This window comes from Mesorhizobium sp. M0968 (assembly GCF_040319065.1).
Taxonomy (GTDB): Bacteria; Pseudomonadota; Alphaproteobacteria; order Rhizobiales; family Rhizobiaceae; genus Mesorhizobium.
The window spans coordinates 1-57,671 of record NZ_JAMYNL010000024.1 but is presented as its reverse complement, the minus strand read 5'-3'; the positions used below and the strand labels follow the sequence as shown (position 1 = coordinate 57,671).

45 protein-coding genes and 3 pseudogenes (1 of these 48 running past the window's edge) are annotated in these 57,671 nt (G+C 63.2%); 30 read left to right on the top strand and 18 right to left on the bottom strand.

The window, feature by feature from the left end; translation table 11 throughout:
* The 5 genes from NKH67_RS27755 to NKH67_RS27735 all read left to right on the top strand — a co-directional run.
* Positions 1–447, top strand: the 3' portion of a protein-coding gene (locus NKH67_RS27755; RefSeq protein WP_352453282.1) for a sugar ABC transporter substrate-binding protein. Its footprint begins 678 nt before the window's first position; 447 of the gene's 1,125 nt are visible here — the last part of the coding sequence; its start codon lies beyond the left edge, outside the window; the stop codon is at positions 445–447.
* Positions 448–527: 80 nt separating this feature from the next.
* Positions 528–2,069 carry a sugar ABC transporter ATP-binding protein gene (locus NKH67_RS27750; RefSeq protein ID WP_352456244.1) on the top strand — a complete coding sequence of 514 codons (1,542 nt, stop codon included), beginning with the start codon at positions 528–530 and terminating at the stop codon, positions 2,067–2,069.
* Complete coding sequence (locus NKH67_RS27745; RefSeq protein ID WP_352465245.1) at positions 2,066–3,046, top strand: ABC transporter permease; 981 nt, start codon at positions 2,066–2,068, stop codon at positions 3,044–3,046. Before NKH67_RS27750 ends, NKH67_RS27745 begins: the two co-directional genes overlap by 4 nt.
* The gene (locus NKH67_RS27740; protein WP_352465244.1) at positions 3,043–4,029 is read left to right on the top strand and encodes an ABC transporter permease; all 987 of its coding nucleotides are present in this window, start codon (positions 3,043–3,045) and stop codon (positions 4,027–4,029) included. The genes NKH67_RS27745 and NKH67_RS27740 overlap by 4 nt, the downstream gene beginning before the upstream one ends.
* A gap of 5 nt (positions 4,030–4,034) precedes the next feature.
* Positions 4,035–4,580, top strand: coding sequence for a gluconokinase (locus NKH67_RS27735; protein ID WP_352503169.1), 546 nt, complete (start codon positions 4,035–4,037; stop codon positions 4,578–4,580).
* On the opposite strand, the gene NKH67_RS27730 is transcribed toward NKH67_RS27735, so the two are convergent.
* A complete protein-coding gene (locus tag NKH67_RS27730) occupies positions 4,577–5,026 on the bottom strand; it encodes an RrF2 family transcriptional regulator (RefSeq protein ID WP_006202816.1) in 450 nt (149 codons plus the stop codon). The two genes, NKH67_RS27735 and NKH67_RS27730, sit on opposite strands and share 4 nt — an antisense overlap.
* 247 nt (positions 5,027–5,273) lie before the next feature.
* Complete coding sequence (locus NKH67_RS27725; protein WP_352473511.1) at positions 5,274–6,260, bottom strand: sulfate ABC transporter substrate-binding protein; 987 nt, start codon at positions 6,258–6,260, stop codon at positions 5,274–5,276.
* 284 nt (positions 6,261–6,544) lie between these two features.
* Here NKH67_RS27725 and NKH67_RS27720 point away from each other — a divergent pair, with 284 nt between their 5' ends.
* Positions 6,545–6,817: an antitoxin gene (locus tag NKH67_RS27720; protein WP_352473543.1), complete on the top strand. Its 273-nt coding sequence runs from the start codon at positions 6,545–6,547 to the stop codon at positions 6,815–6,817.
* The gene (locus NKH67_RS27715; protein ID WP_502893814.1) at positions 6,817–7,215 is read left to right on the top strand and encodes a type II toxin-antitoxin system VapC family toxin; all 399 of its coding nucleotides are present in this window, start codon (positions 6,817–6,819) and stop codon (positions 7,213–7,215) included. The genes NKH67_RS27720 and NKH67_RS27715 overlap by 1 nt, the downstream gene beginning before the upstream one ends.
* A gap of 14 nt (positions 7,216–7,229) precedes the next feature.
* On the opposite strand, the gene NKH67_RS27710 is transcribed toward NKH67_RS27715, so the two are convergent.
* The 8 genes from NKH67_RS27710 to NKH67_RS27675 all read right to left on the bottom strand — a co-directional run bounded on the left by NKH67_RS27710 (position 7,230) and on the right by NKH67_RS27675 (position 19,909).
* Positions 7,230–8,270 carry a sulfate/molybdate ABC transporter ATP-binding protein gene (locus NKH67_RS27710; protein ID WP_352465240.1) on the bottom strand — a complete coding sequence of 347 codons (1,041 nt, stop codon included), beginning with the start codon at positions 8,268–8,270 and terminating at the stop codon, positions 7,230–7,232.
* A gap of 131 nt (positions 8,271–8,401) precedes the next feature.
* Entirely contained in the window at positions 8,402–9,286 is an 885-nt protein-coding gene (gene cysW / locus NKH67_RS27705) for a sulfate ABC transporter permease subunit CysW (RefSeq protein ID WP_352473513.1), read from the bottom strand.
* The gene (gene cysT / locus NKH67_RS27700; RefSeq protein WP_352473514.1) at positions 9,279–10,130 is read right to left on the bottom strand and encodes a sulfate ABC transporter permease subunit CysT; all 852 of its coding nucleotides are present in this window, start codon (positions 10,128–10,130) and stop codon (positions 9,279–9,281) included. The genes cysW and cysT overlap by 8 nt, the downstream gene beginning before the upstream one ends.
* An 18-nt stretch (positions 10,131–10,148) precedes the next feature.
* Positions 10,149–11,177, bottom strand: a complete 1,029-nt coding sequence (locus NKH67_RS27695; protein ID WP_352473515.1) for a sulfate ABC transporter substrate-binding protein — start codon at positions 11,175–11,177, stop codon at positions 10,149–10,151.
* Positions 11,178–11,395: 218 nt separating this feature from the next.
* Complete coding sequence (locus tag NKH67_RS27690) at positions 11,396–12,127, bottom strand: M15 family metallopeptidase (RefSeq protein WP_352503171.1); 732 nt, start codon at positions 12,125–12,127, stop codon at positions 11,396–11,398.
* Positions 12,128–12,136: 9 nt separating this feature from the next.
* Complete coding sequence (pbpC, locus tag NKH67_RS27685; RefSeq protein ID WP_352503172.1) at positions 12,137–14,227, bottom strand: penicillin-binding protein 1C; 2,091 nt, start codon at positions 14,225–14,227, stop codon at positions 12,137–12,139.
* Between the two features lie 11 nt (positions 14,228–14,238).
* The gene (locus NKH67_RS27680) at positions 14,239–14,418 is read right to left on the bottom strand and encodes a hypothetical protein (protein ID WP_352503173.1); all 180 of its coding nucleotides are present in this window, start codon (positions 14,416–14,418) and stop codon (positions 14,239–14,241) included.
* A gap of 10 nt (positions 14,419–14,428) precedes the next feature.
* Positions 14,429–19,909 (bottom strand): alpha-2-macroglobulin family protein, encoded by a 5,481-nt coding sequence (locus tag NKH67_RS27675; protein ID WP_352503174.1) that lies wholly within the window; start codon positions 19,907–19,909, stop codon positions 14,429–14,431.
* 273 nt (positions 19,910–20,182) lie between these two features.
* On the opposite strand from NKH67_RS27675, the gene NKH67_RS27670 reads away from it, so the two are divergent.
* The 6 genes from NKH67_RS27670 (at position 20,183) to NKH67_RS27645 (ending at position 34,997) form a co-directional block, all read left to right on the top strand.
* On the top strand, positions 20,183–22,108 hold the full coding sequence (locus NKH67_RS27670) for an autotransporter assembly complex protein TamA (protein ID WP_352503175.1): 1,926 nt from the start codon (positions 20,183–20,185) through the stop codon (positions 22,106–22,108).
* Complete coding sequence (locus tag NKH67_RS27665; protein ID WP_352503176.1) at positions 22,108–28,158, top strand: translocation/assembly module TamB domain-containing protein; 6,051 nt, start codon at positions 22,108–22,110, stop codon at positions 28,156–28,158. The genes NKH67_RS27670 and NKH67_RS27665 overlap by 1 nt, the downstream gene beginning before the upstream one ends.
* A 260-nt stretch (positions 28,159–28,418) precedes the next feature.
* Positions 28,419–30,071 (top strand): ABC transporter substrate-binding protein, encoded by a 1,653-nt coding sequence (locus NKH67_RS27660; protein ID WP_352473524.1) that lies wholly within the window; start codon positions 28,419–28,421, stop codon positions 30,069–30,071.
* A 221-nt stretch (positions 30,072–30,292) separates the two neighbouring features.
* On the top strand, positions 30,293–31,327 hold the full coding sequence (locus tag NKH67_RS27655) for an ABC transporter permease (RefSeq protein WP_352453204.1): 1,035 nt from the start codon (positions 30,293–30,295) through the stop codon (positions 31,325–31,327).
* A 12-nt stretch (positions 31,328–31,339) separates the two neighbouring features.
* Positions 31,340–32,497: an ABC transporter permease gene (locus NKH67_RS27650; RefSeq protein ID WP_352503177.1), complete on the top strand. Its 1,158-nt coding sequence runs from the start codon at positions 31,340–31,342 to the stop codon at positions 32,495–32,497.
* Positions 32,498–32,576: 79 nt separating this feature from the next.
* Positions 32,577–34,997 carry a dipeptide ABC transporter ATP-binding protein gene (locus NKH67_RS27645; protein WP_352503178.1) on the top strand — a complete coding sequence of 807 codons (2,421 nt, stop codon included), beginning with the start codon at positions 32,577–32,579 and terminating at the stop codon, positions 34,995–34,997.
* A 14-nt stretch (positions 34,998–35,011) separates the two neighbouring features.
* On the opposite strand, the gene NKH67_RS27640 is transcribed toward NKH67_RS27645, so the two are convergent.
* Positions 35,012–35,602, bottom strand: coding sequence for a transglycosylase SLT domain-containing protein (locus NKH67_RS27640; protein WP_352453201.1), 591 nt, complete (start codon positions 35,600–35,602; stop codon positions 35,012–35,014).
* Between the two features lie 217 nt (positions 35,603–35,819).
* On the opposite strand from NKH67_RS27640, the gene NKH67_RS27635 reads away from it, so the two are divergent.
* The 3 genes from NKH67_RS27635 (at position 35,820) to NKH67_RS27625 (ending at position 40,839) form a co-directional block, all read left to right on the top strand.
* Positions 35,820–37,358 (top strand): trimethylamine methyltransferase family protein, encoded by a 1,539-nt coding sequence (locus NKH67_RS27635; protein WP_352503179.1) that lies wholly within the window; start codon positions 35,820–35,822, stop codon positions 37,356–37,358.
* Positions 37,359–37,439: 81 nt separating this feature from the next.
* Positions 37,440–39,881, top strand: a complete 2,442-nt coding sequence (locus tag NKH67_RS27630; protein ID WP_352503180.1) for a GcvT family protein — start codon at positions 37,440–37,442, stop codon at positions 39,879–39,881.
* A gap of 151 nt (positions 39,882–40,032) precedes the next feature.
* A complete protein-coding gene (locus tag NKH67_RS27625) occupies positions 40,033–40,839 on the top strand; it encodes a class I SAM-dependent methyltransferase (RefSeq protein WP_352503181.1) in 807 nt (268 codons plus the stop codon).
* A gap of 20 nt (positions 40,840–40,859) precedes the next feature.
* Here the strand turns inward: NKH67_RS27625 and NKH67_RS27620 are convergent, their stop codons facing one another.
* Positions 40,860–41,240: a DoxX family protein gene (locus NKH67_RS27620; RefSeq protein ID WP_352503182.1), complete on the bottom strand. Its 381-nt coding sequence runs from the start codon at positions 41,238–41,240 to the stop codon at positions 40,860–40,862.
* A 156-nt stretch (positions 41,241–41,396) separates the two neighbouring features.
* Positions 41,397–42,173 (bottom strand): VOC family protein, encoded by a 777-nt coding sequence (locus NKH67_RS27615; protein ID WP_352503183.1) that lies wholly within the window; start codon positions 42,171–42,173, stop codon positions 41,397–41,399.
* Between the two features lie 173 nt (positions 42,174–42,346).
* Between NKH67_RS27615 and NKH67_RS27610 the strand changes: the two are divergent.
* From NKH67_RS27610 to NKH67_RS27595, 4 genes and pseudogenes are all read left to right on the top strand, one after another.
* A pseudogene (locus NKH67_RS27610) lies at positions 42,347–42,469 on the top strand (gamma-glutamylcyclotransferase); the annotation flags it as partial.
* Positions 42,470–42,683: 214 nt separating this feature from the next.
* Positions 42,684–44,048, top strand: coding sequence for an NAD(P)-dependent oxidoreductase (locus tag NKH67_RS27605; RefSeq protein WP_352503184.1), 1,365 nt, complete (start codon positions 42,684–42,686; stop codon positions 44,046–44,048).
* Positions 44,049–44,050: 2 nt separating this feature from the next.
* On the top strand, positions 44,051–45,364 hold the full coding sequence (gene preA / locus NKH67_RS27600) for an NAD-dependent dihydropyrimidine dehydrogenase subunit PreA (protein WP_352503185.1): 1,314 nt from the start codon (positions 44,051–44,053) through the stop codon (positions 45,362–45,364).
* Between the two features lie 100 nt (positions 45,365–45,464).
* The gene (locus NKH67_RS27595) at positions 45,465–45,983 is read left to right on the top strand and encodes an RrF2 family transcriptional regulator (protein ID WP_352503186.1); all 519 of its coding nucleotides are present in this window, start codon (positions 45,465–45,467) and stop codon (positions 45,981–45,983) included.
* A 44-nt stretch (positions 45,984–46,027) separates the two neighbouring features.
* Here the strand turns inward: NKH67_RS27595 and NKH67_RS27590 are convergent.
* Positions 46,028–46,096 (bottom strand): annotated as a pseudogene (locus NKH67_RS27590) (carboxymuconolactone decarboxylase family protein); the annotation flags it as partial.
* Between NKH67_RS27590 and NKH67_RS27585 the strand changes: the two are divergent.
* Positions 46,097–46,321 (top strand): annotated as a pseudogene (locus NKH67_RS27585) (carboxymuconolactone decarboxylase family protein); the annotation flags it as partial.
* A 61-nt stretch (positions 46,322–46,382) separates the two neighbouring features.
* Positions 46,383–46,760 carry a DoxX family protein gene (locus tag NKH67_RS27580; RefSeq protein ID WP_352503187.1) on the top strand — a complete coding sequence of 126 codons (378 nt, stop codon included), beginning with the start codon at positions 46,383–46,385 and terminating at the stop codon, positions 46,758–46,760.
* Positions 46,761–46,790: 30 nt separating this feature from the next.
* Here NKH67_RS27580 and NKH67_RS27575 read toward each other — a convergent pair whose 3' ends face one another.
* Complete coding sequence (locus NKH67_RS27575) at positions 46,791–47,513, bottom strand: SDR family oxidoreductase (protein ID WP_352503188.1); 723 nt, start codon at positions 47,511–47,513, stop codon at positions 46,791–46,793.
* A complete protein-coding gene (locus NKH67_RS27570) occupies positions 47,510–48,361 on the bottom strand; it encodes an SDR family NAD(P)-dependent oxidoreductase (protein ID WP_352503189.1) in 852 nt (283 codons plus the stop codon). The genes NKH67_RS27575 and NKH67_RS27570 overlap by 4 nt, the downstream gene beginning before the upstream one ends.
* Before the next feature lie 105 nt (positions 48,362–48,466).
* On the opposite strand from NKH67_RS27570, the gene NKH67_RS27565 reads away from it, so the two are divergent.
* Positions 48,467–49,339 carry a helix-turn-helix transcriptional regulator gene (locus tag NKH67_RS27565; RefSeq protein ID WP_352503190.1) on the top strand — a complete coding sequence of 291 codons (873 nt, stop codon included), beginning with the start codon at positions 48,467–48,469 and terminating at the stop codon, positions 49,337–49,339.
* A gap of 101 nt (positions 49,340–49,440) precedes the next feature.
* Here NKH67_RS27565 and NKH67_RS27560 read toward each other — a convergent pair whose 3' ends face one another.
* A complete protein-coding gene (locus NKH67_RS27560; RefSeq protein ID WP_352503191.1) occupies positions 49,441–50,082 on the bottom strand; it encodes a TetR family transcriptional regulator C-terminal domain-containing protein in 642 nt (213 codons plus the stop codon).
* Between the two features lie 241 nt (positions 50,083–50,323).
* Between NKH67_RS27560 and aptA the strand changes: the two genes are divergently transcribed.
* The 6 genes from aptA to NKH67_RS27530 all read left to right on the top strand — a co-directional run bounded on the left by aptA (position 50,324) and on the right by NKH67_RS27530 (position 56,071).
* Positions 50,324–51,652: an omega-aminotransferase AptA gene (aptA, locus tag NKH67_RS27555; RefSeq protein WP_352471500.1), complete on the top strand. Its 1,329-nt coding sequence runs from the start codon at positions 50,324–50,326 to the stop codon at positions 51,650–51,652.
* 139 nt (positions 51,653–51,791) lie between these two features.
* A complete protein-coding gene (locus NKH67_RS27550; protein ID WP_352503192.1) occupies positions 51,792–52,211 on the top strand; it encodes an endonuclease domain-containing protein in 420 nt (139 codons plus the stop codon).
* 3 nt (positions 52,212–52,214) lie between these two features.
* A complete protein-coding gene (locus tag NKH67_RS27545; protein WP_352453400.1) occupies positions 52,215–53,465 on the top strand; it encodes a Zn-dependent hydrolase in 1,251 nt (416 codons plus the stop codon).
* 331 nt (positions 53,466–53,796) lie between these two features.
* Positions 53,797–54,162: an endonuclease domain-containing protein gene (locus NKH67_RS27540; RefSeq protein ID WP_352614289.1), complete on the top strand. Its 366-nt coding sequence runs from the start codon at positions 53,797–53,799 to the stop codon at positions 54,160–54,162.
* An 86-nt stretch (positions 54,163–54,248) separates the two neighbouring features.
* Positions 54,249–55,700 (top strand): dihydropyrimidinase, encoded by a 1,452-nt coding sequence (gene hydA, locus NKH67_RS27535; protein WP_352503194.1) that lies wholly within the window; start codon positions 54,249–54,251, stop codon positions 55,698–55,700.
* A gap of 29 nt (positions 55,701–55,729) precedes the next feature.
* Positions 55,730–56,071, top strand: a complete 342-nt coding sequence (locus NKH67_RS27530) for a hypothetical protein (protein ID WP_352503195.1) — start codon at positions 55,730–55,732, stop codon at positions 56,069–56,071.
* A gap of 35 nt (positions 56,072–56,106) precedes the next feature.
* On the opposite strand, the gene NKH67_RS27525 is transcribed toward NKH67_RS27530, so the two are convergent.
* Positions 56,107–56,511, bottom strand: coding sequence for a cupin domain-containing protein (locus NKH67_RS27525; RefSeq protein WP_023720850.1), 405 nt, complete (start codon positions 56,509–56,511; stop codon positions 56,107–56,109).
* A gap of 161 nt (positions 56,512–56,672) precedes the next feature.
* Between NKH67_RS27525 and NKH67_RS27520 the strand changes: the two genes are divergently transcribed.
* Positions 56,673–57,464 (top strand): ABC transporter ATP-binding protein, encoded by a 792-nt coding sequence (locus NKH67_RS27520; RefSeq protein ID WP_352503196.1) that lies wholly within the window; start codon positions 56,673–56,675, stop codon positions 57,462–57,464.
* Positions 57,465–57,671: the final 207 nt, after the last annotated feature.

Genomic DNA, 57,671 nt, shown 5'->3' with positions numbered 1-57,671 from the left:
GACGGCGTTGCGCAAAAGGCTACGGCCGATGCCATTGCCACCAACGGCCCCTTCGACGGCATTACCGGACAGGGCGGCGATACCGGCATCGTGCAGGCGATGATCGATGCCAAGCATCCGTTCGTGCCGTTCGGCGGCGAGACGGAGAACGGCTTCCGCAAATTCTGCGCCAAGTTCGCCGCTGACGGCCTGAAATGCTCGTCGGCCGGTACCGGCCCGGCGCAGGTCGCGGTTGCCATCAAGACGGCGATTGCAGCACTTGAAGGCCAGGTCGTGCCGCAAGCGGTCAAGCTGCCGCTGGCGATCGTCGAGGATCCGAACTTCAAGGCAGGCCAGGACTACTTCCCCGACCAATCCGACAATTTCTTCGTCGGCAATTCCTTCCCGACCTGCGGCATCAATTTCACGGCGCAGGAAATCATGGGCCAGAGCAAGGAAAACCAGTAAACTCCGACAGCCCGACGCCGCGGGAGATCCCGCGGCGTCGGCGCTCGACATCCTGATTGCCAAGCGCCTGGGGAGGGCCGATGGACGGTGCGGTTCCGCTCTTCCGCATGGAAGGCATATCCAAGCGCTATGGCGGCGTGCGGGCGCTGGAGAAGGCCGAACTGTCGGTCACTCCAGGCAGCATCCACGCCATTCTCGGCGAGAACGGCGCCGGCAAATCGACGCTGATCAAGGTCATGGCGGGGGTTGTTGCGCCCGACGAGGGCCGCATGATGCTGGACGGAAGCGAAGTTACCTTCGCTTCGCCGGCCGCCGCCAACCAGGCCGGCATCGTCTGCATCTTCCAGGAGCTGTCGCTCGTCCCCGAACTCAGCGTTGCCGACAACATCGTCATTTCCGATCCGCCGAAGCGTTTCGGCATGATCGACCGCAAGGCGCAGCGCCGCATCGCCGAAGAAGCCCTTGCTCGCGCCGGCGCCTCCGATATCCATCCGCTGGCGCTGGTCAAGGATCTTCCTCTTTCAAGAAGGCAGATGGTCGAGATCGCCAAGGCACTGGCGCGCAAGCCACGCATCCTGATCCTGGACGAGGCGACCTCGGCGCTGACCGCGGCTGACGTCGCCAGGGTTTTTGCCGTGTTGAAGCGGCTGCGTTCGGAAGGGCTGGCGCTGCTCTATATATCGCACCGCATGAACGAGATCGCCGAGCTGGCCGACCAGTGCACGGTGTTCCGCAATGGCCGCAATGTCGCGAGCTACGCGGCCGGTACAAAAAGCGACAACGAGGTCGTCGAGCTGATGATCGGGCGCGAATACAGCCACATCTTTCCGCCCAAGCCCGCGCGGGCGGCTGCCGCAGCCACGCCGGTTCTCGAGGCGCGCAGCCTGTCCTGGACGGATCGGCTGCACGATGTCTCGCTATCGGTCGGGGCGGGCGAGGTGGTCGGGCTTGGCGGCCTCGACGGCCAGGGCCAGCGCGAATTGCTGCTCGCCTTCTTCGGTGTGCTGCGTGGCCTGTCGGGCCAGATCCTGATCGACGGCAGGCCGGTGGCGATCGCCAGCCCGGCCGCGGCGCGCGATGACCGGATCGGCATGGCGCTGATCCCGGAGGACCGCAAGACCGAGGGGCTGATGCTGCCGATGACGGTGCGCGAAAACCTCTCATTCGCTGCCCTCGACCGGCTGTCCAGGGCCGGCATCATCGATCGCGCCGCCGAGCAGCGGCTGATCGACGATATGGTGGGTCTCCTGGCGATCAAGACCGCCGGCCTCGACATTCCGGTCGGCGCGCTATCCGGTGGCAACCAGCAGAAGGTCGTCATCGCCAAATGGCTGATGCGGCAGCCGCGCATCATCCTGCTCAACGATCCGACGCGCGGCATCGATGTCGGCACCAAGCAGGAGCTTTACCAGTTGATGCGCAAGCTTGCCGACCAGGGTGCGGCGATCCTCTTCTATTCGACCGACTATGACGAGCTGATCGGCTGCTGCGACCGCGTGCTGGTGCTCTATGACGGCGCGGTCAAGCGCGAACTGGTCGGCGCCGAAATCACCGAGCGGGCGCTGATCGCCAGCGCGCTCAACATTCACGAAGAGATGCCAAAGCAAGGAGCGGACGCGTGAAGGATTGGCGCTACTGGCTTGCCGAACAGCGCGGAACGCTACTGGCGTTCGGCATCTTCGTCGTCATGTTCGTCATCTACACCTCGAACCATCCGGCGGGCTTCACCGCCAACGTCGTGCAGACGGCCTCGAACAAGGGCGTGCTGCTCGCCTTCGTCGCCATGGCGCAAACGCTGGTGGTGATCACCGCCGGCATCGATCTCTCGGTCGGGATGATCTTCACCCTGACCAACTGCCTGGCGTCGTGGCTGGTCGTCGGCACCGGCATCGAGACCGCCGTCGGCGTCATCGCCGTGCTCGGCACCGGGCTGCTGTGCGGGGCAATCAACGGCGCCATCGTCATCTATGGACGCCTGCAGCCGATCGTCGCCACTATCGCCACCGGTGCGGTCTATTTCGGCATTGCGCTGCTGCTTCGGCCGTTTCCGGGCGGCTCGGTCAATGAGGGGCTCGCCGATGCGCTGACCGGGCGCCTGTTTGGTATTGTGCCGGCGAGCCTGGTGGCGCTGCTGGCGGTCGTGCTTGTCGTCTGGGTGCCGTTCAGCCGGTCGGTACTCGGCCGCGCCGCCTATGCGGCCGGCTCCTCGGAGATGGCGGCCTACATGTCCGGCGTGCCGATCCGGCGTGGAAAGTTCGCCGCCTATGCGCTTGCCGGTCTGCTTGCCGCGATCGGCGGGCTGTTCCTGACGTTCTTCACCTATACCGGTGATGCGGCCTATGCCAGCGGCAACGCCTATACGCTGTTTTCGATTGCCGCGGTCGTGCTTGGCGGCGTGTCGCTGTTCGGCGGCAAGGGCAGCGCCATCGGCGCGATCTTCGGCGCGCTTGCCTTCCGCACCATCGGCGACCTGCTGTTCGTCTTCGATTTCGATCCGCTCTGGCAGCCCCTGTTCCAGGGCGTCATTCTGCTGATCGCGGTCAGCCTCGGCGCCTTCGCCCTGTTTCGGGTCCGCAACCGGCTGGAGTGGTTCCTGTGAGCGAAACGACTGTGAGTGGTCTCGCCGGCCGCATGCCGAAATTCCTCCGCCGCGCCGACCCGGCGGTGCTGACGGCGTTCGCCTGTATCGTGCTGCTGCTGTTCCTCGGCAGCCTCTATTCGCGCAGCTTCCTGTCGCCTGAATACCTTTTGCAGCAGCTCAAGGTGGCGTCGTTTCTCGGCGTCATCGCGACCGGCATGATGCTGGTCATCCTGCTCGGCCAGATCGACCTGTCGGTGCCCTGGTCGGTGGCGGCCGGCGCGATGATGGCCTGTGCCGCGGCCGCATACGGCCCGGTCGGCGTGGCGCTTGCCATTCCGTTCGGCATCTTCTGCGGTGTTCTGATCGGCATCGTCAACGGCATCGGCGTCGCCTATCTGCGCATTCCCTCGATGATCATCACGCTTGCCACCAACGCCGTCGCGCAGGGGCTGATGGTGGTCTACACGGGCGGTTTCTCGCCGCAGGATTCGGCGACCGGTGCGATGCGCTATCTGGCGACCGGCTTTGCCGTTCCTGCCGTGCCCAACGCCGTCCTCATCTGGGCGCTGATCGGCGCCGCAATGGTGTTCGTGCTGACCCGCACCGGCTTCGGCCGCACCGTCTACGGCATCGGCAATCGCGAGCGCGCAGCCTATCTTTCCGGCATCGATACAAGGCGCGTAGTGATGATCGCCTTTGCGGTTTCGGGCGGGCTCTCCGCCTTCGGCGGCGTGCTGTTGGCCGGCTATGCCTCCAAGGCGGCACAGTCGATGGGCGATGCCTATCTGCTGCCGTCGATCGCCGCGGTGGTGCTCGGCGGCACCTCGATCCTCGGTGGGCGCGGCTCCTATCTCGGCACAGTCGCCGGGGTAATCCTGATCACGCTTCTGCAGTCCATTCTCTCTGTCATGCAGATGCCGGAGGCGGGACGGCAGATCATCTACGGCGTCGTCATCGTCGCCATGCTGCTGCTCTATGGCCGCGCGCCGGCAAGCCGCTGACCTGCATGACCGGTAAAGACGTGGCATATAAGCCGGCGAGCACTGTTCGAACGGTACCCGCCATCGTGGTGATGGGCGTTGCCGGTTGCGGCAAGTCGGTTGTCGGCGAAGCGCTTGCAGCGGCATTGGGCGCCGTCTTTATCGAAGGCGACAGGCTGCATCCGCCCGAAAACGTCGCACGCATGGCGAGCGGCCAGCCGCTCACCGACGCGCGGCGCGAAGGCTGGCTCGACGCGATCGGCCAGCGAATGGCCGCGTCGGTCGCAAGCGGGCAAGGTGTGGTCGCCGCCTGCTCAGCGCTGAAACGCAGCTATCGTGATCGCCTGCGCGGCTTTTGCGCGGATATCGTTTTCGTTTACCTGGAGATCGACCCGGCAACAGCAAAACAGCGCGTCGGCAATCGCAAGGGTCATTTCATGCCGGCAAGCCTGGTCGACAGCCAGTTCGCCACGCTTGAGGCGCCAGCGGCGGACGAGGCGGCAATGACCCTGGATGGCACGCGTCCGGTCGCCGACACTGTCGCGACCGCCTTGAGCCTGCTCGCGCGCTAGATTTGCGACGTCAGTTCGACTGGGAAATCGTCATTGTCGGCGTCGCGCATGGCCGCGAGACTGCGGTTGTCCAGCACCTCGGCGATCGCCTGCCGGACCTCCAGCATCATGTGCCGAACCTGGCAGGTCGCCTCGTCGCAATCCTCGCAGCGCTGGTATTGTGTGCGGCTGGCGCAGGGGATCGGCGCCAGCGGCCCGTCGAGGACACGCACGACATGGCCGATCTTGATCTCGGAAGCCGGCCGGGCAAGGCGGTAACCGCCTTCCTTGCCCTTGCGGCTCTGGACGAAGCCGGCGTTACGCAACTCGCCCAGGATGGCATCCAGGAATTTCTTGGGGATGTTATTGGCGACCGCAATGTCGTTGACGAATGCGAGCTGGCCGACCGGCAGGCCCGACAGATGCACGAGGGCCTTGAGGCCGTATTTGCCTTTTTTGGTAAGCATGCCCCGAGTCAACCCATGAAGCCCCAACCACCTGCGTCTGGCGGCTGTTTGTGTGCAAATCATGACGGCTTGATCACGCGAAGCCGTTCGCGAAAACAAGCCGTCCGTTCTCACGGTAGGCACAAACGCGTTGATTCTTTGTAACGTTTTGGACGGAATGCGCCCGGAAAGTGCCAGAAATCACCTTTCGCGGCGCGAAAGCAAAGAAGCCGGCAAAGCCGGCTTCTGTCAAAGTTGGAAGATCGCCTCAGCGGCTGCCATAAGTCTGGTCGAGCAGGCCGCCCGCTGCAAAGTGCTCGGCCTGGACCTTGGCCCAGCCGCCGAAGACCTCCTCCACCGTCAGCAGGCGGACATCGGGAAACTCAGCCTTATATTTGGCGGCGACCGCCGCGTCCCGGGCCCGCAGGCCGTTGCGGGCGGCGATGTCCTGGCCCTCCGGCGTATAGAGGAAGTCGAGATAGGTCTTGGCGAGATCGCGCGTGCCATGCTCGTCTGCAACCGTGTCGACGATCGCCACCGGAAATTCCGCCAACAGGCTGACCGAAGGCGTTACCTGCTCGAACTTGTCCTCGCCATACTCCTTGCGGACGCCGCGCGTTTCCGACTCGAAGGTGATGAGTACGTCGCCGATTTCGCGCTGCACGAAAGTGGTGGTCGCGGCGCGCCCGCCGCTGTCGAACACCGGCACGTTGTTGAACAGCTTTGTCACGAACTCCTTCACCTTGGCATCGTCGCCCTTGAAGGCTTCCTTGGCGTAGGCGGTGGCCGCGAGATAGGTGTAGCGCGCATTGCCCGATGTTTTCGGATTGGGGAAGATCACCTGGACGTCGTCGCGCACGAGATCGTTCCAATCCTTGATGTGCTTCGGATTGCCGGCGCGCACCAGGAAGGAGGGCAGCGAATAGAAAGGCGAGGCGTTGTCCGGAAAGTCCTTCTGCCAGTCGGCGGAGATGAGGCCCTTCTTGACCAGGAAGTCGATGTCGATGACCTGGTTGAACGTGACCACGTCGGCGCCGAGGCCTTCGGCGATGGCGCGTGCTTGTGCCGAGGTTCCGGCATGCGACTGATCGATGGTGACGCCGGGGTGGCCGGCGACGAACGCCTTGTTGACCTGCGCAAACAGTTCGCGCCCGACATCATAGGAAGCATTGAGCAATTTGTCAGCCGACCAGGCTTGGGAGGATGCGAGGAAGAGGCCGGCCAACGTGGCGATGCCAAGCAAAAATCGCTTCATGAAAACAGGCTCCAATGCCATGAGCTTAATGCCGGACCATAGCGGCAAGGCATCGTGCGCGACGAGGCACGCAGAGCGGCCGCTCCACGTTGTCGATAGAAGAAATATTCCCGCTGTGGGCGATTTCTGGTTTTTTCTTTCAAGCAGAGTCTCAGGACAGCTTGGCAGCGGCGCCGATGCCGTCGGCGTGCACGATGGTTCCCGGCCGGCCAACGCGGTGCAAGGCGATTGCGTCGCCGCCCTGTCTGGCATATACAAATAGTATATACAAGGGAGCTGTTGTCATGTCTCAACACCGCCATTCAACAACCCCGCCGAAGGAGGCGAAGCTGTTTCGTAACAATCGCAGCCAGGCGGTGCGCATTCCCGTCGAGTTCGAACTTCCCGGCGAAAAGGTCTTGATCAGCCGTGAAGGCGACCGCCTGATCATCGAGCCGGTCCGCAAACCTGGCCTCACCGCACTGCTCGCGCAATGGGCGAAAGAGCCGCCGCCCGGTGCCGAGGAAGACTTTCCCGAAGTCGAGGATATGCCTGTCAAATCCGAGGAATTTTTTTGATGCGGTTCATGCTGGACACGAACATTGTCAGCGACATGATCCGAAATCCGGCCGGGAAAGCCGCAAGCGCTGTCCTGCGCGTGGGAGACGCCGCCGTGTGTACCAGCATCGTGGTCGCGTCGGAACTGCGATATGGCTGCGTCAAGAAAAGATCAGCCAAGTTGCACAAGAAGGTCGAGGAATTGCTGGCTGAGATTCCCGTCTTGCCGCTCGATGTGCCGGTGGATGCCGAGTACGGCGCGATTCGCGCAGAACTGGAAGGCAGGGGCCAGACCATCGGCCAGAATGACCTTTTTATTGCTGCCCACGCCCGTGCGCTTGGAACTACCCTGGTGACCGCCAACACCGGGGAGTTCAACCGGATCAAAGGCCTGAAGATCGAGAACTGGCTGGTGTAGCGCCTGATAGAGGATCAAGCAGCCGGAAAAAGCTTCCAGCGCCGCGGCCTGAAAGCCACGCGACTTTTCTGCGCCGCCGGATGATCGACGGGCAATTCGATCTCGACCCGCTGACGTTCGCCGCCGATTTCGAGCTCGACCCGCCTGGTGCCGGCGACGCGGCGGCTGGCGGCGACCGTGCCGGCGATGCAGCCGTTGCATTCTTCCACCAGATCGACGTCGTGCGGGCGAAAGAACAGCGTCGCTTCGCCTTGCGGTGCGTGCGGCGCGGAAAGCCCGATCGGCCGGTCGGCGATCCAGACCTGGCCGTCCTCGACCTTGACCGGAAGCGAACTCGATTCGCCGATGAAGCCGTAGACGAAGGGAGAGTTCGGCGTGTCGTAGATCTCGTCGGCGGTGCCGACCTGCTCGATGCGGCCCTGGCTCATCACCACGACACGGTCGGCAAGCTCCAGCGCCTCTTCCTGGTCATGGGTGACGAAGACCGTGGTGTGACCGGTGGCGTCGTGGATGTCGCGCAGCCAGCGGCGCAGTTCGCGGCGCACCTGCGCATCGAGCGCGCCGAACGGCTCGTCGAGCAAAAGCACGGCCGGTTCGATCGCCATGGCGCGGGCCAGCGCCACGCGCTGGCGCTGGCCGCCCGAAAGCTGTGCCGGATAGCGTTTTTCCAGACCGGAAAGCTGAACGAGGTTGAGGAGTTCCGAGGCGCGGCGTCGGATTTCCTTCGCCGACGGGCGTGACGGCCCGTGCCGGACCTTGAGTCCGAAGCCGATATTGTCGGCGACCGTCATATGGCGAAACAGCGCGTAGTGCTGGAAGACGAAGCCGACATTGCGCTCCTGAATCGACTTTTGGGAGGCATCCTCTTCGCCGAAGAAGATCTTTCCGCGGGTCGGCCGCTCCAATCCGGCAATCAGCCTGAGCAGCGTCGTCTTGCCGGAACCGGACGGTCCCAGCAGGGCGATCAGTTCTCCCGACTTGATGTCGAGCGAAACGTCGTGGAGGGCCGGAAACCGCTCAAACTCCTTGCGCACGTTGGCAACGCGAACTTCCATGCAAATCCCTTTTGTAGTTGATGCATGCCGTTATCCCAAAACCGGTTCCCACTTTTGGGCGACATCAAATCTTTGTTTTATGCATGTCGTTGTCCAAAAACCGCTACACACTTTTGGGCGACATGCATTTGTCAGTGTCCGCGCGTCGCGGCGATCTCGGCGCCGTAGCGCATCTCGAGAAGTGTTTTCAAGACCAGCGTGACGAGCGCCAGGCCGGCAAGCAGCGAAGCGACGGCAAAGGCGGCGGCGGCATTGTACTCGTTATAAAGGATTTCGACATGCAGCGGCATGGTGTTGGTCAGCCCGCGTATGTGGCCCGACACGACCGAGACGGCGCCGAACTCACCCATCGCGCGGGCATTGCACAACAGCACGCCGTAGAGCAATCCCCATTTGACGTTGGGCAACGTCACGTACCAGAACGCCTGCCAGCCATTGGCTCCAAGCGACAGGGCAGCCTCCTCGTCGCCATTGCCCTGTTCCTGCATCAGCGGGATCAATTCGCGGGCGACGAAGGGGAAGGTGACGAAGACGGTGGCCAGCACGATGCCCGGCACGGCAAACAGAATGACGATGCCATGTGCTTTCAGCCAGGCGCCGAGCAGGCCTTGCGCGCCGAACAAGAGCACGTAGACAAGCCCCGAAATGACCGGCGAGACGGAAAAGGGCAGGTCGATGAGTGTGGTCAGGAACGCCTTGCCCTTGAACTCGAACTTGGCGATCGCCCAGGCGGCGGAAATGCCGAAGACGATGTTGAGCGGCACCGAGATCGCCGCGACCAGAAGCGTCAGGCGGATCGCCGAGCGCGTATCCGGTTCGCCTAGCGCCTGTGTGTAGGCCTCGATTCCCTTGGCGAAAGCTTCCTTGAAGACGATGATCAGCGGCAAGAGCAGGAAGATGGCGAGGAACGCAAACGTTACCGCCATCAGCACGGCTTGCGCAGGACGGCTTTCGGTTACCGCCGCCGAGCGGCTTTCGTGGTGCGGCGCGTAGGATTTGATCTCCGGGTCAGCCATAGCGCTTGCGGCTCCAGGTCTGCACCAGGTTGATGACCAGCAGCATCACGAAGGACAGTGCCAGCATGATCGCCGCGATCGCGGTCGCCGCGGCATAATTATATTCCTCGAGCCGGATGACGATCAGAAGCGGTGCGATCTCGGATTTGTAGGGCAGGTTGCCGGCGATGAAGATAACCGAGCCGTACTCGCCGACGCCGCGCGCGAAGGCCAGCGCGAAACCGGTGACGATGGCCGGTGCCAGTCCGGGAAGCAGAACACGGCTGATGATCTGGAAGCGATTGGCGCCGAGCGTGGCGGCCACTTCCTCTACCTCTTTGTCGATTTCCTCCATGATCGGCTGCACAGTGCGCACGACGAAGGGCAGCCCGATAAAGATCAGCGCGATGACGATGCCGAGCGGCGTATACGCGACCTTGATGCCGAGCGGCGTCAGCAGGCTTCCGATCCAGCCATTCGGTGCGTAAAGCGTGGTCAAAGCGATGCCGGCAACCGCCGTCGGCAGCGCGAAGGGCAGGTCGACCATGGCATCGGCGATGCGGCGGCCTGGAAAGCTGTAGCGCACCAGCACCCACGCGACGATCGTGCCGAAGACGACGTTGACCGCAGCGGCAATGAAGGCGGTGCCGAAGCTGATTTCAAGCGCGTTGATGGTGCGGCGGTCGGTGACGATCGCCCAGAAGTCGGTCCAGCCGAGCGCCGCCGAGCGCCAGACCAGCCCGGACAGGGGAATGAGGATGATGAGGGTGAGGTAGGCAAGCGAGAAGCCGAGCGTCAATCCGAAACCCGGAATGACGCTCGGCTGCCTGAATCGCCACCCCGCCTTGGCGGGTGCTGTGGTCATGTCGTCCTGATCTAAATGCTACTGGGCCGGCTTGTAGATCTGGTCGAATATACCACCATCGCCGAAATGATAAGGCTGTGCTTTCTTCCAGCCGCCAAAAAGCGGGTCGTCGATGGTGACCAGCTTGATCTCGGGCAGCTTGGCCAAGTCCTCCGCCGGCACCAGTTCGGGCTTCGAAGGGCGATAATGGTTTTTGGCGATGAGCGTCTGGCCTTCCTTGGAATAGAGGTAGCTCAGATAGGCTTCGGCAACTTTGCGCGTGCCTTTGGCGTCGACATTGGCGTCGACCACGGCGACCGGCGGCTCGGCCAGGATCGAGGTCGGCGGGTAGACGATATCGAAATTGTCGGCGCCGAACTCGTCGAGCGCCAGATAGGCCTCGTTTTCCCAGGCGAGCAGCACGTCGCCCAGTCCTTTTTGCGCGAAGGTCACGGTGGCGCCGCGCGCACCGGTGTCGAGAACCGGGACATGCGCATAGAGATTGCCGACGAATTCCTTGGTCTTGGCCTCGTCGCCGCCATCCTTGGCGCTGGCATAGGCCCAGGCGGCAAGATAGTTCCAGCGCGCGCCGCCGGAGGTCTTCGGATTGGGCGTGATCACCTGGACATCGTCCTTGACCAGATCGCCCCAATCATGAATGCCCTTGGGGTTTCCCTTGCGGACGAGGAAGATGATCGTCGAGGTGTAGGGCGCCGAATTGTTTTCGAATTTCGTCCGCCAGTCGGGATTGATCTTCTTCGTTTTCGAGACAATGGCGTTGATGTCGCCTTCGAGCGCCAGCGTCACCACGTCGGCGTCGAGCCCGTCGATCACGGCGCGCGCCTGGGCGCCGGATCCGCCATGCGACTGCTGGACGGTGACGGTCTCGCCTGTCTCGGCCTTCCAGTGGGCGACAAAGGCCTCATCGAATTGCTTGTAGAGCTCACGCGTCGGGTCATAGGACACGTTGAGAATGGTGGTGTCGGCAAACGCGAAACCGAGCGTGCCGAACTGGACAGATGTGGCGACCAGTGCGCCGAGCAGTTTCCTGAAATGAGGTTTGGTCATTTCCGCCTCCGTTGAACTCGCGCCAATCTACCGAATTGATAGAATTTAGATGCATTCAATGTTGCCTTTTTTGGCCTATTGAAGCAATTTTTCGCCCAGTTTCGGCGATGCGAGAAACTATTTTCCCCGCATGGACCATGATTGCGATCCCGACGCGATTATCTAGAGACGGCTAGCTCTTCGGCAATGACTGCGTCGCGCCCGAAGGTTGCGGCCGGCTATTCGGCGGTAACGGGAAAGTTGAAGCGCTCTTTTGGAAACGGCTCGTTCTCCAGCGTGAAGTGCCACCATTCGCGGGCGTAATTCTTGAAGCCGCGGGCACGCATCGCCTCGACAAGTCTTTTGCGGTTAGCCGCCGCTTCACTGGCTATCGGTCGGTGAGCCGTTTCGCTCGCTGGATCGAAACAGTCGAAACCCGTGCCGAAATCGAGCGTGTCGGCATCGGTCGCGCCGCAGGCCGGTTTCGGAGCGCTCTTGCGGTCGGCTCGCGCGATCGCGACATCGACCGTCGATCCGCGCGAATGGGTGGACAGTTCGCCGATATAGCCCTTGGCGATGAGATCCTTGCGCTTGACCTTTGGGTACCATTGCGCGTCCGGTGGCCCACTCGTTTTTGTCCAGTCACCCATGTCGGAGACAGCCCGTGCAGGGCGATAGCAGTCGAACACGACCAGCGTCAGTCCTTCGGCGGCAATCGCTTTCTGCACTGCCGAAAGCGCTTGCGCCGCTTGCCTGGTGAGGATGCATACCGGCGCATCGTAGCCGCTTACCTTGCGATGCAGGAAATTCTCGAGGCCGGCATAGCGGATATCCTGCCGGATATTGGGATCGATGTCGGCTAGCCGAACAAAGCCGGCGGGGAGGGTGTCAGCAAAGGCCGAGGAAATACCGGCGCCCGAAAGCAAGACGTAAAACCCAATCCCCTGAATCACCTGCCGGAAATTATTCAAGGGAAACTTTCACTCGACGAAAACCTTCACACTGGCCGCGCGTCCCGCCGCGTCGATCACGGTCAGGGTCGAATAGCCGGCGCCGTCCGGCTGCCAGGTCGCGGTGCGCCGCCGGTCGAGGCCGACCAGCGGCTTGCCGTTGGCCAGCCAGCGGAATGGTGCGCGGCCGCCTTGCAGCTTGAGCACCAGCGGCGAGGCGTCGGCCGAGGAAGTGCCGAGATCGACGCGAGCGCCGTCGGGCGGAAAGATGATGGTTGGCGCAGGTTCGCTCGGCGTCGCCTGCACCAGCCCATCGGTGCCGGCGCCGAAGCGCGTCAGCGTCACCGGCAGCTCCTCGCGTTTCGGACGCCGGACGCCGGACGGCTGGCTCGGCAGTGGTACGGCGGCCAGGCCGGAACGGACAAAGCCTTCGAACAGGATGGGCGCAGCCGAGACATAGCCGGACAGGCCGGGCACCGCACCGGCGTCGGGGCGGCCGACCCAGACGCCGAGCACGTAGCGGCCGTCGAAGCCGACCGACCAGGCGTCGCGATAGCCGTAGGAGGTGCCGGTCTTGTAGGCGATGCCGCGTTGGGCGGCACCCTGGGGAGGCTTGACGCCTGACAGGATGTCGGTGATCTGCCAGGTCGCCTGCCCGTCGAGGATGGTGGTGGTCGAGCGTTCGGCATTCGCCGGCTCGGTGCCGTCATGCAGCGTGTGTGCCTTGCCGCCATTGGCAAGGCCGGCATAGAGTTGGACCAGGTCGCGCAGGGTCACCCCGACGCCGCCGAGGCCGATCGCCAGGCCGGGCGCTTCGTTGACGGGCAGGATAGGGGTCACATCGGCCTGGCGAAAGCGTGCCATCAGCCGAGCCGGGCCGACCGCGTCGAGCACGCGGATCGCCGGCACGTTGAGCGACAATTGCAGCGCCTGCCTGATGCTGACATCGCCCTGATAGCCCATGTCGAAGTTCTTCGGCCGATACCCGGAGAAATCGGCTGGGCTGTCCTCGATCAGCATCTCCTGCGCCACCAGGCCTTGTTCGAACGCGAGGCCGTAGATGAACGGCTTCAGCGTCGAGCCAGGCGAGCGAACGACCTTGGTCATGTCGATCCAGCCCGAACGGCTGGCATCGAAGAAATCGGCAGAGCCGACCTCACCAAGAATATCGCCGGTACGGGCATCGGCCAGTACCATGGCCACCGAGAGGCGAGGGCCGAGCCTGGCGGCCGCATCCTTGGCCACCTGCTCCAGCCCTTCCTGGACACTCTTGCGGATCGTCAGTTGCAGCTTCTGGCCGGGAATGGCCTTGGACAGCATCGTATAGGCCGCATGGGCAGCGAGCGCCGGCAAGGTCCGCCGCAGCCCCGACACATCGTCGAGCGCGGCACGCGCGGCCTCACGTTCGCCGAGCAGGCCTGCCGAGACCATGCGGGTCAGCACGCGGTCGCGGGCAGCATGGGCGACGTCGAGGTTGCGGTCAGGGCGCCGCTTTTCCGGCAATTGCGGCAAAGCGACGAGCAGGGCCGCCTCCGAGACCGTCAGCCGTTTCGGCTCCTTGCCGAAATAGGCAAGCGAAGCGGCGCGCACACCTTCGAGATTGCCGCCATAGGGCGCCAGCGTCAGATAGCGTTCGAGGATCTCGCGCTTGGAAAGCCGCCGTTCGATCTGGAGGGCGCGCAGCATCTGCTTGATCTTCGAGCCGAGGCTGCGGCTGTCGCGCGGTTCGATCAGCCGGGCGAGTTGCATCGGCAGCGTCGAACCACCGGAGACGATATGGCCGCTGGTCGCGAACTGGCCGGCGGCACGCGCCAGTGCCAGCACGTCGACGCCTTGATGATCCCAGAAACGCTTGTCCTCATAGGTGACCAGCATGTCGACGAACTGCTTGTCGACCTGGTCCAGGCTGGTGGCGAGCCGCCAGTAGCCATCCGGCGTAGCGAAGGCGCGCAGCAGCTGGCCGTCTCGGTCCTGCACCTCGGTCGAGACCGTCAAAGCAGCCGGCAGCGGCGGCGGAAATGCGCGGTCGAGCTGCCAGAGGCCGAAGGCGGTGATTGCCGCGAGACCGGCCAAGGAAATGCCCGTGATGGCCGCTCGGCGCAGGAATTTTCTGGAGAGCATGGCGCCGCCCCTCATCCGCCTGCCGGCACCTTCTCCCCGTTTAGTGACGGGGAGAAGCGGGCTGTCGCGACCCTTGGCGCCTTTTCTGCGACGTTAAAGTTCGGCGAAAACTTCGGCGCATGGCTCTTTCTCCCCGTCTCTATACGGGGAGAAATGCCCGGCAGGGCAATGAGGGGCAGCGCCATCGCCATATTCCTATCCTTACGGCGCCTTGACCTCCATCATGCCGGTGGCGGTGCGGGCCGAATATTGCGGCCGGTACATGTCCTCGATCGTTGCCGCCGGGTGGGCATAGGTGCCCGGCGTCACCGCGCGCACGACGTAGGCGAGCGTGATGTTGCGGTCGCCGTCGCCGTCGTTGGGATTGAAAGCCGCGACGAAACGGTCGTCGCGGAATTCGAGATGAGCGGCATCGGTCTGCGCCAGCCAGGAGAAGTTCGTCAATTGGGCGCTGGAGACCAGGCCCGGATTGTCGATCTCGAAGCCGGCCGGCAACAGGTCGGTGATCAGCAGTCGCGAAGGCCAGGTGTTCTGCTCGTAAACCTTGAGCACGACGACATAGCGTTCGTTCTGCTTGACCTCCGTCACGTTGGCCTCTGTGCCGTCTAGCTTGTAGTAGGTACGGCTGATGGTAAAGCCGTTGCCGCCGGCCGGCAGAAGCTGGATCGGCGAGGCCACGGTGGTGACGACCGCCTGCAGCGGATTTCTGCCGGTGTTGACGATGGTCAGCGGACTGTCGGCCAGGTCGCCACCAGCGATCTGGTCCGAATAGCCGCCGGCATGCGGTGCGCCGTTGACGGTCAGCGCGATCGAATCATTGCCGGCCTTCAGCGCGCGGGCCGCCAGCAGCATCCAGGACTCGTCCTGTGTGCTGGTCCACCTGGCGTCGGCGCGTTCCCTGGTCACTAGTTGGATCAGCGCCGGCACGATGGTCGGCACCGGCTTGCTTTCCGCGGCAAGCGCCAGGATCGCCGCGCCGTCGCGCAGCGGCGAGCCATAGTCGGACCGGTAATAGTCATATTCGGGCGTCGACTTGGCCAGTTGCAGCGCGGCCTGGAAGGTTGCCTCCGAGCGCTGGGTGTCACCGTAGAGCGCGAGAGACGCCGCCAACTGGGCGACGGCCATCGGGCTGGTAAAGGCTTCGAGCTGGGTGTCGGCATAATAACGCAGATCGCCGACCGAGGCCTTCTTGTTGCGGGCAAGCACATAGAGCGCATAGGCGATCTCGCTGCCGCGATCCTGGACGTCCTGATCGTAGCCGATCGCGTTCTGCAGATTGCTCAGCGCCTGGTTCATCGCCAAAGCCGGCACGTCGTATTTCTGCTCGCGCGCCCGGGTCAGGAAATCGGTGACATAGGCGTCGAGCCACAGATCGCCGGAACCCGGACCCCACAGGCCGAAGCTGCCGGCCGATGCCTGGTAGCTCAGCACCTTGTAGATAGCGTCCTGGACGCGGCCATGCAGATCGGGGTCGCTGGCCATGCCGATGCCGGAAGCCATCTCGTTGACGTAGAGAAGCGGCATGGCGCGGCTGGTGGTCTGTTCGGCGCAACCATAGGGATAGCGGTCGAGCGTCATCAGCAGCGACGGTACATCGAAGGCAGCCGCCTGCGAAACGCCGACGCTGACCGAAGCGCCATCGAGCAGGCTTGCCGCCAGCAGTTCCTTGTCGACGCGCAGCGCGCCGCCATTGCCCTTGAGGTCGACGACCATGCGGGTGGTCACCGGCAGTTGCGCTGGGCGCACCGGCACATAGAGCGTCTGCTCGACAGCGGTGCCGTCGGCATGCGCAAGCTTGATGGTGATCGAGGCGTTGCCCGCGGTCCGCGCAATCAACGGCACGGTCAGCGTCTGCCGCTTGCCTTTGGCCAGCGTCAGCTTTTCAGGCAAGGCGGCACTGCCGGTAGACAGGTCGCCCGTCGTGTCGATGGTCAGCTTGTAGTCGCCAGCAGGGCCGTCGGTGTCGGCGACATCGAGCCGCATGACGGCGGAATCGCCGGGCGCCAGGAATCGCGGCAGGCCGGCGGTGATCACCACCGGATCGCGAACGATGACGTCGGACTGGGCATGGCCGACTGCTTCCTTTGTCCACGCGACGGCCATGACGCGCACGGTGCCGTTGAACTGCGGTATGTCGAAGTCGATCCGCGCCTTGCCGTCGGAGTCGAGCTGGACCGGGCCGGAGAAGAAGACTACCAGCTTTTCGGTCGGCGGACTGCCTTGCGATTGCATGTTGGCGCCGTCGCCGCCGGTGCGCAGCTTACCGGTTGTGCCCAGCGAGCCGTCGATCAGCCGGCCATAGATGTCGCGAACCTCAAGACCGAGCATGCGCTGGCCAAAGAACCAGTTCTCCGGATCCGGTACCTTGTAGTTGGTCAGGTTGAGGATGCCGACGTCGACGGCCGCGACCATGACATAGGCGTTGGTGCCGGGCTGCACGCCGGCTACGGCCACCGGGATCGACAGCTGCTGGCGCGGCATGGTCTTGTCCGGCGGCGCCAAGCTGACGGCAAGCTTCCGCGAGCCGGGATCGAGCTTCAGCCATTTGACGCCGATGGCGCGCGCCGGCATACGCGTCTCTTGCCCATCGCCCGGCCTGAACAGCGTTGCCGTGACGTAGGCGCCGGCACCCCAGTCGTCGCCGACCGGGATGTCGACGGTGCTGCCGCCGGCCGGCACGCTGGCGGTGACGGTCTTCAGGAGCTTGTCGGCGCCGATGGTGACGAGCAGCTCGCCGGCAAAGTGCGGCGACACTTTGAGCTTGGCCACTTCACCCGCCGCATAGGTATCCTTGTCGAGGGCGATCTCTAGGCCGTCGGGCGTTTCGGTGGTGGTGGAACTGACATACCAGCCGGCGTCGAACTCGTAGCTGGTGGCCGGGCCTTCCGGATCCGCTGTCTCGATCTCGAGCCGGTAGCGGCCCCAGTCGACCGGCAGCGACACCGTCGCCTCGCCATTGGCGCTCAGGTCGACCTGGCCGTTGGCCACCGCCTTGGTGAAGGTGACCGGCTCATAGTTCCAGGAGTTGCTCGAGCGGTACCACTGGTAGCTGCGCTCGACCTTGACCAGCGACCACTGCGCGCCCTTCAGCGCCTCACGCTTGCCGTCTGGGTCGACAGCGATCAGGCTGAACTTGGCCGTGCCGCCTTGCGGCACCTCGTCGTCGTCGAAATCCGGGCGGATGCCGATCATGTGGCCCTGCGGGCGGATGCCGATATTCAGCGAGCGCTCGACGGCACGGCCGCCGGTTTCACGCATCCTGACAGTGACCTTTGCATCGACCAGCTTGGTGGTGGATGGCAATTGATCGACGGAGACCGGGAAAGTCGCCTTGCCGTCCTCGCCGACCACCGGCAGGCCGGTGAAGGGCGTCACCGTCGGTTCAGCCGACTGTTCGTCGGCCAGACCGAAGGAATAGCCTTTGAAGCGGTCCCAATCGCGGGCGGTCGACAGCGTCAATTCGCCTTCGAGCGCGAGGCCCGCGGCCGGCGCGCCGTAGAGAAAGCGGCCGTCGACGGTAATGTTGGCGGTCTCGCCCTGGGCGATCTCCTGCTTGTCGGAGGACAGGTCGAACTCGATGCGGTCCGGCACGAAGTCCTCGACCAGGAACATCTGGCTGGCGACCGCCGCCTGCTTGGGATCGGTATGGATCGCCACCGTCCAGGTGCCGCGCATGGCGTTGGGTTCCAGCGGCAGGTCGACAGCGTGACCGCCGGCCGATGCGCCGTCGCTGACGATGCGGCGGTCCTCGACGCCGTCGGGCCGCGAGAAGATGAAGGTCAGCGGCAGGTTCTCGACCGCCTTGGCGGCACTGTCGCGGGCAAGGGCCGCGACATGGACATCTTCGCCGGCGCGGTAGATGCCGCGCTCGGTCCAGGCATAGACGTCGAGCGCGCCAGGTGCCGGCCGTCCGGCGACGCCACGGTCGGACAGGTCGAAGCCGGCGCGGCCCATATCGAGGAAGACGAAATCGTCGTCGCCCTGTTTGGCCATCAGCACGGCCGGGGCCATGCCGCTGTCGCCGCGCGTCAGGCCGGGATTGAACACCGCCCGCCCTTCCGCGTCGGTGGTCGCGGTGCCGAGGATTTCATTGTTCCTGGCCAGCAGCGTCAGCTCGGCGCCGGCGATCGGCTTGGCGGTTGCGAGCGAACGGGCAAAGACGTTCAGCCCATCCTGTCCGGTATAGGTCGACAGGCCGATATCGGAGACGACGAACCATTGCGTGGCGTGCGAATCATAGTCGTCGCTGCGATCGTTGACGGCTTGTGCGGTCAGCACATAGACGCCGGGCTTGCGCTTCGGCAAAGCCTCGTCGATTGGGAAGGAGGTGGTGACTTCCTTGTTGAGGTCGTTGGCGATGTCGAGCTGGCCTTGCCAGACCGGCTCGCCCATCTGTTCGGAGATGTTCGAAATGTCGTAGCCGTCAAGCTGGCGCAGGAACTGATATCCCGACAGAAGCTGGGCCAGCGAGCGGTCGCCGATGCGGAAGAGCTTCATTTGGGCGGCATTCATGTTGACGGTGACGACCGGTATACCTCGGCGTGCGCCGGCGGGCAGCACGAAGCTATCGCCGGTGAAGCGGGCCGAAGGCGCGCGGTCCTGCACGTAGATCGACAGAACCACCGGTGCCGCGGTGACCTCGCCAATGGCGGCCGGCAAGCCGGCGCGGAAGGTCACGTCATAATGTTGGCCGTGCTCGAGTCCTTCGACGCAGATCTGCTTGTCCTTGGCTTCGACGCCCTTGGGAGCGGCGTTGTCGACAGTAACGAACTGCGAGTAGTCGACGCCGGTCTTGACCAGTTCCTCGGAGAACTGCGCGCAGATGCGTGGCGCGCTGGTGTCGGCATCGACGGTATGATCGATGACGCGGAAGCCCTTGCGAGCCTTGAGATCCTGATAGGCGGCCCTGACTGCCGGCGAATTGACGAGAGCGAGGCTCGCCTCGTAGGCCTGCAGAGCCGGCCTGTAGAGATCGCGGCGATCAAGGCCGTCCCCGAGCAGCGCCAGCACGTCGGCGCGCGTCTTGGTGGTGCGCAGCAATTTGTAGGCGTTGAAGGCGGCGGAAGTGGCGTTCGCCGGCAGGGTCGACGGCTCCGAGCTGTTGGCGGTCGGATGGACGGCAAGCGTTTCGCGCGCCAGCTCGAGCCAGAGCTGGCCATCATCCGGCAGCACCGAAACCGCCGCTTCGTATTTATGCATGGCCGAGCGATGGTCGCCCGTCAGCGCCGACCGTTCGGCGGCGGCCCTCAGCGCCGTCAGCCCCTCGGTCGGCTTGGTGTAGGTCGGGCCAGTGAGGTTGTTGCGGTATTGCTGGGCCTGGTCGGCCATCCAGTTGGGGAAGAAGGCGAGTTCGGGTGGCGCGCCGATGTCGGGATCGCCATCGATGTTGACGACCTTGCCGGCGACGGCGCCACCGAAGGGTTTCAACGAATTGTAATCGGATTTAAGGAAGCACCATTTGGCCTTGAGGTTGTAGGTGAAGGCGCGGCAGGCCGGGTCGCCGAGGCAGGTGGTCTTGCACTGGTCGAGGCTGACATTCTGGTCGGATCTGAGATCGAAACCGAAATAGTCGGAATTGTCCGATGTCACCACCCGCCGGGCTTCGGCCGCTTGCGCGACACCGCTCCAGGCAAAAAAGAGAAGGAAAAGAATCGATAGACCACGAGCCGCGCGCATTGCCATAAACCCCTCCAGACAAGTGCTTACGTCCAGAAATCTTCAAGCTTCAGTCGCGCTTGTCAATATCGGGACGCGGCAGGATCCGCCTGCCAACGGTTTGCTTTCCGGCCGGTGACCGGTAGTAGCTCCATAGGACAGGGGATCACGCTTTCTTGCGGCGACGCAGAAGGTGTGAGTTCCAAGCCCTGTCTATTTCAGCAATTGGATTGTGGCCCCTTTACGAGTGCTTCAGAACTTCATTCCAATTTTAGGTTTGCGAGCTAGGCTAGGAGCGTAATGCCGGCGTATGAAAGGCAGATGTCGGGAGGAACCGCGCCACGGCGCGCGCTTTCGCGCGCCCTGCTTTTCGCATTGTTGTGCTCTACGGCACTTGTTGCCGAAACCGGAAGTGCGGCAGCCTTCGAGATTTTCGGCATCAAGCTGTGGGGATCCAAAGACGAAGATGCCGATATCGTCGACCCGCTGCGCTATGCGGTGACGATCGAGGCGCCGGACGCCGACAAGGATCTCGCCGGGAAGCTCGAAAACGCCTCGGCGCTGAAGGCCGACGAGGAACATCCGGTATCCGGTTCTCTCGGCCTACTGGCCAAGGCGCGCAGTGACCGTGAGCAACTTGTTGCCGCACTCTACACTGACGCCCGCTACGAGGGTGTCGTCACCATCACTATTCAGGGCAAGCCGCTCGACGATCTGCCGCCCGATGCCGAGTTTTCGGGTCCGCAGCCGATACCGGTAGTGATACGCATAGCAGCCGGGCCGAAATTCACGCTTGGCAACATCAGACTGGAAGGCGATGCGGCGGGGCTGGCAAGTGCCGATTTCGGTCTGATCGCCGGCGGTGACGCCAGTTCGGGCGCCGTGCTCAAGGCCGAGGCGGCGATCGTGCGGGCACTCAAGCAAGAAGGCAGGCCGCTGGCCAAGGTGACGGGCCGCGAGATCGTCGCCGAGCACGCCGGTTCGACGCTCGACGTGACGCTTGCCGTCGCGGCCGGCCCGGTCGCCGGCTATGGCGACACCACTGTCCAGGGCACGGAAAAGGTCGACCGCGACTTCACCGAATATATGACCGGCCTGAAGCGCGGCCGCCAATATTCGCCCGATGAGATCGACGATGCGCGTGACCGGCTGCTCGGGCTCGAGGTCTTCAACAGCGTGACGGTGAAGGAAGCCGACGCACTCGACGCCGAGGGCAACATCCCGATCGGTGTCCAGGTAAGCGAACGCAAGCCGCGCTATTTCGGCATTGGCGGCAGCTTCTCAAACACCGAAGGGCTGGGCCTCGAAGGCTATTGGGGGCATCGCAATCTGTTTGGCCGCGCCGAAAAGCTGCGCATCGACGGCAAGATCAGCGGCATCGGCAGCAACGACTTGACCCAGCTCAATTACAATGCCGGCGTCATGTTCGAAAAGCCGGGCGTGGTCGGGCCGGCGTCGAAATTCATTGCCAGCGTCAATACCGTGCTGGAACACCCCGACGCCTACGACCATTTCTCGGTCAAGGGCAGCACCGGCCTATCCTACGAACTGGACAAGAAGCAGACGGTTTCCGCGCAAGTCGCGCTGGATTATTCGAGGATCCACGACGCTTTCGGCAAGCACACCTATCTGATCGCCAGCATTCCACTGCAATATGTCTACGACAATCGCGACAGCAAGCTCAATCCGACCCGGGGCTTCAGGGTGCTGGCCTATGGTGAGCCGAGCTACGACATTTTGAGCGGGGCTGCGTTTGTCAAGCTGAAGGGCGAGGGGTCGGCCTACCAGTCACTCGATTCGGCCTCGAAATTCGTTTTCGCCGAACGTGTCGCCATCGGCTCCATCATCGGCGCCAGTCTTCAAGATGTTCCGGCAGATCGACGCTTCTACTCAGGCGGCGGCGGTTCGGTGCGCGGCTATGCCTATCAAGGCATCGGCCCGAAGGACAGCAATGGAGAACCGATCGGCGGGCTTTCCTTCTTTGAGACCTCGGTCGAGATGCGCATCGCCGTCACCGACAAGATCGGCGTCGTGCCGTTCGTCGATGCCGGCACGGTGTCGACCAGGCAGGTCCCCGATTTTTCGGACATGAAGGTCGGCGCGGGTGTAGGCTTGCGCTATCTGACGGCGTTCGGGCCGCTGCGCGTCGACGCGGCGGTGCCGCTCAACCGCGGCCCCGACGATCCTCATTTCGGCATTTATGCCGGCATCGGCCAGGCATTCTGATGGCAATATTCAGGCGCATCCTCCGTATTCTTTTCTACACGCTGCTCATCGTCGTGGCAGCGGCGGTGGGGGCGCTCGTCGTGCTGACCAAAACCGAGCGCGGCCGCGAAAACCTTGCCGGCATCATCTCGACCATGGCCTCGACCGGCGACCGCAAGGTGACTGTCGTCGGCATCGACGGCATCTGGTCGGGCGCGCTGAGGGTCGATCATGTCGTTCTGGAGGATCGCGACGGCGCCTGGATGGTGGCGCGCAACGTGGCCGTCGACTGGTCGCCGCTGGCACTCCTGTCGAAGAGCTTCAGCGCCGATCGCATTGGGGCCGAGCGTATCGAGTTGGCAAGGCTGCCGGTGGCCAATACACAGCCGAGCCAAAGCGGAGCGACGACGCTGCCGGTTTCCATCGACGTCAGGCAACTCAACCTTCCCGAAATCGCGCTCGGGCAGGCTCTGGCCGGCAGCGGTGTGGCCGAACTTGCAGCCAAGGGAGCGCTCAAGGCGGACGCCTCTCCATTGGCGATCGAGACCAACCTCAACATCGTTCGCCACGACGGCAAGCAAGGCACGGTCGACGCCAAAGCCCATTTCGCGCCGGCCGACAACAAGCTCGACCTCGACCTTAAGGCATCCGAGCCGGCCGGCGGCATCATCGCCAACCTGCTCAACCTGCCGGGCGCGCCGCCGGTCAACATTGTCGTTTCCGGCACCGGACCGCTCGCCAACTGGAATGGCATCGGGACCTTCGTTGTCGACGGCCGGATCGTCACCCAGCTTACCGGTCGCCATCAGCTCACCGACAAGGGTCATTATGTCGAGGCCAACGGCGATGGCGAATTCGAGCGCTTCCTGCCCGAAACCCTGAAACCGCTGTTTGCCGGCAAGACCACCTTCGACCTCGCCGGCACGGCGACCGCGGCCGGCGGCGTCGATGTCGAGCGCGCCAATATCGACAGCGGCGCCTTGCACGCGACCGCTGCCGGCATTGTCGATCCGAACGGCGCCAGCGACCTTTCGGTGAAGCTCGCCGCAAAGGGGCCGCCGATCGTGCTCAGCCTCGGCAGCGAGGCGCAACCGATAACCGTGGCAATCAAGGATGCCACGGCCCGCGCTTTCGGCGATGGCAAGGCGCCGATGATGGATATCGGCGCGTCGCTGGTCTCGGTGGTGGCGGGCGGCACGCGGGTGGACGACCTGATCGGGCAAGTGCATTCCGATGGTTTCGACATCCAGAACCGTAGCGGGCCGGTCACCATCAAGCTGACGGCGGCCGGCCTGAACACCGACGTCGCGACTTTGGCGCCGCTGATAACGGGCAGGGTCAGCGCCGGTCTCGCCGGCTCCGTCAGCAAGGAACAGATTGTCGTCGATAAAGGCACGCTACGCAGCGACGCGCTCAATGCGTCCGTAACAGCCACAGTGGCGCTTGCCGATCTGTCGATGACGCTCAAGATGAATGCCGACGCGGCTTCGACGGCGCTGCCGCCGCAGATCAGCTCGGTTCTCGGCGAACGCGTTCAGTTTTCCGCAACCGCGACACGCGACCCGGACGGTGCGTTCGCCGCCAACGCATTGCAACTCACCTCCGGCACACTTAGCGCCAGCGGCACCGCTAGTGCGCAAGGCACCGATATCCGGGCCGATATCAAGGGCACGCTCGGCGACGTGTCAGTGCTGTCGCCGCTGGCCGGCGCCAAGGTCGGCGGCGCCGTCGGTTTCGCCCTGACCGCAAGCGGCGCGCGCAGCGCACCGGATTTCTCGGTTTCGGCCAACAGCGACAGCCTGACGGCGTCCGGTCATATGGTGAAACAGATCAAGTTGACCGCGAGCGGCAAGGCCGATATCGCCAGTCCAGCCGCCGATGTCTCGCTGGCCGGCTCGGTCGACGACCAGCCGCTCGACCTCAAGGCATCGCTGGTCACAACCGACGGCAAGCGCTCCATCAATGGACTTGCCGTCTCGTTAGCCGACAACAAGGTCTCCGGCGACCTCGGGCTCGACGACAACCTGCTGCCACTCGGCACGTTGACCCTCGATGCCGCCGATATTGCTCCGCTGGCCGCGCTCGCAGGCCAGTCGGTAGCCGGCGACGTGCGCGGCACCATCCGCTTTGCGAACGACAACGGAGCGCCGACGGTCGCGATCGATGCGACGAGCACCGTGATTTCGCGCGGCGAACTGGCGGCGAAGACAATCGCCGTCAACGCGCTGGTCGCCAATTATCTCAAAGCACCGGCAATCGCCGGCAAGATCAAGGCCGACACGATCACCTCAGGAACCACGGTGATCAGCGGCATCGATGTCGACCTGAAGCGCAATGGCGACTGGACCGGCTTTAGCGGCGGCGCCACGGTCGCCGGCATTCCTGCCAGCGCGTCCGGGCGGGTCAGGGTTGCGAACGGCACCACCAGCATCGAGCTTGCCTCGGGCGAGGCGACCATCCGCGGCATCAAGGCAGCTGTCGCGCAGCCATCAGCGCTGACAATCGCCAATGGCAAGGTGAGCATAGAGAAATTGGCGCTCGGTGTCGGCGGTGGTTCGGTTGCCGTGTCGGGTACGGCCGGCCAGACGCTTGATCTCGCAGCCACCTTGTCGGCGGTGCCGGCAGCGCTTGCCAATGATTTTTCACCGGGTCTCGATGCCGTGGGCGTGCTCAGCGGCACCGCGCAGGTCACCGGATCGTCGGCTGCCCCAGATATTCGCTTCATCGCCCGGCTCAACGGCGCCGAAACCAGCCAGACCCGGCAGGCTGGGCTCGGGCCGCTGGATCTCGACGCAGCAGGCCGTTTCTCGTCGGCCAGCGGCCTGGCCATCGAGCAGGCGACGCTTGCCGGCGAGAAGATCTCCGGCAAGGCAGCCGGCACCATCAATCCGAACGGTGCCAGCGATTTTTCGCTCCACCTGGCCTCTACCGGTCCGAGCCTGCCGTTGTCGCTTGGCAGCAAGGAGAGCCCGATCAAGCTCGAGCTACAGGCGATATCGCTAACGGCGGCCGGGCAGGGCGCCCAGCCGAAGCTCGACATTTCCGCGACGCTGCCATCGGCCGCCACCAATCTAGCTATGATCGAGGGCATCACGCTTGCGCTGCACTCCGATCGCTTTGATGTGAAAGCCCGGAGCGGGCCGATCTTCGGCACCGTGACTGCCGAAAAAATCGGCCTCGACAATCCGACTATCGCGCCGCTGATCGCCGGCAAGGTCACCGCCAAACTCGCCGGCAGCCTTGCCGCCGATGCCATCGTCATCGATAGCGGCACGGTGACAAGCGACGCGTTGAACAGCGGCTTCAAAGGGCGGGTCTCGCTGGCCGACGGCGCCGTCGACCTCAATGTCAAGGCGGACGCCGCCTCGGCGGCACTGCCGGGGGCGGTACGTGGCGTGCTCGCCGAGCGAACGCAATTCAGTGCCGCGCTGAAGCGGGACGCCAATGGCAATGTCACCGCCAATACCGTCAGGCTGTCGTCCGGTTCGCTGACGGCAGACGGCCAGGCGAGCTTTGCCGACAACAAGCTCAGCGCCGACGTCAAAGGCGCGCTAGGCGACGTCTCGCTGCTATCCAAGGACGCCAAAGGCGCCATCTCTTTCGCGCTGAATGCGCAAGGCGCCAGCATCGCGCCGGATCTGTCGCTGACTGTCAACAGCGACAGGCTTTCGGTCGCGGCGCGCGAGATCACCGGTCTGAAGCTTACTGCCACCGGCAAGGCTGATGCCGCCAAGCCGGCCGCGAATGTGCGACTCACCGGAGATGTCGGCGGCCAACCGCTGCAGGGCAGCGCCGTGCTGGCGACATCGGACGGCAAACGCGCCATCAACGGGCTTTTGCTGTCGCTCGGCAAGAACCGTATCTCCGGCGACCTGGCGCTCGACGATGCCTTCGTTCCGGCCGGCACCGTGGCGCTCGACCTGCCCGATATCGGTCCGCTTGCGGCCCTGGCACTGGAAAAGGCCGATGGCGATGTGCGCGGCACGATCGCCTTCTCCAAGGCGGGTACCGTGCCGCAAGTCGCCGTCAAGGCGACGACGGCCTCGATCTCGCGCGGCGATGTCTCGGCCAAGGCCGTGAGCATCGATGCGCTGATCGCCAACTATCTGGCGGCACCGGTGATCTCGGGCAAAATCCGTGCCGACAGCGTAACTTCCGGCGGAACGGCTATTCGGGGCGTCAACGTCGATCTCAAGCGCGACGGCGAATGGACCGGCTTTTCCGGTGGCGCCACCGTCAAGGATATTCCGCTGAGGGCGGCCGGCCGGGTCAAGGCGGTCAAGGGCACGACGACGGTCGAACTTGCCTCCGGCGAGGCGACCATCCGCGGCATCAAGGCGGCCATCGCCCAGGCCTCGACCATCAACATCGCCAATGGAGTGACCAGCCTCGACAGGCTGGTGCTCAACCTCGGCGGCGGCACGGCGACGGTCACGGGCAAGGCTGGGCAGGCGTTCGACCTCAACGCGACGCTGGCCCGCGTCCCGATCTCGATAGCCAACAGTTTTTCGCCGGGCCTCGATGCCGCCGGTTCCATCTCGGGCACGGTGAAGGTGACGGGCGCGCCGGCCAATCCGGCCGTTGCCTTCAAGATCGACGCCGCAGGCGTTCAGACGTCGCAGACCCGTGGTGCAGGTTTCGGCGGCATTGGCGTTTCATCCTCAGGTACGTATTCGGGCAACAGACTGACCTTCGACGCCAACATGAGCGATGCCGCCGGCCTCGGCCTCAAGGGCGGCGGCACGATGACGACATCAGGCGCGCCCACCCTTGATCTCAACTTTTCCGGCAAGGTGCCGTTCGCCTTCCTCACCAGGACACTCGCCGCGCAAGGCCTGTCCCTCAGCGGCACGGCCGACGTCGATGTGCAGGTGCGCGGCCCGGCGACGTCGCCGGTGATCTCAGGCACGGTCCGCACGTCGGGCGCCCGTCTGGTCGATGCGCGATCGGGGCTTGCGATCAACGACATCACTGCCGAAGTCGCTATCGGCAATGGCGTGGCCAGGATCAACCGCCTGACCGGCACGCTGTCGACACGCGGCAGCCTTTCGGCCAGCGGCACCGTCGGCATCGATCCGGCAAAAGGTTTTCCGGCCGACCTGTCGGTCAAGCTCGTCGATGGCCGCTATACCGACGGCAAGGTGGTCACCGCCAATCTTGGCGGCGACCTGACCGTCAAGGGACCGCTCACCTCCGCGCCGGTGATTTCCGGTACGGTCAACCTGGCCAAGACCGTCATCACCGTACCCGAAAAGCTGCCCGGCTCGCTGGCCGAGCTCAACGTCAAGCACAAGAATGCGCCGGCCGCCGTGCGTGCGCAGGACAAGGCGTTGCGCCCGGCCGCTGCAAGCAGTGGCGGCGGCGGCAACGGCCTCAATCTCGACGTCACGGTCAATGCGCCGAGCCAGATCTTCATCCAGGGCAGGGGTGTCGACGCCGAGCTCGGCGGTTCGCTGCGGCTGACCGGCCCGGCATCGTCACCCCAGGCGGTCGGCACCTTCACCTTGCGGCGCGGACGGTTGACGATCCTTGCCAAGCGGCTGACCTTCACGGAAGGCACCGTCGGCTTTTCCGGCTCTCTGGTGCCCTACCTCAATCTCACGGCGCAATCGAAGACGACCAGCGCCACCGTGACTATCGTGGTGTCAGGCGAGGCGAACAACCCGAAATTCACCTTCTCCTCGGTACCCGCGCTGCCGGAGGATGAGGTGCTGGCGCAGCTGATCTTCGGCCGTTCGATGTCGAACCTGTCGCCGCTGCAGATCGCGCAGCTTGCCGAGGCTGCCGGACAACTGGCCGGCGTCGGCGGCTCGACCTCACTGCTGCAGAACCTGCGCAGCGCAATCGGCGTCGACGATCTCGACGTAATCACCGATGAACAGGGTGGCACCGCCGTCTCGGCGGGCAAGTATCTCAACGACCGTACCTATGTGACGATCCAGAAGGGCGACAGGCCGGGCTCGGGCAAGGCAACCGTCGATCTCGACGTTGGGCGCGGCGTCAAGCTGCGTGGCGAGGCAACCGACGCCGGCGAAGCAAAAGGCGGTGTTTTCTACGAACGGGAATATTGAAACCGGCCGTTCGCGCAGAACAACTGGTTGCCTGAGAACGAGTGGCGCAGCGGCGAATGTCCCAGTTTAATTGCCTGTGGGGATTTCGGACGAAATCCCTGGCGCAGTAGCAAATTTGCGCCAAGACTGTCGTTATCGCGCGAACCGCCCTGCTTTCAAAGTTGCACATTCCTTGGCATGTTCCCAATCCCTGCCGTCTTTGACATCATGGCGAGGATGCGGAATGTTAAAAGGCAGAAAGCCAACAATGGGAGTAAGTCATGACGATCTACAAGAGTAACGGCGACCGCGTTCCCGATCACATCCTGGCCATGGCCGAAGACGCCAAGGCAGGCAAGATGGATCGTCGCGAATTTCTAGCTCTCGCCAGCGTCTTCGGCGCGTCGACGGCGATGGCCTATGGCATGCTTGGCCTTGCAGACCCGACGCCGGCCAAGGCGGAAGAGGTCCAGGGCAAGAAAGGCGGCGTATTGAAGGTCGCGCAATGGATCAAGGATCCGAAGGATCCGCGCAAGGCCGACTGGTCGGAAATCGCCAATGCCGAGCGCCAGGCGCTCGAGCCGCTGGTCAAATACACCACCGAATACACGTTCCGCCCCTATCTGCTGGAGAGCTGGGACGTGAATGACGACGCTACCGAATACACGCTGCATGTGCGCAAGGGCGTCACCTGGAACAACGGCGATCCGTTCTCCGCAGACGACGTCATCTTCAACCTCAAGCGTTGGGCCGACAAGAAAGCCGAAGGCAATTCCATGCCCGGTCGCCTCGGTTCGCTGGTCAAGGATGACAAGCTGGATGAGAGCGCGGTTACCAAGGTCGACGATCACACGGTCAAGCTGACGCTCAGCAAGCCGGATATCGCCCTCATTCCCAACGTGTGCGACTATCCCGGCCTTATCGTCCACAAGACCTTCGACGAGAAGGGCGGCGACTTCAAGTCCTGCCCGATCGGAACCGGCCCGTTCGAGTTGGTCTCCTACGATGTCGGCCAGAAAGTGGTCTACAAGCGCCGCGAAGACAACAAATGGTGGGATGGTGACGTCTTCCTCGACGGCATCGAGTTCATCGACTACGGCACCGATCCGGCGGCGATGGTCAGCGCTTTCGAGGCAGGCGAGGTGCACACCAACTTCGAGACGTCGGCCGACTATGTGTCGATCCTCGACGGCATGGATTTGGTGAAGTCGGAGATCGTCACCGCCTCGACGATCGTCTGCCGTACCAATGTGACCAACAAGCCTTACGGCGACCAGAAGGTTCGCAACGCCCTGCAGCTCGCGGTCGACAACAATGTCGTCCTCCAGCTCGGCTACGGCAATGCCGGCACGGTTGCCGAAAACCACCATGTCGCCCCGATCCATCCGGAATACTATGAATTGCCGAAGATTGCTCGCGACCCGGCCAAGGCAAAGGCGCTGATGGCCGAAGCCGGCCAGGCCGATTTCGAGCACGAACTGATCACGGTCGACGAAGACTGGCACAAGAACACAGGCGATGCGATCGCCGCGCAGATGCGCGACGCCGGCATCAAGGTCAAGCGTACGGTGCTGCCGGGTTCGACCTTCTGGAACGACTGGACGAAGTATCCGCTGTCGATGACCAACTGGAACATGCGGCCGCTCGGCGTCCAGGTTCTGGCGATCGGCTATCGCACAGGTGAGGCCTGGAACGAGACGGCCTGGTCGAATCCGGAGTGGGATGCCAAGCTCAACGCTGCGCTGGCAGTTGCCGACGCCGCCAAGCGCAAGGAAATGATGAAGGATATCGAGCAGATCCTGCAGGATTCCGGCATTATCATCCAGCCTTATTGGCGCAAGCTCTACAGCCATTCGGTCAAGGCGGTGCAGAACTACAAGATGCACCCGACCTTCGAGCGCGACTACGGCAAGGTCTGGCTCGACCAGGCCTGACCGGACGATCCGGAAAGGGGCGTCTCGCCCCTTTCCCTCGCTCTTTGCATGGTCCTTGGACCGGAAGTCGGCGCAGCAAAAAGTTGCGGACTCTTCGGCCTGGGTCTGCAATAAAAAGGGTATTGCATCTGGGACTGGTCTGAAGGCTTGTTCTGCCGCTGGCGGCAGCGCACGGCTTGCAAACCGGTTCCACCCCCCAACCCGACCGGCAGGGGACCGCCATGCTTTCTTTCGTTATCAGGCGTCTCGGCACCATGGCAGTGACGATGCTGTGCCTGACGATGATCGTCTTCTTCCTGGTCAATCTCGGGCCTAATCTGAAGAAGCTCGCGATCAGCCAGACCGAAATGCACACATCCGCCGAGCAGCTTGAGGCTTGGCTGGTCAACCATGGCTATCGGCAGAATTTCTTTATCCGCTACGGTCAATGGCTGGGCATCATGCCCAAGCAGCCGGTGACCGACCCGGCGACCGGCAAGCCCGCACAGCGTTTCTCCTTCTGCAACGATCCGGTCGTGCCGACATTCTCCGGCATCCTGCAAGGCGATTTCGGTTGCTCGACCAAGTTCAAGACGACGGTCGCTTCGAAACTCTTTCCGGCGCTCAGCGCCACCGGCATCCTGATGCTCTGCGTGCTGGCCGTAATGGTGCCGATCTCGCTTTTGATCGGTATTCTCGCCGGTATGCGCGAGGGTTCACGCACCGACCGCACATTGTCGGTGGCTTCGATCGCCTCGACGGCGACGCCCGAATATGTTTCGGGCGTCATCTTCACCGTGATCTTTGCCTCCTGGCTCGGCGTGCTGAACGGTTCGGCGGCCTCGGCCAGCCAGGGCATCACCTTCTATAATTTCACCTTGCCGGTGATGACGCTGGCGATCTACGGCATCGGCTACATCGCTCGCATGACCCGCGCCTCGATGGTCGAGGTGATGACCCAGCAATATATCCGAACCGCCCGGCTGAAGGGCCTCTCCTTCGGCAGCGTGGTGATAAAGCACGCTCTGCGCAACGCCCTGATCGCGCCATTCACGGTCATCATGCTGCAGTTCCCCTGGCTGCTCACCGGCGTCGTCATCGTCGAGGTGATGTTCCGCTACCAGGGGTTCGGCTACACCCTGGTCGAGGCCGCCGGCAACAACGACATCGATCTTCTGCTCGGCTGCTCGCTGGTCTCGGTGTTTATCGTCCTGATCACACAGCTCATCTCCGATGTCGGCTACGCGTTCCTCAATCCGCGCATCAGAGTTCAATAGGAGACCGGGCGGATGCAGGTCGAATATCTCAGCGCCTTCAACGTCGTACTCGGCGTGCTTGCCCGCTTCTGGCCGGTCTGGATCGCTCTCGCCCTGGTGATGGGGGCGAGCTTCGGCTACAAGAAGAAGCTAGGCCTTTACGGCCAGCTTTTCGACAGCGGCGTCGGCATCGTCGGCGTCGGCATCTGCCTGTTCTGGCTGTTTACGGCGATCTTCGCGTCGACCATCTCGCCCTTCGATCCGCTCGCCCAAGTGCCGATCATGAAGGACGCGCTGCCGGGCGCAATCGAGCCGGGGTCGAAACTTGTATACTATTTCGGCGGCGACAAGCTCGCCCGCGACGTGTTCTCCCGCATGGTCTATGGCAGCCAGATCGTGCTGATCATCGCGCCGGCGGCGACCGGTTTTGCGCTGATGGTCGGCATTACGCTCGGCCTGCCGGCCGGCTATTATGGCGGCAAGATCGATACGGTGCTGTCCTTCCTCGCCAACCTTGTGCTGGCCTTCCCGGTGATCCTCCTGTTCTACCTGCTGGTGACGCCGGGCATCATGGACACGCCGATCCCCTACGCGATGGCAGGGCTGTTCTTCCTGTTTCCGATCATCTTCTTCAGTGTGCTGTTCTGGACGCGCTACAAGAACCGCCCCGACCGCCTCTATATCCTGCTTGGCCTGACGTTGGTACTTGGCGGCTGGATCTATGCAGGCCTTGTCTTCGATGCCGATCCGTTCAAGATCATCCACATCGATCCCAACCAGCTCAATATCTTCGTGGCGGTGGTGTTCGCCTCCAGCCCCGGCGTGTTCCGCATCGTGCGCGGCCTGGTCATGGATATCAAAACGCGCGACTATGTTGCGGCGGCACAAACGCGCGGTGAATCGCCCTGGTACATCATGCTGTGGGAGATATTGCCCAATGCGCGCGGGCCGCTGATCGTCGACGCCTGCCTGCGCATCGGCTACACCACGATCCTGCTCGGCACGCTCGGCTATTTCGGGCTGGGACTGGCGCCGGAAAGCCCGGACTGGGGCACGGCGATCAAGGATGCCAGCCGGCTGCTGCGCTCCTTCATCCACCCGGCGCTGCCGCCGACGATCGCATTGATGTCGTTCGTGCTCGGCCTCAACCTCCTGGCGGATTCGTTGCGCGAACAGTCTATGAAGGATTGATGCCGGGAAAGATTGACGCCGGGAAGATCGATGCCGGGTTCGGCCCGACATGCCTGAAGAACAAGGATTGGAGCGACCCATGAATGAGGCAGTTCGAAATCCCGCCAAGCCGACCAATGGGCCGACCAATGGGCCGATCATCGAGATCGAGAACCTGTCGATCTCCTTCTTCACCCGCAAGGGCGAGATCCCGGCGGTTATGGATTTTTCCTGCACGGTCATGCCCGGCGAGGCGATGGGTATTGTCGGCGAATCCGGCTGCGGCAAGTCGACCGTGTCGCTCGGCATCATGCGCGACCTCTCCAACATCGGAAAGATTGTCGGCGGAAAGATCAAATTCCAGGGCAAGGACATGGGAGAACTGTCCGACGAAGAACTGCGAGCTATCCGCGGCAACAAGATCGCGATGATCTACCAGGAGCCGATGGCCAGTCTTAACCCGGCGATGAAGGTCGGCCAGCAGCTGATGGAAGTGCCACTGATCCACGACAAGGTGTCGAAGGACGAAGCTTACAAACGCGCCTTGGAAATGGTGCGCGCGGTGAAGCTGCCGGATCCCGAGCGCATGATGCGTTCCTACCCGCACCAGCTTTCCGGCGGCCAGCAGCAGCGCATCGTCATTGCCATGGCGCTGCTGTCGAAGCCTGCGCTGCTTCTGCTCGACGAGCCGACGACAGCGCTCGACGTGACGGTTGAGGCCGGCATCGTCGACCTGGTCAAGGGGCTGGGCGAGAAGTTCGGCACCTCGATGATCTTCGTGTCGCACAATCTCGGCCTGATCCTGGAGACCTGCGACCGCATCACGGTGATGTATTCGGGCGAAGCGGTGGAGACGGGCAAGATCAAGGACGTCTTCGACCGGATGCGCCATCCCTACACGCAAGGCCTGTTCCGCTCGATCCCGCTGCCGGGCGCCGACAAGAATTCGCGGCCGCTGATATCCATCCCGGGGCAGTTGCCGCTACCGCACGAGCGGCCGAAGGGCTGCAATTTCGGCCCGCGCTGCCACCATTTCGTCGAGGGCGTCTGCAACGCCGCCGAAATTCCGATGATCGCGGTCGAAGGCCATGACGGGCATTTCTCGCGCTGTGTGCGCTTCAACGAGATCGACTGGGAGGCGCTGCCACCCGGCGCCAAGAAGGTCAACGAGCGGGTGGTGCCCGGTGCGCCGGTGCTCCAGATCGAAGACCTCAGGAAGTACTACAAGGTCGGCGGCAGCGAAGTGTTCGGCTCGAGCGAGGGCCGTGTCGTCAAGGCCAACGAGACGATCTCGTTTATGGCGCGCGAATCCGAGACCGTCGCGATCGTCGGCGAATCCGGCTGCGGAAAATCGACCCTGGCCAAGGTGCTGCTCGGCCTCGAAACGGCAAGCTCCGGCCGCGTCAAGCTCGGCAATAAGGAGATCCAGTCGACCGGGATCGAGAAGCGCAGCGTCGACACGGTGTCGTCGATCCAGATGGTGTTCCAAAATCCGTTCGACACGCTCAATCCCAGCCATTCGGTCGGTTCGCAGATCATCCGTACGCTGGAAAAGTTCAACGTCGGCGACACGGTGGCCGACCGCCGCAAGCGAATGCTGGAATTGCTCGACCTGGTGAAGCTGCCGAGGGCGTTCGAGTCGCGCAAGCCGCGCCAGCTTTCAGGCGGCCAGAAACAGCGCATCGGCGTTGCGCGTGCCTTTGCCGGCGACGCCAAGGTGGTGGTGGCCGACGAGCCGGTCTCGGCACTGGATGTGTCGGTCCAGGCCGCGGTGACCGAGCTCTTGATGGACATCCAGCGCAAGAACAAGACGACGATGCTGTTCATCAGCCACGATCTGTCGGTGGTGCGCTACATCGCCGACCGCGTCGTCGTCATGTATCTCGGCTATATCGTTGAGCAAGGCACGACCGACCAGATATTCGCGCCGCCCTATCACCCCTATACCGAGGCATTGCTGTCGGCGATCCCGATCGCCGACACAAGCGTGGTCAAGAAGCACATCGTGCTGGAGGGCGACATCCCTTCGGCGATGAACCCGCCGTCCGGCTGTCCGTTCCAGACGCGCTGCGGCTACAAGAAACTGGTGCCGGACAACCTTTGCGAAACCATGGTGCCGCCAGTCAAAAATCTCGGCGACGGCCATATGAGCCTGTGCTGGCTGTCCGACGACGTGCTGGCGAAAATGGAGCCGGTGATCAAATTCGACAAGGAGCACGCCGCAAATGAGGGCGTGCCGGATGATGCAAACCACGGTGTTGGCCCGGGCTTTGCCGGAGATCCGCCCAAGCGCCCGCATGGAAAGACTGGCAGCGTTGAAGCCGATGCCGAGGGCCAGGCAGTGGAGAATGCCGAAGCGGTCGCCAAAGCCCGCCGTCACGAGGTTCGCGACGAGGTTTCAGAGACCGGCACCTCAAGCTCTGCCGACAGCGCGGTGGCACCAATCATGCCGCCGACTGTCGGCGACGGCCGACAGGCCGAGGACGCCACGCGCAAGCCGCGCAAACCCAAGGGCGGCTGAGAGCCGTTAATAGGCTAGGGCGCGCATTGCCGTAGCTGCGCGGCGTAGTCCTGCGCCATCTGTTCGGTGGCATGCGCATAGCGCTGCACGTCGGCGTCGCCGCGACTGCCGCGCTTGTAGGCATTCCAGCCGAGATAGTAGGCGAGATACAGATTGTAGGTGTCGTTGCGGGCGACGCCGAGCGTGTCGGCGGTCTTGGAATGATACCAGCCGACGAAATCGACGGCATCGGCAAACCTGGTGCGGCGCGCCGCCCAGCTTCCGGTCTCGTTCTGGTATTGCGCCCAGGTGCCGTCGAGCGCCTGCGAGAAGCCGGTGGCGCTGGAGATATGTTTCCAGGGAATGAAGCCCAGCAGCTTGGTGCGCGGCGGCCTTGCGTTGCTCTTGAAGCCGGATTCCTTGCGCACCGTCGCCATCAGCACGGGAACCGGCACACCGTATTTCTGCTCGGTTCGTTGTGCCGCCGCCTGCCAATTGTCGAACCAGCCGTCATTCTGGTCGAAAACGGCGCACACATCGTTGATATGGTTCGGTGGCGTCGCGCAGGCCGAAAGCGCCAGCGGCGCGGCAATCGCTATAATTTTACTAAAACTCGACCTACGCATCGGAAGAGCATTAGGCCGAAAACATAAAAGGAAGCTTGCTGTCTTCCTTAACGGCTCATCGGTCGCTTGGCCGACACTGAGCAGGTATAAACATTCCGACGTTTGTTGTCGCTTTTACCGATGTGAAATTCCCGCAATGGCGCCTTGGCTAAAATCACGCCCGCAGGTGGCGGATTCTTGACAGCTCGATCCTCGTGCCGGCGCTTTGATGCGCGGCATGAGCGAACCAAGACGCAAGCGCGGCGCCGAGCGAACCAGCAACAGGGGACCGACCGCCATCCCGCAACTGCCGCTCAGGCGGGTGACAAATCCTTATCCGCCGATGGCGATGCTCTCGGCCGACCAGATCGAGGCGATCCACCAGGCGTCAATGCATATCCTGGAGAATTTCGGCATCGAGGTGATGAGCCCGCGGGCGCTGTCGCTGTTCGAGAAGGCCGGAGCCAAGGTCGATCATGCCACGATGAACGTCCGCATCGATCGCGGCATGATCGAGGAAGCGCTGAAGACGACGCAGTCCAGTTATACGCTGACGCCGCGCAATCCCGCCCATGCCGTCCACCTCGGCGGCAATACCATCAACTTCACGCTCGTCGCCGGGCCGCCGAATGTGCACGACATGGAGCGCGGCCGCCGTGCCGGCAATTTGCGCGATTATTCCGATCTCGTCCGGCTGGCGCAGCATTTCAACTGCATCCACATGCTAGGCAACCAGGTCTGCGCGCCGGTAGAATTGCCGGCGAATTCCCGTCATCTCGACACTTATTTCGCCAATCTGACACTGACCGACAAAAGCTTTCACGTCTCGGCCATCGGCCGCGGCAGGGCGCTCGACGGCATCGAAATGATGGCAATCGCGCGCGGACTGACGCTTGACGAGATGCGCCACGATCCCGGCGTCACCACGATCATTTCGGTCAATTCGCCGCGCCGCTTCGACGAGATGATGGCCGAGGGGCTGATGACGATGGCCGAGTTCGGCCAGTCGGTGGCGGTAACGCCATTCACGCTGATGGGAGCGATGAGCCCGGTGACGCTTGCCGGCGCGCTCGCCCAGCAGAATGCCGAGGCGCTGTTCGGCGTGGTGCTGACGCAGCTCGTCCGCCCCGGCGCGCCGGTGATGTATGGCGCCTTTACCTCCAATGTCGATATGAAATCGGGAGCGCCGGCGTTCGGCACGCCTGAAAACACCAAGGCGAATATCGCGTCCGGACAGTTGGCGCGGCGTTACAACCTGCCTTATCGCACAACGCCGGGCTCGGCTTCCAATGCCGCCGACGCGCAAGGCGCCTATGAGACGCTGATGGCGCTGTGGGGCGCGGTGCTCGGCCATGGCAACCTCGTCTACCATGCCGCCGGCTGGCAAGAGGGCGGACTGACAGCGTCGTTCGAAAAGTTCATCATCGACGTCGAGATGATCCAGCACATGATGGAGTTTTTGCGCCCGATCGAGGTCAACGAGGCCGAGCTTGCCGTCGAGGCTCTGGGTGCGGTTCCGACCGGCGGCCACTTCTTCGGCGAGCCGCACACGCTGGAGCGCTACGCCACGGCCTTCTATCAGCCGATGCTGTCCAACTGGCAGAATTTCGAGGCTTGGCAGGAAGCTGGTGGGCTAGACGCCACGGCGCGAGCGACGAGGCTGTGGAAGAAGGCGCTGGAGGACTATGTCGAGCCGGTGATGGAAATCTCCAGACGCGAGGCGCTTGAGGCGTACGTGGCCAAGCGCAAGGAAGCGATCGGGGCGGGCGAGCCTTAAGCCGCTCGTCTTGTTCGGCTTCATTCTCTTCTCCTCCAGAATCATGAAACCCATCCAACTCTTTGAAACGACGAGAATCCCATGAAATCGCATGCAAAGGTCGTGGTTATCGGCGGTGGCGTTGTCGGGTGCTCCGTGCTGTTCCATCTGGCCCGGCACGGCTGGACAGACATCGTGCTTCTGGAGCGCGATGAATTAACCTCCGGCTCGACCTGGCACGCCGCCGGCGGCATGCACACGATCAATGGCGATCCCAATGTCGCCAAGCTGCAGAAATACACAATCTCGCTCTACAAGGAGATCGAGGAACTGTCCGGCCAGGCGACCGGCGTGCATTTGACTGGCGGCGTCTTGCTGGCAGCGACGGAGGCGCGGCTCGACTGGCTGCGCGGCGTCGTCGCCAAGGGCCGCTATCTCGGCATCGAGCTCGAGGAGATATCGCCTGATGAGGCGGCCGAGCTGATGCCGTTGCTCGATCCCAAGCAGTTCGTCGGTGCCGTGCGCAACAAGGAGGACGGTCATCTCGACCCGTCCGGCGTTACCCACGCCTACGCCAAGGCGGCGAGGAAGCTTGGTGCCGAGGTCGAGCGTTTCACCAAGGTCGAGGACATTGTGCGGCGCGCCGACGGGTTGTGGCGCGTCATCACCAACAAGGGCGAGGTTGTGGCCGAACATGTCGTCAATGCCGGCGGCCTGTGGGCGCGTGAGGTCGGCCGCATGGTCGGGCTGGAGCTGCCGGTGCTGGCGATGGAGCACATGTACCTGATCACCGAGGACATGCCGGAGGTCGCCGCCTGGAACCAGAAGACCGGCACGGAGATCATCCATGCGGTCGACTTCGACGGCGAGCTCTATCTGCGCCAGGAACGCGGCGGCATGCTGATGGGCACTTATGAAAAGGCCAACAAGCCATGGTCCGAATTCCAGACGCCATGGAATTTCGGCCACGAACTGCTGGAGCCCGATATCGACCGCATCGCACCGTCGCTGGAGGTTGGCTTCCGGCATTTCCCGGCGTTCCAGAACACCGGCATCAAGCAGATCATCAACGGACCCTTCACCTTCGCGCCGGACGGCAATCCGCTGGTCGGGCCGGTGCGCAGCCTGCCGGGGTTCTGGGTGGCCTGTGGTGTCATGGCGGGGTTCTCGCAGGGCGGCGGCGTCGGCCTGGCGCTGTCGAACTGGATGATCGAGGGCGATCCCGGCGCCGACATCTGGGCGATGGATGTGTCGCGCTACGGTGACTGGGCCACGATGGCCTATACCAACGCCAAGGTGCGCGAGAATTATTCGCGGCGGTTTTCGATCCGCTTCCCGAACGAGGAACTGCCGGCTGGGCGACCGCTCAAGACGACGCCGGTCTATGATCTGTTGTCGGCCGAGGGCGCGCAATGGGGCGTCGCCTATGGGCTGGAAGTGCCGCTATGGTATGCGCCCGAAGGGGTCAAGGACGAATTCTCCTGGCGCCGCTCGAGCGACTTCGAGCATGTCGCGAAAGAAGTGGAGACGGTTCGGCAACGCGTTGGTTTGTCTGAAATCTCGTCATTCGCCAAATACAGAGTAACCGGCGAGGGCGCAGCAACCTGGCTCGACAGTATGCTCGCGTGCAAATTGCCAAGGCCCGGCCGCATGACGCTGGCGCCGATGCTGAAGGAAGACGGCAGGTTGATCGGCGATTTCACGCTGGCCAATCTCGGCGGTCCAAATTCTGCAAGCAAGGATTGGTTCCTGGCCGGCAGCGGTGTCGCCGAGCAGTACCACATGCGCTGGTTCGAAGCGCATCTGCCGAAGGACGGCTCTGTTAACATCGAGGCGCTGGGAGCAAAACTCACCGGCCTGTCGATCGCCGGGCCGAGCGCGCGGAACCTTCTTGAAAAGGTCACACGATCTGACGTGTCGAATACGGCCTTTCCGTTCATGGCCATCAGCAGGATGGATATCGGCATGGCACCGTGCCTGGTCGGGCGCGTCAGCTACACCGGCGACCTCGGCTACGAAATCTGGGTGGCGCCGGAATATCAGCGTGCCGCCTATCAGGCGCTGATGGCGGCGGGCGAGGAATTCGGCATCGGCCTGTTCGGCTCGCGCGCGCTCAATGCGCTGCGGCTCGAGAAGAATTACGGCTCATGGGCGCGCGAATACCGGCCGATCTATGGGCCGCTGGAGGCCGGCCTCGACCGCTTCGTCGCCTATGGCAAAGAGGCCGATTTCATCGGCAAGCAGGCAGCGCTGGCGGAGCGCAAGCAAGGCGGCAGACTGCGGTTGCGGGCCTTTGTCGTCGATGCTGCCGATGCCGACGTCATCGGCGACGAGCCAATCTGGTATGGCGGTGCCGTGCGCGGCTGGGTCACGTCGGGTGGCTACGCGCATCATTCAAAAAAGTCCGTCGCCATCGGTTACGTGCCGAAAGAGATCGCCGATGAGGCCAACGGTTTCGAGATCGAGCTATTGGGCAAGCGTTACGCCGCACGTATGCAGCAGACACCGCTGTTTGACGCCAATTTCGAGCGGATGCGCGGTTGAGGAACCGAGTGGCATGGCGAAGTCGCCGTGCCGGTGGCACGATGAAAGGGGGAGGACGATTTCGCGATAGTGAAAATTCTTTCGCGCGGTGACCTTTGGTTTTATTGTCGAGCTGCGGCGGAAGGCTGGGCAATTGCTTCGGAGGTCCACCATGCCCGATGTGTATGCGCAGATCACAACCGCTGATCCGGCTGTTGTCGCGGTTCTTATCAACGCGATGGAGTTGCGGGCCGCAGACCCGCGCCAGAAGGCAATCCGCCACTCGTTTTTCTCCTCGATCGATTTTCCGGAAAGGGCACGCGTCCTCGAAGGCGGCTGCGGCTCGGGACCGATCAGTCGCGAGCTTGCGCGCTGGCCGGGGGTGAACGAGGTTGTTGGGCTCGATCCGTCGCCGATATTTCTGGCGAAGGCGCGCGAGCTTGCCGCGGATATCCCCAACCTGAACTTCGTCGAAGGGGATGCCAGGTCGCTGCCGCACGAGGACAACTCGTTCGATGTGGTCATCTTCCATACCTGCCTGACCCATGTGCCCGGTCCCGAAAAGGCCCTGACGGAATCGTTGCGCGTGCTTCGCCCAGGCGGCTGCCTGGCGATCTTCGACGGCGATTACGCGACGACGACGGTCGCCATCGGCGACCATGATCCGCTGCAGGATTGCGTGGATGCCGCAATGGCGGCGCTGGTGAATGACCGCTGGCTGACGCGCCGGCTGCCGCTGCTGGCGAAATCGGCGGGCTTTGTCGTCGAAAAATTCGACAGCTACGGCTACGCCCAAATTGCCGCGCCCGACTACATGCTGACTCTGGTCGATCGCGGCGCCGATATTCTGGCCGGCTGGAAGCGACTCGACAAGGCGCTTGGCGACGGGCTGAAGCACGAGGCGCGCCGGCGTGTCGAAACCGGAGAGTTCTTCGGGTTCATCGCCTTCGCGGGCCTGATTGCGCGCAAGTCGGCCTGAGCGCGCGCTGATCCGCCCGGCTACGATGTTTTGCGGTTGTCCAGTGCCAGGGCGCCGGGGCCGGCGAATACCAGGTAGAAGAAGATGAAGCAGAAGGAGATCGCGGCATCGCCGCCATTGTTGACCGGGAAGAAGCTCTGCGGCATGTGCGCCATGAAATAGGCGATCGCCATCTCGCCGCTGAGAAGGAATGCAACCGGCCTGGTGAAAAGCCCCAATACCAGCAGGATGCCGCCTCCGAATTCCAGGATGGCCGCGGTCAGCGATAGCGCGCTCAGGGCGCCGGCATGGTCGCCTACGGGGAAATTGAACAGTTTCTGGGTGCCGTGCTCAATGAACTGCAGCGCCGTCATGATGCGCAAGGCGGCAAGGGCGAACGGTTGGCCTTCGAAAAGCTTCATCTACGACTCCATTTTCACCTAGCCCGGCCATAGGTCATCGCCAAAGGCCGGACCATTCACATAGTCCGGCCTTCATTCAACTGTCGGTGAGTGAGTCGTGAGGCGTGCTGCAGCCTTGGGGCCGCACGATGGCGGCCCCGCAATTGGCGCGGCCTGTTACCGCGTCGGTGCCATTAGCGCGAAATGGGCGCCTTGCGGATCCGTGCACTGTACGATCCAGCTGCCGCCGGGGACCTCCATCGGACCCATCAGGATCTTGCCGCCATTGTCGGTGACGCGCTTGGCTGCCGCGTCGATGCCGGGCACGTTGAAATAGAACTGCCAGACCGGCGCCGGGATCTGCTCGGGCTTGTTCATCATGCCGCCAACGAGCTCGCCGCCGAAGGCGAAAAGCTGGTAGACGCCCATCGGACCCATATCCATGGCGTCGCCCTTCTCCCAGCCGAACTGGCTGGAATAGAAATCGAACGCCGCCTTCCAGTCTGACGTGTAGAGCTCATGCCAGCCGATGTTGCCGGGGGTCGCCAACGGTAGCGGCGGCTGGTCGGGGCCGCTGGGCTGCAGGAAGTTGAACATCGCGCCTTGCGGGTCTGCAACGACGGCGAAGCGGCCGACGCCAGGAATGTCGTCGGGCTCGCGGTGAACCGCGCCACCAGCCTTCTTGAGGGAGGCCGTTGCGGCATCGATGTCCCTGGTGAGGATATAACCGACCCAGGCCGGCGGCATGCCCATCTTGCGCGCGTCATCGGGCAGCGTCATCATCCCGCCGACGCCGCGCTCGCCGACATTCATGACGATATAGCGCGGCATGCCCTGGGCCCCTTCGAAAGGCTGCCCCCTCCAGCCCACCACGGAGGTGTAAAACGCCTCGGCGGCGTCGAGATCGGTGGTCATCAGCTCGTACCAGAAGAAGGGCATGGGGGACTGTGGCATTGTCGTGCTCCTTGCGGTTTGTACATCGATCATGCGCGATCCATTCTAGGACGATCTTCACGACGAAAATCCGACAGCCAACCAAAAAAGATGACGGCAAATTGGAAATGTTACCGGGTTGCGCGCCCTGTGGTTTTCGACTTTGCTCGCAGTCAACGAGGGGTTGTTGATCCATGCGCCGGATGTCGCCCACTTCCGAACTTGTCGCGCTGTGCCATCGGGAGGAGGCCGATCCCGGCGCCGATGGCAGCTGGACGCAGCTGACGGACGAAGACTTCAGGGCCCTTTGCCTTCGGTGATCAAAACCAACGCTAAGCTTACCAGGCTGACCACTCAGTCCAGCAACGGCAGTGCCGCTATGGCCAAGCTTCCCTGTCGGCGGCTTTTGTACCATGAGTATACTTGTCATGTTTAGTCGTGGCTTTTCAGCAGTTGCACAGAAAATTGACCAATTGATAAAAAAATAAAACGTGCTAGCCTTCTCCAAAACAAGAACATGGGGAACTGACGATGCCAGAAGGCCAGTTCAAGCAAGGCATTGCCGGCGGGCGGCTTTCGCCGGGACAATATGCCGATAATTTTGCCGACCTGCACCCGCCGCTCGATCATCACGAGGCGCTGGTCGAGTCCGGCCGCTGCTATTTCTGCTATGACGCGCCGTGCATGAATGCGTGTCCGACCTCGATCGACATCCCGCTGTTCATCCGCCAGATTTCGACGGGCAATCCCATCGGCTCAGCCAAGACTATTTTTGACCAGAACATTTTGGGCGGCATGTGCGCCCGCGTCTGCCCGACCGAGACGCTATGCGAAGAAGTCTGCGTGCGGGAGGTGGCCGAAGGCAAGCCGGTGCAGATCGGTCGCCTTCAGCGCTACGCCACCGATGTCGCCATGGCCGAAAACAAGCAGTTCTACGAGCGCCCCGAACCGACCGGCAAGACGGTCGCCGTGGTCGGCGCCGGACCGGCGGGGCTTGCCGCCGCGCATCGGCTCTCCCGCTACGGCCACGACGTGACCATCCTGGAAGCTCGGCCGAAGCCCGGCGGCCTCAATGAGTACGGTATCGCCGCCTATAAGAGCGTCGACAATTTCGCCCAGGCCGAAGTCGACTATGTCACGTCGATCGGCGGCATCGACATCCAGAACGGCAAGGCGCTCGGCCGAGATTACCAGCTGTCGGACCTGACCAGGAATTACGATGCGGTGTTCCTCGGCATGGGGCTTGCCGGCGTCAATGCCTTGCGAGCGGATGGCGAGGAGGCGCAAGGCGTCACCAATGCCGTCGAGTTCATTGCCGAGCTTCGTCAGGCCAGTGATCTGGCCAGCCTGCCGGTCGGCCGGCGTGTTGTCGTCATCGGCGGCGGCATGACGGCGATCGACGCGGCGGTGCAATCGAAGCTGCTCGGAGCCGAAGAGGTGACGATCTGCTATCGGCGCGGCCCGGAGCACATGAATGCCTCCGAATTCGAGCAGGATCTGGCTGCCGCCAACGGCGTCATCATCCGGCACTGGTTGCAGCCGAAGCGGGTCATTGCCGACGCCGGCAAGGTATCGGCGATCGAGCTCGAATACACCGCGATGGACGGCGACAGGCTCGTCGGCACCGGCGAGCGGCTGACGCTCGTCGCCGATCAGGTGTTCAAGGCGATCGGCCAGAGCTTTGTCCCGGCTGCGCTCAACGGCAGCGGTGCGGAGGTCGCGCTGGAAGCCGGCCGCATCAAGGTCGACGCGGAAGGGCGCACCTCGCTGGCCAATGTCTGGGCTGGCGGCGACTGCATTTTCGGCGGCGACGACCTGACTGTTTCAGCCGTCGCGCAAGGCCGCGATGCGGCGGAGAGCATTCATCGGGCACTGACCTCGAACGGGAGGGCATGAGCATGGCAGACATCCGCAACAATTTCGTCGGCATCAAGTCGCCGAACCCGTTCTGGCTGGCTTCGGCGCCGCCGACCGACAAGGCCTATAATGTCATTCGCGCCTTCAAGGCGGGCTGGGGCGGCGTGGTATGGAAGACGCTCGGCGAAGAGGGCCCGCCGGTGGTCAACGTCAACGGTCCGCGCTATGGCGCGATCTGGGGCGCCGACCGTCGTCTGCTCGGCCTCAACAACATCGAGCTGATCACCGACCGCGACCTGCAGGTCAATCTGCGCGAGATCAAGCAGGTCAAGATGGACTGGCCCGACCGGGCGATCGTCGTCTCGCTGATGGTGCCTTGCGAGGAGCATGCCTGGAAGGCGATCCTGCCGGTAGTCGAGGAGACCGGCGCTGACGGCATCGAACTCAATTTCGGCTGCCCGCATGGCATGTCGGAACGCGGCATGGGTGCGGCGGTCGGCCAGGTGCCGGAATACATCGAAATGGTGGTGCGCTGGTGCAAGGCCAACACCCGCATGCCTGTCATCACCAAGCTGACGCCCAACATCACCGACATACGCAAGCCGGCACGCGCTGCGCTTGCCGGCGGCACCGACGCGGTGTCGCTGATCAACACCATCAATTCGATCACCGGCGTTAATCTCGACAATTTCGCACCGGAGCCGACGATTGACGGCAAGGGTTCGCATGGCGGCTATTGCGGCCCGGCGGTGAAGCCGATCGCCATGAACATGGTGGCCGAGATCGCGCGCGACCCGGAAACGAAGGGCCTGCCGATCTCCGGTATCGGAGGCATCACCACCTGGCGCGACGCCGCCGAGTTCATGGCGCTTGGCGCCGGCAATGTGCAGGTGTGCACGGCGGCGATGACCTATGGCTTCAAGATCGTGCAGGAGATGATCGCCGGCCTGGAAAACTGGATGGACGAGAAGGGCCATGCCTCGCTCGACGACATCATTGGCCGCGCCACTCCCAACGTCACCGACTGGCAGTATCTCAACCTCAACTACATCGCAAAGGCGCATATCGACCAGGAGGCCTGCATCAAATGCGGCCGCTGCCACATCGCCTGCGAGGACACCTCGCACCAGGCGATCACCGCAATCGTCGACGGCGTCAGGCATTTCGAGGTGATCGAGGCCGAATGCGTCGGCTGCAATCTCTGCGTCAATGTCTGCCCGGTCGAGAACTGCATCACCATGGAGCCACTGGCGGTTGGCGCGATCGATGAGCGCACTGGTAGGCCAGTGTCGCCGATCTATGCCAACTGGACGACGCATCCCAACAATCCGATGGCCAAGGTGGCGGCGGAATAGCATTGCGAAAAAAGCGGCGTCCATGGGCGCCGCTTTTTGACTTTCCAATTGCGGATAAAAGATATCCAAGATAATCTATATCCATGAACAGGAGAGCGAAATGAAGCTGGGCGAAGGCGTCGAAGCGGCCATCCACTGCGCCGCGATGCTCGCCGGCGTTGATGGCGCCGCTACCTTGCCAGGTGCTGCCATGGCCGAAGCGTTCGGGCTGTCGCCGAGCTATCTGCCTAAGCATCTCAACGCGCTGACTGCGTCCGGCATTCTGGAATCAGTGCCGGGGCCGTCCGGCGGCTACCGGCTGGCGCGGCCGGCGGAACGCATAACGCTGCTCGATATCGTGCTGGCCGTCGAGGGGCGTGAACCGGCGTTCCGCTGCGCCGAAATCCGCCAGCGCGGCCCAGCGAAGCTCAATGCCTCGGTCTATGTCAAACCCTGCGGCATCAACGTAGCCATGCTGAAGGCCGAGCGTGCCTATCGCGCCGCGCTCGCCGACGCCCGGCTGTCCGACATCGTTGCAGAATACACCGCCGATGCCGATCCCCGTTCGGTCGCCGCGAACTGCGCCTTCGTCGAGCGCCATCGGCGGCCGCAGAAATCAGGTTCAACCAAGCAAGCATGAAAGGCTACAGACGATGAAACAGAGGCTGCAACTTTTCGGCGCGGCGGCGATTCCTTCCAGGCGGAGACGAGATAGAGCCGCTGCTCGCTTTCGCCGTCGCGGCGCGCTTCGCGGCGCTGTTTTCAGAGCGCGAACGCGCGGCCTTGGCCTGGACCGACGCGCTGACCAGGATTGCCGACAACGGTGTGTCGGACGAACTCTATGCAAGGACGCTCGAATATTTCTCGGAAGAGGAGCTGGTCAAGCTCTCGGTTGCGCTCGGCATGATCAACACCTGGAACCGGCTTTGCGTTCCGTTTCATGCAATCCATCCGATGCCAGCAGTCTTGGCCGCCTGAGCATGGACCAGGCGCGCGGCCTTCCGCCGCGCGCCTCTTTTCTGCCCGAGGACCCGACAGCATGTTTTCAAACTTTGATAGTGAGATTCTATTCGCCGCCCGCCTGCTGCTTGGCGGCGCCTTTGTCTTTGCCGGCCTGCGCAACATCCAGAACGCGGCGTTGGTGAGCCAATTGATGACGACGCGCGGCGTGCCGCAGGCGCGGCCGGTGCTGTGGCTGGGGATCGTCCTGCAGATCATCGCCGGAGCGTTGGTGATCGCGGACATCTGGACCGCTCCGGCGGCGGCATGCCTGATCCTGTTCCTGGTTTTTGCTACGCCGATGTTCCACAATTTCTGGGATCATCAGGGGCCCGAGCGCGCGTCCCGCATCAATGGCTTTGTCGGCAACGTCGCGCTGGCCGGAGGATTTCTGGCGCTGATCGCGCAGTCGCTTTGACAGCTACTGACGCCTCTTGGAGGCGGCCGCTCACGCCGCATACCGCAAGCCGCCGTCACAGGTCAGGACCTGGCCGGTGACGAAGCTGTTCGAAACCAGGAACGCAATTGCCTCGGCGACGTCCTCGGCGCGGCCGATGCGGCCGACCGGCGTCTTGCCGGCATACTCGGCAAACACCGCATGGCGCTGTTCATCGGGCAGGAAATCCCACCACGGCGTGTCGATGACGCCCGGTGCCACGACATTGACGCGTAACGGCTTCAGCTCCATCGCCAGGATCGGCACCACGGTCAGCAGCATGCCGTTGACGGCGGCGATGCCGGCGATACCCGGCGCCGACAATTGCGCCGACACCGCCGAGATGAAAGTCACCGAGCCGTTCTTGTTCAGCGTCGGCAAGGCGGCCTGCAGGCAGGAGAGCTGTGGCCGGACCTTCTCGTCGACGCCGCCGCCGATGTCGGTCAAGTCAAGTGTTTCGAACGGGCCGAGCCCCTTGCCGCCGCTGGCGGCCAGCACCAGGTGATCGAAAGGGCCGAGATCGTTGAAGAACCGGCGAACCTCGTCCGGCTTCGCGGCATCGAAGGCAGCCTTTTCGACTGCGCCGCCAAGGCTTTGCCATGCGTTGTCGAGCCTTTCCCGGTTGCGCCCGGTGATAGTCACCTTCATGCCCGGGCCAAGCAGCTTTTTCGCGGTGGCGAGGCCGATGCCGGAGGAGCCGCCGACGATCACGGCGTGCTGCGTTTTCTCGGTCATGAATTTTCTTTCTTCGATGTTGCGGAAACGGGTGCGAGCCCGACAAGGCCGAGACTCAATTCGCGCAACTGCTGCCTCGCCTTCACGTCATAGGCTTGCGCATCGGCACGGGATTCTCTCTGGCCGTCGAAATAGAGGCCGCTTCGCCCTTCGAGTGCCGGCGATGTGGCGAGGTTGATGATGGCTTCGGCGCCGGTTTCGACCGAGCTCCACGGCGTGATGCCCGCCTGCCGCACCATCGTGGTGTTCATGTAGCTTGCCGGATGCAGGCTGTTGACGGTCACATTGGTGCCGTGCAGCTGCTCCGCCAGGTCGATGGTGAACATGATCTGCGCCAGCTTGCTCTGGCAGTAGGCACGGACGCCGTCATAGGAGCGGGTCAGCATGACGTCGTCGAAGTCGATCGCCTGCTGGCCGGCCGAGGCGACGTTGACGATGCGCGACGGCGCGCTGGACTTGAGCAGCGGCAGCAGCTCCATGGTGAGCAGGAAGCCGGCGAGATAATTGACGGCAAAGCGCAACTCGTAGCCGTCGGCGCTAACCTGTCGTTTGGAGTTGGGGCCGGCTGTGCCGACGCCGGCATTGTTGATAAGGATATCGAGCCGCTTGGTCCTTGCGCGCACCGCCTCGGCGAGGCGGCGGACTTCCGCCAGGGAGGAGAGGTCGGCGACCAGCAGCTCGGCCTTGCCGCCGGCGGCTTCGATTTCGGCCACGGTCGCCTTGCCCCTAGTCGCGTCGCGGCCATGCACCAGGATACGAGCGCCGCCGGCGCCGAGGCTTTGCGCGACGACGCGGCCGACGCCGTCGGTCGATCCTGTGATGAGGATTGTCCTGTCTTTCAGTTCCATGTTCAGAGCCTCCATGTCATCGCTCTGAACGGAAAGATGGGGCACCGGCCACTTGCCAAACAGTTCAAACTTTATCCTGGTATCGATACTGCTATAATAGCACCGATGGATTCACCGACACACTCCGCCGAAGACAGCCGCCGCCGCGAGCTTGGCGCCTTTCTGCGCTCGCGACGGGAAAGGCTGACGCCTTCGGCCACGGGCATCTCGACCGGACTGCGCCGGCGCACACCCGGGCTGCGGCGCGAGGAGGTGGCGATGATCGCCGGCGTCGGCACGACCTGGTACACCTGGCTGGAGCAAGGGCGCGACGTGCGGCCGTCCGTCGAGGTGCTGACGGCGCTCAGTCAGGCGTTGCGCCTGGACACGGCCGAGCAACGGCATCTGTTCATTCTTGCCGGCCGCCCGCAGCCGGAGCGTCGCGTCGACGCGCCGGAAAAGGTCGATAGCCCGTTGCTGCACATGCTGCAGAGCCTGGTCCTGCAGCCGGCCTATGTCCTTGGGCGGCGTTGGGACGTGCTGGCCTGGAACTCTGCCGCGGCAGCCGTGTTCGGCGACTATGGCCTGCTGGAGGGCGATGCCCGCAACATCGTCCATATGGTTTTCACCAGCCCGCAGCATCGGCGCCTGCTCGTTGATTGGGAGGAACTGGCACGTGCCGTGCTGGCGTCATTCCGGGCAGAAAGCGCCAGATATGTCGGCGATCCGGATTTCGAGCGGCTGATCGCGCTGATGACGCGCTCGAGCCCGGAGTTTCGCGCCTGGTGGCCGCTACGCGACGTGGCCCGTAACCTATCGGGTGTAAAGCATGTCAGCCATCCGATAGCGGGTGCCATGGCGTTCGAGCATATGAGCCTGTCGATCGACGACGGCTCCGACATGAAACTGATCGTCTACACGCCGCTCGCCGAGCAGAACTCGATCGCCAAGCTGCAGAAGCTGCTCGATGCGCGGCCGGCCGAGCGGCGCAGCGCGTGAACCCAGCTTCGTCATCCTGGGGTCTGCGCTGCGTCGCTCCGCTCCTTGCTGCGCCCCAGGATGACGAAGCAATGGGGGAGGTTTGCGACAGCCGAGCTGCCTCAGCCCTTCGGCTTCAGCCCGTCGATGAACAGCTGCTCGAGAAACCTTGCGGCATCCTCGAAACGGCCGTCGCCGCCGCGGTCGGGGCCGAGCACGGCGCGGACCTGCACGTCGAAATCGGCATAATGCTGCGTCGTCGCCCAGATCGAGAAGATCAGGTGCCAGGGGTCGGTGCGGGCAATCTTGCCGGCGCGCATCCAGCCCTTGATGACATTGGCCTTCTCGTCGACCAGCGTCTTCAACTCGCCTTCCAGCATCGGCATGATGCGCGGCGCGCCCTGCAGGATCTCGTTGGCGAACAGCCGGCTCTCGCGCGGGAAATCGCGTGCCATTTCGAGCTTGCGCCTGATATAGCTGCGCAGTTCGGTCAAGGGGTCGCCGATATCGTCGAGTTCGCGCAGCGGCGCCAGCCAGGTGTCGAGAAGCCGCTGCATCAGCGTCTTGTGGATGTCCTCCTTGCGGCGGAAATAATAGAGCAGGTTCGGCTTCGACATGCCGGCGGCTTCAGCGATCTGGTCGATTGTCGAGCCGCGAAAACCGTTGGTCGAGAAGACTTCGAGCGCCGCCTCGAGGATGAGCTCGCGCTTTTCCACCTGGATGCGGGTGCGGCGAGGAGCAGAGCTTTCGACCGCATCCGTCACCTCGAAAAACCTTCGCTGCGAGGAGTGTCTGGACCAATTCTCTGGACCAGTTTTTCTCCGCCCTGTGGAGCGCACTTCGAAAGCCGCATTTCCGCTAGTAATCCCTTGACCGCTGATAAGGCGGTGCTAACGTTTGTCCAACCGGTCAAAAATTTGCGTAGCACGAAAACGTCGCGAAGACCAAGTTGGAAAGACCAGGCGTTAGCCGCACCGAAACAGGTTACAAGGGGAAGTCTCGGTCATGTCCAACCGGCTGAAAGTCACGCCGAACGATCTCAGTGCATTCTGGATGCCGTTCACGGCAAACCGGCAGTTCAAGCAGGCGCCGCGCATGATGGTGTCGGCCAAGGACATGCATTACACGACCAGCGACGGGCGCAAGGTTCTCGACGGCACTGCCGGCCTGTGGTGCGTCAATGCCGGCCACTGCCGCCCGAAGATCACCGAGGCGATCCAGAGCCAGGCGGCCGAGCTCGACTATGCGCCGGCGTTCCAGATGGGCCATCCGATCGTGTTCGAGCTGGCGAACCGGTTGGTCGACATCGCGCCGAAGGGCATGGACCATGTGTTCTTCACGAATTCCGGCTCGGAATCGGTCGAGACCGCGCTGAAGATGGCGATCGCCTATCACCGCGCCAAAGGCGAGGGCTCGCGCACCCGTCTGATCGGCCGCGAACGCGGCTATCACGGCGTCAATTTCGGCGGCATCTCCGTCGGCGGCATTGTCACCAACCGCAAGATGTTCGGCACGCTGCTCGGCGGCGTCGATCACATGCCCCACACGCATCTGCCGGAAAAGAACTCTTTCACCAAGGGCGTGCCGGAGCATGGCGCGGAACTGGCGAACGAGCTGGAGCGCATCGTCGCCTTGCACGACGCCTCGACCATCGCCGCCGTCATCGTCGAGCCGGTTGCCGGTTCCACCGGCGTCATCCTGCCGCCGAAGGGCTATTTGCAGAAGCTTCGCGAGATCTGCACCAAGCACGGCATCTTGCTGATCTTCGACGAAGTCATCACCGGTTTCGGCCGTCTCGGTACGCCGTTTGCCGCCGACTATTTCGGCGTCACGCCGGATATCATGACCACGGCGAAGGGCGTCTCCAACGGCGTCATCCCGATGGGCGCGGTGTTCGTGAAGAAGGAAATCCACGACGCCTTCATGACCGGCCCCGAGCACATGATCGAGTTCTTCCACGGCTACACCTATTCGGGCAATCCGATCGCCTGCGCGGCAGCGCTGGGCACGCTTGACACCTACAAGGAAGAAGGGCTGCTGACGCGCGGCGAGGAACTGGCGCCGTACTGGGAGGACGCGCTGCACTCGCTGAAGGGCGAGCCGAACGTCATCGATATCAGAAACATCGGCCTGATCGGCGCGATCGAGCTGGCGCCGATCGCCGGCCAGCCAACGAAGCGGGCCTTCTCGGCTTTCGTCAAGGCGTTCGAGCGCGGTGCATTGATCCGCACCACCGGCGACATCATCGCGCTGTCGCCGCCGCTGATCATCACCAAAGGCCAGATCAACGAATTGATCGACCATGTGCGCGAAGTGCTGAGGGCGGTGGATTGAGGAACGCGCTGCAGCTTTCCCTCCCCCTTGAGGGGAGGGTGGCCGCGAAGCGGCCGGGTGGGGTCGGCGCGGCAGCGCGCCAGCCTGACCTTCGGCCGCATAGGTGCCTGTGATGCCCCGGACCCGCGTGAGCTTCGAAATGCGCCAGAAGGCGCGCGCGCTTCGAGTTCATGCGACCAAAGGCGAATCGCTGCTTTGGTATGAACTGCGCGAATTGAAATCGGCCGGGATGAAATTCCGCCGCCAGTGTCCGATCGGGCCTTATATCGTCGACTTTGCTTGCCTTGCGGTAAAGCTGGTCGTTGAAATCGATGGTGATCTGCACGAACAGGAGAAGGGCAAACGGCACGACGCCGTCCGTGATGCCTATCTGCGATCGCTCGGGTTCGATATCTTTCGCGTCGATGAGCCCGATGTCATAAACAGCGCTTGGCATGTCGCACAGGTGGTCAAGGAGAAGGTCGCGCGCATGTCAGCCGACCCCACCCGACCGCTTCGCGGCCACCCTCCCCTCGAGGGGGAGGGGGACGCTGGCGTGCCACAACCAATGAGGTTTTAGAATATGGCCGCCCCCGGCGAGAATCTGCGAATCAATTCAGACCGTTTGTGGGATTCGATAATGGAGATGGCGAAGATCGGCCCCGGCATTGCCGGCGGCAATAATCGCCAGACTGTTACTGACGAGGACGGCGAAGGGCGGCATCTGTTCAAGCGCTGGTGCGATGAGGCGGGGCTCGAAATGGGCGTCGACGAGATGGGTACGATGTTTGCCCGTCGCGAAGGCACCGACCCCAGCCTGCCGCCGGTCTATGTCGGCAGCCATCTCGACACCCAGCCGACCGGCGGCAAGTATGACGGCGTGCTCGGCGTGCTCGGCGGCCTGGAGGTGGTGCGCTCGCTCAACGATCTCGGCATCAAGACCAGGCATCCGATCGTCGTCACCAACTGGACCAACGAGGAAGGCGCCCGCTTTGCGCCGGCGATGATGGCGTCCGGGGTATTCGCCGGCGTGCTCGACCAGACCGACGTCTATTCACATGTCGACAAGGACGGCAAGAAATTCGGCGAGGAGCTCGAACGGATCGGGTGGAAGGGCACCGAAAAGGTCGGCGAACGCAAGATCCACGCCTTTTTCGAGCTGCATATCGAGCAGGGCCCGATCCTCGAGGACGAGGGCATCGACATCGGTGTCGTCACCCATGGGCAAGGGTTGAAATGGCTGCAGGTGACGCTGACCGGCAAGGAGGCGCATACCGGCTCGACGCCGATGCCCAAGCGGCGCAATGCCGGGCTCGGCATGGCGCGGGTGATCGAGTTGGTGCACGAGATCGCCATGGACTATCAGCCCGACGCCGTCGGCGCGGTCGGCCATATGGAGGTCTATCCGAACTCGCGCAACATCATCGCCGGCCGCACCGTCTTCACCATCGACATCCGCTCGCCGGAAAAGGAAGTGCTCGACGCCATGGACGGGCGCATCCGCGAAGGCATCGACACGATCTGCGAAGCGCTCGACATCCAATATCAAATCGAGCAGGTCGGCCATTTCGATCCGGTCACTTTCGATCCGGGCTGCGTCAAGGCTGTGCGGGATGCGGCGGAGCGCCTGGGGTATACGCATCGCAATATCGTCTCGGGCGCCGGCCATGACGCTTGCTGGATCAACCGCGTCGCACCCACCGCAATGGTGATGTGCCCCTGCGTCGACGGTCTCAGCCACAACGAGGCCGAGGAAATCACCAAGGAATGGGCAGCGGCCGGCGCCGACGTGCTGTTCCATGCGGTGGTGGACACGGCGGGGATTGTGGGGTGAGATGTTGGCGCCGTACCCCCACCCCTAACCCCTCCCCACAAGGGGGAGGGAGACTTCCGTTGGCACTGACCTCGGCAAATTGCCTGCCTTTCGGCGCCAAAAGGGGAAGTAAGGGCATGCGGCAGCGTTCCCTCCCCCTTGTGGGGAGGGTTAGGGTGGGGGTCCATCTTCGTAAGAATCCAAATGCGATTGCCCTGCCACAAGGGGGAGGGGGACTAGCAATGCCGACGTCTTTTTCTATGGCGAAAGCTTTGATGGGTTCAGCTGTGACAGCGCGGCACCAAGCCTCCCTCCCCCTTGTGGGGAGGAATTGAGGGTGGGGGTACTCGTCTTGGCACCGACCGCGATCGATCCAGCCGCCATCAAACGTGCAAGAATGTTGCGCCGGAACATGACAGAGGGCGAGCGTAAGCTCTGGTCCGAGCTGAAGGAGTTCCGTCGCCTCTACGGGTTACATGCAAGGAAGCAGGCGCCGATTGGGCCTTATATTGCGGACTTCGTTCTGCACGAGAAGAACCTCGTCATCGAGGTGGATGGAGAGCATCACTTTATGCCGGAGCAAATGGAGAAGGACCGCATACGTGATGCATGGTTTGGCCGACAGGGCTATCGTGTGCTCAGGTTTTCGACTGGAGAATTGGCAAATTCCTTCGATGGTTGCGTCGAGGAGATATTGCGGGAAGTTGGAGTCATGTAGAGGCCGTTCAGGGTTCCTCGACGCTGAACCGACCTGATCAAGCAAGGCGCTCACAAGAAGCGCGAAGAGAATAAGGGAACAAGAAAATGTCCAAAGTCATCAAGAACGGCACCATCGTCACCGCCGACCGCACGTGGAAGGCCGATGTGCTGTTCAAGCACGGCAAGATCATCGGCATCGGGCCGGATCTGCATGGCGACCATGAGTTCGACGCCAGCGGCTGCTATGTAATGCCGGGCGGCATCGACCCGCATACCCATCTCGAAATGCCGTTCATGGGCACCTATTCGGCCGACGACTTTGAATCCGGTACCCGCGCGGCCCTTGCCGGCGGCACGACGATGGTCGTCGATTTCTGTCTGCCGGCGCCGCAGCAGTCTCTGCTCGAGGCCCTGCAGATGTGGGACAACAAGACCTCGAAAGCGTCCTGCGACTATTCCTTCCACATGGCGATCACCTGGTGGGGCAAGCAGGTGTTCGACGAGATGGCCACCGTCGTCGACAGGGGCATTACCTCGTTCAAGCATTTCATGGCCTACAAGGGCGCGCTGATGGTCGATGACGACGAGCTCTATTCGTCGTTCCAGCGCTGTGCCGATCTCGGCGCGCTGCCGCTGGTCCATGCCGAGAATGGCGACGTGGTGGCCGCCCTGTCGCAGAAGCTGCTGGCGGCGGGCAACAGCGGCCCGGAGGGACACGCCTATTCGCGCCCGCCTGAAGTCGAAGGCGAGGCGACCAACCGCGCCATCATGATCGCCGACATGGCCGGTGTGCCGCTCTATGTCGTGCATGTCTCCTGCGAGCAGGCGCACGAAGCCATCCGCCGGGCGCGCCAGAAAGGCATGCGGGTATTCGGCGAGCCGCTGATCCAGCACCTGACGCTGGACGAGAGCGAATATTTCAACAAGGACTGGGACCATGCGGCGCGCCGGGTGATGAGCCCGCCCTTCCGCAACAAATGGCACCAGGATTCGCTGTGGGCCGGCCTGCAGGCCGGGTCGCTGCAAGTGGTGGCGACCGACCATTGTGCCTTCACCACCAAACAAAAGCGCAACGGCGTCGGCGATTTCACCAAGATCCCGAACGGCACGGGCGGGCTCGAGGATCGTTTGCCGGTGCTGTGGACGACCGGCGTCAAGACCGGCCGGCTGACGATGAACGAGTTCGTCGCGGTGACCTCGACCAACATCGCCAAGATCCTCAACATGTACCCGAAGAAGGGCGCCATCGTCGAAGGCGCGGACGCCGACATCCTCGTATGGGACCCGAAGCGCAAGAAGAAGATCACGGCCAAGAAGCAGCAGTCGGTGATCGACTACAATGTCTTCGAAGGTTTTGAGGTAACCGGCCTGCCGCGCTTCGTCTTCTCGCGCGGCGAACTGTCGATCGAGGAAAACGAGGTCAAGGCGAAGCCCGGCCATGGCGAATTCGTCGCTCGCGAGCCGAACGCGGCGGTCAACCGGGCGCTGTCGACGTGGAAGGAAATTTCCGCGCCGCGCAAGGTGGAACGGACGGGCATCCCGGCGACGGGCGTTTGAGCTTGGCGAGCCACGGAGCGATTATCTCAATGGCCGCGGTGATCCTTGCCGCCGGGCCGGCGGCGGCTGACGTCCTTGCCGGCTCCTTTGGCAATGAGGTCGGTTGCGCTGGTGTACGGCTCGGTTATCAGGACAGCGACGATTATGTCGTGCTGACCGCCGACGGCGTCGAAACCTATGGCAGCGGCTGCCAGTTCGCACAGCGACTGACGACGGCGCCTGGCACCCTGTTGTTGAGCTCCACCTGTTTCGCCGAGGGCGAGAAGGGCACGACCACGGATGTCGTCAAGGTCATCAACAGGGGAGGGGACGGTTTCTTCGTGACCATTCCCGGCCTTGAGGAGATCGGGCCGCTGAAATCATGTTCGTGACGGTGCCGATGACGACCGCCGCCTCGATGCCGGCGTCAGGCGACCAACCCGTCCAGTTCCGGCAGCAGGACGACGCTTTCCTGTTCGTTGGGATCGGTTCGGGCAATGACCGCCGAGGCGGGGCTGTCGCTCAGATTGGCCGGCAGATGCGGCACGCCGGGGGGAATATAGAAAAGATCGCCGGCCTTGACCACGATATGCTGTTCGAGCCGGTCGCCATACCAGGTATGGACTTCGCCGGAGAGCACGTAGATCGCGGTTTCATGGTTTTCGTGCATATGCGCCTTGGCGCGGGCACCCGGCGGCATGGTCAGCAGATGCATGCAGATGCCGGACGAGCCGACTGTTTCGGCGGCGATACCGGCGAAATAACTCAGGCCCTGCTTGCCTTCATAAGAGCTTTCAGGGCGGATAAGATGGCAAGTCGGTTTGGGCGACATCGGGGCAACTCCGGGCGTCTATCTGATGGGACAAGGGCGCATAGAACTGGGGCGCGTAGAACTGCGGCGAGTAGGACTGGGCGAGTGGAAAGCAACCTCTGGGTAAAATCAATGGGATTCCGGCCGGCGCCGCAGTGGCCGGAAGCGACAGGCTACGGCCGATGACGGGAGTATCGCCAGCCGTTGTTTCGGCAAGCAAGCTTGGACTGACCTTCCAGACCAATGATGGTCCGGTACAGGCGCTGTCGAATGTCGACCTGACGATCGGCAAGGGGGAATTCGTGTCCTTCATCGGGCCCTCCGGCTGCGGCAAGACGACCTTGCTGCGCGTCATCGCCGATCTGGAGAAGCCGACATCGGGAGCCATCTCCGTCAACGGCATGACGCCCGAGCAGGCGCGCCAGAGCCGCGCCTATGGCTATGTCTTCCAGGCGGCTGCACTTTATCCGTGGCGCACCATCGAGCGCAATGTGGCACTGCCGCTGGAGATCATGGGCCTGTCCAGGGCAGAGCAGGCGGCGCGCATCAAGCGAACCCTCGACCTTGTCAATCTCAGCGGCTTCGAGAAGAAATACCCCTGGCAGCTTTCGGGCGGCATGCAGCAGCGCGCCTCGATCGCGCGGGCGCTCGCCTTCGACGCCGATCTTTTGTTGATGGACGAGCCGTTCGGCGCGCTGGACGAGATCGTGCGCGATCACCTCAACGAACAGCTGCTGGAGCTTTGGGAGCGCACCAACAAGACTATCTGCTTCGTCACCCATTCGATCCCCGAGGCGGTCTATCTGTCGACGCGCATCATCGTCATGTCGCCGCGCCCGGGGCGTGTCAGCGACGTCATAGAATCGACGCTGCCGAAAAAGCGACCGCTCGATATCCGCGAGACGCCGGAGTTCCTGGCCATCGCGGCACGCGTGCGCGACGGGCTGAGGGCGGGGCACAGCTATGATGATTGAGGGCGCGCGCGACGGGCTTGCGCGTTCGACGCAGGAGGTGCCTCCGCCCCGCGAGGGAGCGGTCAACAATGCCTTCGTCATCCTAGGGCGGAGCCGCCGCGAAGCGGCGTGCGCAGACCCTAGGATCCATATGTGGACGGCGCCCTGCCTGCAACGGTTGTTTTGCGTCGTTTTCGATCGCTTGCGTCCATATGTCCGGCCTTTGAG

Excerpts from the sequence above, each read along its gene's own strand:
- NKH67_RS27750 (WP_352456244.1), top strand. The coding sequence starts at position 528 with ATGGACGGTGCGGTTCCGCTCTTCCGCATGGAAGGCATATCCAAGCGC.
- NKH67_RS27735 (WP_352503169.1), top strand. The coding sequence starts at position 4,035 with ATGACCGGTAAAGACGTGGCATATAAGCCGGCGAGCACTGTTCGAACG.
- NKH67_RS27730 (WP_006202816.1), bottom strand. The coding sequence starts at position 5,026 with ATGCTTACCAAAAAAGGCAAATACGGCCTCAAGGCCCTCGTGCATCTG.
- NKH67_RS27725 (WP_352473511.1), bottom strand. The coding sequence starts at position 6,260 with ATGAAGCGATTTTTGCTTGGCATCGCCACGTTGGCCGGCCTCTTCCTC.
- NKH67_RS27720 (WP_352473543.1), top strand. The coding sequence starts at position 6,545 with ATGTCTCAACACCGCCATTCAACAACCCCGCCGAAGGAGGCGAAGCTG.
- NKH67_RS27715 (WP_502893814.1), top strand. The coding sequence starts at position 6,817 with ATGCGGTTCATGCTGGACACGAACATTGTCAGCGACATGATCCGAAAT.
- NKH67_RS27710 (WP_352465240.1), bottom strand. The coding sequence starts at position 8,270 with ATGGAAGTTCGCGTTGCCAACGTGCGCAAGGAGTTTGAGCGGTTTCCG.
- cysW (WP_352473513.1), bottom strand. The coding sequence starts at position 9,286 with ATGGCTGACCCGGAGATCAAATCCTACGCGCCGCACCACGAAAGCCGC.
- cysT (WP_352473514.1), bottom strand. The coding sequence starts at position 10,130 with ATGACCACAGCACCCGCCAAGGCGGGGTGGCGATTCAGGCAGCCGAGC.
- NKH67_RS27695 (WP_352473515.1), bottom strand. The coding sequence starts at position 11,177 with ATGACCAAACCTCATTTCAGGAAACTGCTCGGCGCACTGGTCGCCACA.
- pbpC (WP_352503172.1), bottom strand. The coding sequence starts at position 14,227 with ATGCTCTCCAGAAAATTCCTGCGCCGAGCGGCCATCACGGGCATTTCC.
- NKH67_RS27680 (WP_352503173.1), bottom strand. The coding sequence starts at position 14,418 with ATGGCGATGGCGCTGCCCCTCATTGCCCTGCCGGGCATTTCTCCCCGT.
- NKH67_RS27675 (WP_352503174.1), bottom strand. The coding sequence starts at position 19,909 with ATGGCAATGCGCGCGGCTCGTGGTCTATCGATTCTTTTCCTTCTCTTT.
- NKH67_RS27670 (WP_352503175.1), top strand. The coding sequence starts at position 20,183 with ATGCCGGCGTATGAAAGGCAGATGTCGGGAGGAACCGCGCCACGGCGC.
- NKH67_RS27665 (WP_352503176.1), top strand. The coding sequence starts at position 22,108 with ATGGCAATATTCAGGCGCATCCTCCGTATTCTTTTCTACACGCTGCTC.
- NKH67_RS27660 (WP_352473524.1), top strand. The coding sequence starts at position 28,419 with ATGACGATCTACAAGAGTAACGGCGACCGCGTTCCCGATCACATCCTG.
- NKH67_RS27655 (WP_352453204.1), top strand. The coding sequence starts at position 30,293 with ATGCTTTCTTTCGTTATCAGGCGTCTCGGCACCATGGCAGTGACGATG.
- NKH67_RS27650 (WP_352503177.1), top strand. The coding sequence starts at position 31,340 with ATGCAGGTCGAATATCTCAGCGCCTTCAACGTCGTACTCGGCGTGCTT.
- NKH67_RS27645 (WP_352503178.1), top strand. The coding sequence starts at position 32,577 with ATGAATGAGGCAGTTCGAAATCCCGCCAAGCCGACCAATGGGCCGACC.
- NKH67_RS27640 (WP_352453201.1), bottom strand. The coding sequence starts at position 35,602 with ATGCGTAGGTCGAGTTTTAGTAAAATTATAGCGATTGCCGCGCCGCTG.
- NKH67_RS27635 (WP_352503179.1), top strand. The coding sequence starts at position 35,820 with ATGAGCGAACCAAGACGCAAGCGCGGCGCCGAGCGAACCAGCAACAGG.
- NKH67_RS27630 (WP_352503180.1), top strand. The coding sequence starts at position 37,440 with ATGAAATCGCATGCAAAGGTCGTGGTTATCGGCGGTGGCGTTGTCGGG.
- NKH67_RS27625 (WP_352503181.1), top strand. The coding sequence starts at position 40,033 with ATGCCCGATGTGTATGCGCAGATCACAACCGCTGATCCGGCTGTTGTC.
- NKH67_RS27620 (WP_352503182.1), bottom strand. The coding sequence starts at position 41,240 with ATGAAGCTTTTCGAAGGCCAACCGTTCGCCCTTGCCGCCTTGCGCATC.
- NKH67_RS27615 (WP_352503183.1), bottom strand. The coding sequence starts at position 42,173 with ATGCCACAGTCCCCCATGCCCTTCTTCTGGTACGAGCTGATGACCACC.
- NKH67_RS27605 (WP_352503184.1), top strand. The coding sequence starts at position 42,684 with ATGCCAGAAGGCCAGTTCAAGCAAGGCATTGCCGGCGGGCGGCTTTCG.
- preA (WP_352503185.1), top strand. The coding sequence starts at position 44,051 with ATGGCAGACATCCGCAACAATTTCGTCGGCATCAAGTCGCCGAACCCG.
- NKH67_RS27595 (WP_352503186.1), top strand. The coding sequence starts at position 45,465 with ATGAAGCTGGGCGAAGGCGTCGAAGCGGCCATCCACTGCGCCGCGATG.
- NKH67_RS27580 (WP_352503187.1), top strand. The coding sequence starts at position 46,383 with ATGTTTTCAAACTTTGATAGTGAGATTCTATTCGCCGCCCGCCTGCTG.
- NKH67_RS27575 (WP_352503188.1), bottom strand. The coding sequence starts at position 47,513 with ATGACCGAGAAAACGCAGCACGCCGTGATCGTCGGCGGCTCCTCCGGC.
- NKH67_RS27570 (WP_352503189.1), bottom strand. The coding sequence starts at position 48,361 with ATGGAACTGAAAGACAGGACAATCCTCATCACAGGATCGACCGACGGC.
- NKH67_RS27565 (WP_352503190.1), top strand. The coding sequence starts at position 48,467 with ATGGATTCACCGACACACTCCGCCGAAGACAGCCGCCGCCGCGAGCTT.
- aptA (WP_352471500.1), top strand. The coding sequence starts at position 50,324 with ATGTCCAACCGGCTGAAAGTCACGCCGAACGATCTCAGTGCATTCTGG.
- NKH67_RS27550 (WP_352503192.1), top strand. The coding sequence starts at position 51,792 with ATGCGCCAGAAGGCGCGCGCGCTTCGAGTTCATGCGACCAAAGGCGAA.
- NKH67_RS27545 (WP_352453400.1), top strand. The coding sequence starts at position 52,215 with ATGGCCGCCCCCGGCGAGAATCTGCGAATCAATTCAGACCGTTTGTGG.
- hydA (WP_352503194.1), top strand. The coding sequence starts at position 54,249 with ATGTCCAAAGTCATCAAGAACGGCACCATCGTCACCGCCGACCGCACG.
- NKH67_RS27530 (WP_352503195.1), top strand. The coding sequence starts at position 55,730 with ATGGCCGCGGTGATCCTTGCCGCCGGGCCGGCGGCGGCTGACGTCCTT.
- NKH67_RS27525 (WP_023720850.1), bottom strand. The coding sequence starts at position 56,511 with ATGTCGCCCAAACCGACTTGCCATCTTATCCGCCCTGAAAGCTCTTAT.
- NKH67_RS27520 (WP_352503196.1), top strand. The coding sequence starts at position 56,673 with ATGACGGGAGTATCGCCAGCCGTTGTTTCGGCAAGCAAGCTTGGACTG.